This is a genomic window from Micromonospora sp. CNZ296 (assembly GCF_007827635.1).
The window spans coordinates 168,346-223,891 of record NZ_VISW01000013.1; the positions used below are offsets into that span (position 1 = coordinate 168,346).

At 73.3% G+C, this 55,546-nt stretch carries 48 protein-coding genes and 1 rRNA gene (1 of these 49 cut by a window edge); 11 read left to right on the top strand and 38 right to left on the bottom strand.

Features of this window, described 5'->3' with window-relative positions; genetic code table 11:
* The 6 genes from FB455_RS22070 to FB455_RS22095 form a co-directional block, all read right to left on the bottom strand.
* Positions 1-425, bottom strand: the 5' end (the start) of a protein-coding gene (locus FB455_RS22070; protein ID WP_013287981.1) for a carbohydrate ABC transporter permease. The gene continues 562 nt to the left of window position 1, outside the view; 425 of the gene's 987 nt are visible here — the first part of the coding sequence; its start codon is at positions 423-425; its stop codon lies off the left edge, out of view.
* Positions 422-1,714: a sugar ABC transporter substrate-binding protein gene (locus FB455_RS22075; RefSeq protein ID WP_013287982.1), complete on the bottom strand. Its 1,293-nt coding sequence runs from the start codon at positions 1,712-1,714 to the stop codon at positions 422-424. Before FB455_RS22075 ends, FB455_RS22070 begins: the two co-directional genes overlap by 4 nt.
* 223 nt (positions 1,715-1,937) lie before the next feature.
* Complete coding sequence (locus FB455_RS22080; protein ID WP_013287983.1) at positions 1,938-2,222, bottom strand: GlsB/YeaQ/YmgE family stress response membrane protein; 285 nt, start codon at positions 2,220-2,222, stop codon at positions 1,938-1,940.
* Between the two features lie 253 nt (positions 2,223-2,475).
* The gene (locus FB455_RS22085; RefSeq protein WP_013287984.1) at positions 2,476-2,763 is read right to left on the bottom strand and encodes a GlsB/YeaQ/YmgE family stress response membrane protein; all 288 of its coding nucleotides are present in this window, start codon (positions 2,761-2,763) and stop codon (positions 2,476-2,478) included.
* Positions 2,764-2,984: 221 nt separating this feature from the next.
* Positions 2,985-4,862 carry a translation elongation factor 4 gene (gene lepA, locus FB455_RS22090; protein ID WP_013287985.1) on the bottom strand — a complete coding sequence of 626 codons (1,878 nt, stop codon included), beginning with the start codon at positions 4,860-4,862 and terminating at the stop codon, positions 2,985-2,987.
* Positions 4,863-4,988: 126 nt separating this feature from the next.
* Complete coding sequence (locus FB455_RS22095; RefSeq protein WP_013287986.1) at positions 4,989-5,525, bottom strand: DUF4240 domain-containing protein; 537 nt, start codon at positions 5,523-5,525, stop codon at positions 4,989-4,991.
* Positions 5,526-5,600: 75 nt separating this feature from the next.
* Here FB455_RS22095 and FB455_RS22100 point away from each other — a divergent pair, with 75 nt between their 5' ends.
* Both FB455_RS22100 and rpsT read left to right on the top strand, forming a co-directional pair.
* Positions 5,601-6,605 (top strand): aminoglycoside phosphotransferase family protein, encoded by a 1,005-nt coding sequence (locus tag FB455_RS22100; protein WP_145754903.1) that lies wholly within the window; start codon positions 5,601-5,603, stop codon positions 6,603-6,605.
* Positions 6,606-6,810: 205 nt separating this feature from the next.
* A complete protein-coding gene (gene rpsT / locus FB455_RS22105; protein ID WP_013287988.1) occupies positions 6,811-7,077 on the top strand; it encodes a 30S ribosomal protein S20 in 267 nt (88 codons plus the stop codon).
* Positions 7,078-7,479: 402 nt separating this feature from the next.
* Here rpsT and FB455_RS22110 read toward each other — a convergent pair whose 3' ends face one another.
* The 10 genes from FB455_RS22110 to pepN form a co-directional block, all read right to left on the bottom strand.
* Complete coding sequence (locus FB455_RS22110; protein WP_145754904.1) at positions 7,480-7,977, bottom strand: hypothetical protein; 498 nt, start codon at positions 7,975-7,977, stop codon at positions 7,480-7,482.
* A complete protein-coding gene (gene holA / locus FB455_RS22115) occupies positions 7,974-8,954 on the bottom strand; it encodes a DNA polymerase III subunit delta (RefSeq protein WP_013287990.1) in 981 nt (326 codons plus the stop codon). Before holA ends, FB455_RS22110 begins: the two co-directional genes overlap by 4 nt.
* A gap of 123 nt (positions 8,955-9,077) precedes the next feature.
* Positions 9,078-11,429 carry a ComEC/Rec2 family competence protein gene (locus FB455_RS22120; RefSeq protein ID WP_013287991.1) on the bottom strand — a complete coding sequence of 784 codons (2,352 nt, stop codon included), beginning with the start codon at positions 11,427-11,429 and terminating at the stop codon, positions 9,078-9,080.
* Between the two features lie 188 nt (positions 11,430-11,617).
* The gene (locus FB455_RS22125) at positions 11,618-12,403 is read right to left on the bottom strand and encodes a ComEA family DNA-binding protein (protein ID WP_369830090.1); all 786 of its coding nucleotides are present in this window, start codon (positions 12,401-12,403) and stop codon (positions 11,618-11,620) included.
* Positions 12,404-12,905: 502 nt separating this feature from the next.
* Positions 12,906-13,682, bottom strand: coding sequence for an SDR family NAD(P)-dependent oxidoreductase (locus FB455_RS22135; RefSeq protein ID WP_013287993.1), 777 nt, complete (start codon positions 13,680-13,682; stop codon positions 12,906-12,908).
* A 9-nt stretch (positions 13,683-13,691) separates the two neighbouring features.
* Positions 13,692-14,546, bottom strand: a complete 855-nt coding sequence (locus FB455_RS22140; RefSeq protein WP_013287994.1) for a DegV family protein — start codon at positions 14,544-14,546, stop codon at positions 13,692-13,694.
* 48 nt (positions 14,547-14,594) lie between these two features.
* Positions 14,595-15,242, bottom strand: a complete 648-nt coding sequence (locus FB455_RS22145; RefSeq protein ID WP_013287995.1) for a histidine phosphatase family protein — start codon at positions 15,240-15,242, stop codon at positions 14,595-14,597.
* Positions 15,239-15,643 carry a ribosome silencing factor gene (gene rsfS, locus FB455_RS22150; RefSeq protein WP_013287996.1) on the bottom strand — a complete coding sequence of 135 codons (405 nt, stop codon included), beginning with the start codon at positions 15,641-15,643 and terminating at the stop codon, positions 15,239-15,241. Before rsfS ends, FB455_RS22145 begins: the two co-directional genes overlap by 4 nt.
* A gap of 110 nt (positions 15,644-15,753) precedes the next feature.
* A complete protein-coding gene (nadD, locus tag FB455_RS22155; protein WP_013475510.1) occupies positions 15,754-16,350 on the bottom strand; it encodes a nicotinate-nucleotide adenylyltransferase in 597 nt (198 codons plus the stop codon).
* A gap of 82 nt (positions 16,351-16,432) precedes the next feature.
* Positions 16,433-18,949 carry an aminopeptidase N gene (gene pepN, locus FB455_RS22160; protein WP_145754905.1) on the bottom strand — a complete coding sequence of 839 codons (2,517 nt, stop codon included), beginning with the start codon at positions 18,947-18,949 and terminating at the stop codon, positions 16,433-16,435.
* Between the two features lie 66 nt (positions 18,950-19,015).
* On the opposite strand from pepN, the gene FB455_RS22165 reads away from it, so the two are divergent.
* Positions 19,016-19,234 carry a DUF397 domain-containing protein gene (locus FB455_RS22165; protein ID WP_013287999.1) on the top strand — a complete coding sequence of 73 codons (219 nt, stop codon included), beginning with the start codon at positions 19,016-19,018 and terminating at the stop codon, positions 19,232-19,234.
* A gap of 7 nt (positions 19,235-19,241) precedes the next feature.
* Here FB455_RS22165 and FB455_RS22170 read toward each other — a convergent pair whose 3' ends face one another.
* On the bottom strand, positions 19,242-19,628 hold the full coding sequence (locus FB455_RS22170; RefSeq protein WP_013288000.1) for a hypothetical protein: 387 nt from the start codon (positions 19,626-19,628) through the stop codon (positions 19,242-19,244).
* 238 nt (positions 19,629-19,866) lie between these two features.
* On the opposite strand from FB455_RS22170, the gene FB455_RS22175 reads away from it, so the two are divergent.
* Complete coding sequence (locus FB455_RS22175; protein ID WP_145754906.1) at positions 19,867-21,141, top strand: cytochrome P450; 1,275 nt, start codon at positions 19,867-19,869, stop codon at positions 21,139-21,141.
* Positions 21,142-21,270: 129 nt separating this feature from the next.
* Positions 21,271-22,356, top strand: coding sequence for a glycosyltransferase family protein (locus FB455_RS22180; RefSeq protein ID WP_145754907.1), 1,086 nt, complete (start codon positions 21,271-21,273; stop codon positions 22,354-22,356).
* A 64-nt stretch (positions 22,357-22,420) separates the two neighbouring features.
* Here FB455_RS22180 and FB455_RS22185 read toward each other — a convergent pair whose 3' ends face one another.
* Genes FB455_RS22185 through FB455_RS22195 form a run of 3 tightly spaced genes read right to left on the bottom strand, consistent with a single transcriptional unit; the run spans position 22,421 to position 24,325 of the window.
* Entirely contained in the window at positions 22,421-23,059 is a 639-nt protein-coding gene (locus FB455_RS22185) for a DUF3618 domain-containing protein (protein ID WP_013288003.1), read from the bottom strand.
* Positions 23,056-23,508: a phage holin family protein gene (locus FB455_RS22190; protein WP_013288004.1), complete on the bottom strand. Its 453-nt coding sequence runs from the start codon at positions 23,506-23,508 to the stop codon at positions 23,056-23,058. Before FB455_RS22190 ends, FB455_RS22185 begins: the two co-directional genes overlap by 4 nt.
* Positions 23,509-23,539: 31 nt before the next feature.
* Positions 23,540-24,325: a hypothetical protein gene (locus FB455_RS22195; protein ID WP_013288005.1), complete on the bottom strand. Its 786-nt coding sequence runs from the start codon at positions 24,323-24,325 to the stop codon at positions 23,540-23,542.
* Between the two features lie 196 nt (positions 24,326-24,521).
* Between FB455_RS22195 and FB455_RS22200 the strand changes: the two genes are divergently transcribed.
* Positions 24,522-24,998, top strand: a complete 477-nt coding sequence (locus FB455_RS22200) for a DUF4383 domain-containing protein (RefSeq protein ID WP_145754908.1) — start codon at positions 24,522-24,524, stop codon at positions 24,996-24,998.
* An 85-nt stretch (positions 24,999-25,083) separates the two neighbouring features.
* Positions 25,084-25,743, top strand: a complete 660-nt coding sequence (locus FB455_RS22205; RefSeq protein WP_145754909.1) for a DUF6766 family protein — start codon at positions 25,084-25,086, stop codon at positions 25,741-25,743.
* Positions 25,744-25,746: 3 nt separating this feature from the next.
* Here the strand turns inward: FB455_RS22205 and FB455_RS22210 are convergent, their stop codons facing one another.
* The 10 genes from FB455_RS22210 to FB455_RS22255 all read right to left on the bottom strand — a co-directional run bounded on the left by FB455_RS22210 (position 25,747) and on the right by FB455_RS22255 (position 38,682).
* Positions 25,747-26,196 carry a GNAT family N-acetyltransferase gene (locus tag FB455_RS22210; RefSeq protein ID WP_013475503.1) on the bottom strand — a complete coding sequence of 150 codons (450 nt, stop codon included), beginning with the start codon at positions 26,194-26,196 and terminating at the stop codon, positions 25,747-25,749.
* Positions 26,197-26,255: 59 nt separating this feature from the next.
* Entirely contained in the window at positions 26,256-27,707 is a 1,452-nt protein-coding gene (gene obgE, locus FB455_RS22215; protein ID WP_145754910.1) for a GTPase ObgE, read from the bottom strand.
* A gap of 90 nt (positions 27,708-27,797) precedes the next feature.
* On the bottom strand, positions 27,798-28,052 hold the full coding sequence (gene rpmA, locus FB455_RS22220) for a 50S ribosomal protein L27 (RefSeq protein ID WP_013288010.1): 255 nt from the start codon (positions 28,050-28,052) through the stop codon (positions 27,798-27,800).
* Between the two features lie 11 nt (positions 28,053-28,063).
* A complete protein-coding gene (gene rplU, locus FB455_RS22225) occupies positions 28,064-28,378 on the bottom strand; it encodes a 50S ribosomal protein L21 (RefSeq protein ID WP_013288011.1) in 315 nt (104 codons plus the stop codon).
* Positions 28,379-28,680: 302 nt separating this feature from the next.
* Positions 28,681-31,950, bottom strand: coding sequence for an Rne/Rng family ribonuclease (locus FB455_RS22230; RefSeq protein ID WP_145754911.1), 3,270 nt, complete (start codon positions 31,948-31,950; stop codon positions 28,681-28,683).
* 130 nt (positions 31,951-32,080) lie between these two features.
* Entirely contained in the window at positions 32,081-32,800 is a 720-nt protein-coding gene (locus tag FB455_RS22235; RefSeq protein ID WP_145754912.1) for a TIGR03936 family radical SAM-associated protein, read from the bottom strand.
* A 329-nt stretch (positions 32,801-33,129) separates the two neighbouring features.
* Positions 33,130-34,590, bottom strand: coding sequence for a type VII secretion-associated serine protease mycosin (gene mycP, locus FB455_RS22240; protein WP_013288014.1), 1,461 nt, complete (start codon positions 34,588-34,590; stop codon positions 33,130-33,132).
* A 10-nt stretch (positions 34,591-34,600) separates the two neighbouring features.
* Complete coding sequence (locus FB455_RS22245) at positions 34,601-36,076, bottom strand: hypothetical protein (protein WP_145754913.1); 1,476 nt, start codon at positions 36,074-36,076, stop codon at positions 34,601-34,603.
* Between the two features lie 13 nt (positions 36,077-36,089).
* Positions 36,090-36,527, bottom strand: a complete 438-nt coding sequence (locus tag FB455_RS22250) for a hypothetical protein (RefSeq protein WP_013288016.1) — start codon at positions 36,525-36,527, stop codon at positions 36,090-36,092.
* A 169-nt stretch (positions 36,528-36,696) separates the two neighbouring features.
* The gene (locus FB455_RS22255; RefSeq protein ID WP_145754914.1) at positions 36,697-38,682 is read right to left on the bottom strand and encodes a TIGR03960 family B12-binding radical SAM protein; all 1,986 of its coding nucleotides are present in this window, start codon (positions 38,680-38,682) and stop codon (positions 36,697-36,699) included.
* A 205-nt stretch (positions 38,683-38,887) separates the two neighbouring features.
* Here FB455_RS22255 and FB455_RS22260 point away from each other — a divergent pair, with 205 nt between their 5' ends.
* Positions 38,888-40,789 carry a hypothetical protein gene (locus FB455_RS22260; RefSeq protein WP_145754915.1) on the top strand — a complete coding sequence of 634 codons (1,902 nt, stop codon included), beginning with the start codon at positions 38,888-38,890 and terminating at the stop codon, positions 40,787-40,789.
* A gap of 4 nt (positions 40,790-40,793) precedes the next feature.
* Here FB455_RS22260 and FB455_RS22265 read toward each other — a convergent pair whose 3' ends face one another.
* The 3 genes from FB455_RS22265 to FB455_RS22275 all read right to left on the bottom strand — a co-directional run bounded on the left by FB455_RS22265 (position 40,794) and on the right by FB455_RS22275 (position 46,763).
* Positions 40,794-41,501: a lysophospholipid acyltransferase family protein gene (locus FB455_RS22265; protein ID WP_013288019.1), complete on the bottom strand. Its 708-nt coding sequence runs from the start codon at positions 41,499-41,501 to the stop codon at positions 40,794-40,796.
* A gap of 157 nt (positions 41,502-41,658) precedes the next feature.
* Positions 41,659-44,805 (bottom strand): isoleucine--tRNA ligase, encoded by a 3,147-nt coding sequence (gene ileS, locus FB455_RS22270; RefSeq protein WP_013288020.1) that lies wholly within the window; start codon positions 44,803-44,805, stop codon positions 41,659-41,661.
* 398 nt (positions 44,806-45,203) lie between these two features.
* Positions 45,204-46,763, bottom strand: a complete 1,560-nt coding sequence (locus FB455_RS22275; protein WP_145754916.1) for an alkaline phosphatase D family protein — start codon at positions 46,761-46,763, stop codon at positions 45,204-45,206.
* Between the two features lie 197 nt (positions 46,764-46,960).
* Between FB455_RS22275 and FB455_RS22280 the strand changes: the two genes are divergently transcribed.
* Positions 46,961-47,401: a carboxymuconolactone decarboxylase family protein gene (locus FB455_RS22280; protein ID WP_013288022.1), complete on the top strand. Its 441-nt coding sequence runs from the start codon at positions 46,961-46,963 to the stop codon at positions 47,399-47,401.
* A gap of 61 nt (positions 47,402-47,462) precedes the next feature.
* Here the strand turns inward: FB455_RS22280 and ndk are convergent, their stop codons facing one another.
* A complete protein-coding gene (ndk, locus tag FB455_RS22285) occupies positions 47,463-47,888 on the bottom strand; it encodes a nucleoside-diphosphate kinase (protein WP_013475497.1) in 426 nt (141 codons plus the stop codon).
* Positions 47,889-48,033: 145 nt separating this feature from the next.
* On the opposite strand from ndk, the gene FB455_RS22290 reads away from it, so the two are divergent.
* A complete protein-coding gene (locus tag FB455_RS22290; RefSeq protein WP_013288024.1) occupies positions 48,034-49,368 on the top strand; it encodes a VOC family protein in 1,335 nt (444 codons plus the stop codon).
* Positions 49,369-49,440: 72 nt separating this feature from the next.
* Here the strand turns inward: FB455_RS22290 and FB455_RS22295 are convergent, their stop codons facing one another.
* The 3 genes from FB455_RS22295 to FB455_RS22305 all read right to left on the bottom strand — a co-directional run bounded on the left by FB455_RS22295 (position 49,441) and on the right by FB455_RS22305 (position 54,045).
* Positions 49,441-49,845: a DUF4233 domain-containing protein gene (locus tag FB455_RS22295; protein WP_083791366.1), complete on the bottom strand. Its 405-nt coding sequence runs from the start codon at positions 49,843-49,845 to the stop codon at positions 49,441-49,443.
* A gap of 179 nt (positions 49,846-50,024) precedes the next feature.
* Positions 50,025-51,368, bottom strand: a complete 1,344-nt coding sequence (locus FB455_RS22300) for a bifunctional folylpolyglutamate synthase/dihydrofolate synthase (protein ID WP_145754917.1) — start codon at positions 51,366-51,368, stop codon at positions 50,025-50,027.
* 58 nt (positions 51,369-51,426) lie between these two features.
* Entirely contained in the window at positions 51,427-54,045 is a 2,619-nt protein-coding gene (locus tag FB455_RS22305) for a valine--tRNA ligase (protein WP_091330964.1), read from the bottom strand.
* A gap of 69 nt (positions 54,046-54,114) precedes the next feature.
* Between FB455_RS22305 and FB455_RS22310 the strand changes: the two genes are divergently transcribed.
* Complete coding sequence (locus FB455_RS22310; protein WP_013288028.1) at positions 54,115-54,792, top strand: hypothetical protein; 678 nt, start codon at positions 54,115-54,117, stop codon at positions 54,790-54,792.
* A gap of 668 nt (positions 54,793-55,460) precedes the next feature.
* Here the strand turns inward: FB455_RS22310 and rrf are convergent.
* Positions 55,461-55,546: ribosomal RNA gene (rrf, locus tag FB455_RS22315) — 5S ribosomal RNA — on the bottom strand; the annotation flags it as partial.

Here is a 55,546-nt window from a genome sequence, read left to right on the forward strand (position 1 = left end):
GTCAGCGCCGGGGTGGCCCAGGCGAGCATCACGCAGCTCGCCACGAACGTGGCCATCTTCTTGCCCAGGCGGTTGAGCAGCAGCCCGACCAGCGTGCCGAGGATCATCGTGAGCGCCACGTTGGCGAGCGCGAACAGCACCGTGTTGCGCAGCACCGTACGGAAGAACGGGTCGCCGAGGATCTGCGCGTAGTTGGCCAGGCCGACCCACGGCCACTCGCGGTCGCCGCGCAGCTGCCGGACGCTGTCCAGCTTGTGGAAGGACATCCACACGACCTGGCCGAGCGGCCAGAGCAGCAGCACGGCGATGATCGCCAGGCAGGGCAGGAGGAGCAGGTACGGAAGGTGGTCCACCCGGCGACGGCGCCGCCGCGCGGGGGTCTCCCGCGCGGCGGCCTCGCCGGTGGCCTCGGTCAGCGTGGTCACTTGGCGTTGAGGATGCTTTCCATCTCGGTGGCCGCGTCGGCGGTGGCCTTCTCGACCGTCTTCTGGCCCTTGATGACCGAGCTGTTCATCGCCTGGGTCACCGTCTTGGTCCGGCTGACCTCGACCCACTTCGGGGTGAGCGGGGTCAGCTTGGTGTTCTGGATGGCGGTGGCGAACGCGGCCATCACCTTGTCACTGGCGTAGTCGCCGCTGCTCACCAGATCCTGGTAGACCGGGAAGAAGCCGAGGCTGCTGGCGAACTCCTTGTCCTTCTGCTTGCTCAGCAGCACGGTCATGTAGTCCCAGGCCAGCGCCTGCCGCTCGCTGTCCTTCCAGATGGCGATGTCGGAGCCGCCGGCGAACGCCGGGGCGGGCTTGCCGTCCGGGCCGGGGATCGGGAACGTGCCCCAGACCTTCTCGATGTCGGGGTTGTCCTTCTTCATCGCGCCGCCCTGCCAGCTACCGGCGAACGCCATGGCGGCCTTGCCGGTGGCGAACTGGGTACGGGCGTCGACCTCGTTCCACCCGGCGGCGGCAGGCGGGGCGACCTTGTGCACTGTCACCAGGTCGGTCCAGAACTTGACCGCCTTCTGCGCCTCGGGGGTGTTGTAGCCGGACTTCCAGCTGTCGCCCTCCTTGGTCGCGATCTCCCCGCCGGCACCCCAGAGGAAGGAGTAGAACGGCAGCTCGGAGTTGCCGGGCAGGGCGATGCCGTAGGTGCCCGGCTTCTTGGCCTGCACGGCCTTCGCGGCGGCGACCATCTCGTCCCAGTTCGTCGGCGTCTTCACGCCCGCCTCGGCGAACCAGTCGGTGCGGTAGTAGACGGCGCGGACGCCGGCGTACCACGGCACGCCGTACTGCTTGCCGTCGAGCTGGGCGTTCTTGACCAGGTCGGGCAGGATGTCCTTGCCCTCGGACCAGCCGTTGAACTTGTCCGAGACGTCGGCCAGGGCCTCCTGCGCGGCCCAGCCCTGGGTCTCGGTGTTGCCCAGCTCGGTGACGTCCGGGCCCTCCCCACCGGCGAGCGCGGCCTGGAACTTCTTCGGCGCCTCGAGCCAGGGGATGTACTGCACCACGACGTCGGTCTCGGGGTGCTTCTTCTTGAACTCCGCCTCGACGCTGTCGAGGAACTTGGTCTGGGCGTCGCCGCCCTCACCCATCATCCACACAGTGAGCTTGCTGTTGTCGGCGGCCTTGTCGTCGTCGCCGGAGCCACCGCATGCGGTCAGCACCAACGCGGCCGACGCCACGATGGCGGTGACCGGAGCCAGCCGCTTCCACCTGTTCACGCCATATCTCCCTCAGGGCCGTTTGGCACTAACCTTCTCCGCCGCACCTTAGTAGGAAAATTTCCTTTACAACAGGGGGTGTTCGTGACGGAGGGCACAGGCGACCGTATCGCAGCCGGAGGCCCGGCCGACATCGATGCCGTCCGGGCAGTTCAGGGCTCACATACGCCGACGGGCGCCCGGCCGGTGAGGCCGGGCGCCCGTCGAGGCGCGTGGTGCGGGGTCAGTAGCGCGAGACGCCGCGGCGACGGCCGACGCCGGCCACCAGGGCCACGCCGATCGCGGCGAAGAGCACCTGCAGCATCAGCTCGCGCCAGTCGATACCGGCGGTCTCGGCGAAGCCGGAGGCCCGGGCCACGATCGTGCCCAGAAGCGCGGCGCCGACACCGATCAGCATGTGCAGCCAGATCGGCATGTTCTGACGGCCCGGCACGACCAGCCGGCCCAGCGCGCCGACGATCAGACCAACGACCAGCGCGGTGATGATGCCCCAAACGGTGAGCTCCATGGTCGCCCTCCTCCTTAAGATCCGGTCACACGTTTTTGTGTGTTCACTGTCGTGATCGCTAAGTTCCCGACCGCCCGGAAATCCAAACCGACTCCGATGACGAATTGTGCAGACGTACCCTGACCTGCTGCTTCTCCCCGAAACCCGGCGCGGCGGGCGGTCCCGGCACACCGACGGGGTTCAATGCCCCGAATACGCCGACGGGCGCCCGGCCGGTGAGGCCGGGCGCCCGTCGAGGCGCGTGGTGCGTCGATCAGTAACGCGAGACGCTGCGGCGGCGGCCGACGCCGGCCACCAGGGCCACGGCGATGGCGGCGAGCACGACCTGCACGGCCAGCTCGGCCCAGTCGATGCCGGCGGTCTGCGTGGCGATGCCGAGCGCGCGGGCCAGGACGGTGCCCAGCAGCGCCGCGCCGACACCGATCACCATGTGCAGCCACATCGGCATGTTCTGCCGGCCCGGCACGACCAGCCGGCCCAGCGCGCCGACGATCAGACCCACGACGAGCGCGGTGATGATGCCCCAGACGGTGAACTCCACGGTCGGTCCTCCTAAAGCGATTTCGCACGTTCTGTGCGTTTGCTGTCGTGCCCGCTAAGTGCCCGACGCATCGAAAACCGAAACCGGCGGCATCGGCCGCCACTCCCCCGGCCGGAACGAACCCGCAGGTGGGAGCGCTGCCAGCAGCTGAAAATTTCCTGGGTACGCGAACGGCCGGCGCCCCTGCGAGGGGACGCCGGCCGGTTCGTGGGCTCTGGCGGCTACTTCTTGCCGGCGGGCTTGCCGTCGCCGGAGTCGGACGAGAGCGCCGCGATGAACGCCTCCTGAGGGACCTCCACCCGGCCCACCATCTTCATCCGCTTCTTGCCCTCCTTCTGCTTCTCCAGCAGCTTGCGCTTCCGGCTGATGTCACCGCCGTAGCACTTGGCGAGCACGTCCTTGCGGATCGCGCGGATGGTCTCCCGGGCGATCACCCGGCTGCCGATGGCCGCCTGGATGGGCACCTCGAACTGCTGGCGCGGGATCAGCGTGCGCAGCTTCGCCGCGATCGTCGTGCCGTACGTGTACGCCTTGTCCTTGTGCACGATCGCGCTGAACGCGTCGACCGGCTCACCGTGCAGCAGGATGTCGACCTTCACCAGGTCGGACGCCTGCTCGCCGGAGGGCTCGTAGTCGAGCGAGGCGTAACCCTTGGTGCGGCTCTTGAGCTGGTCGAAGAAGTCGAAGATGATCTCGGCCAGCGGCAGCGTGTAGCGCAGCTCCACCCGGTCGGCGGAGAGGTAGTCCATGCCGAGCAGGCTGCCCCGGCGACCCTGGCACAGCTCCATCACCGCGCCGACGTAGTCGTTCGGCGTCAGCACCGTGGCCCGCACCGTCGGCTCGTACACCTCGGCGATCTTGCCGGTCGGGTACTCGCTCGGGTTGGTGACCACGATCTCCTCGCCGTCCTCCTGGATGGCCCGGTAGACCACGTTCGGCGCGGTGGAGATCAGGTCGAGGTTGAACTCCCGCTCCAGCCGCTCCCGGATGATCTCCAGGTGCAGCAGGCCGAGGAAGCCGCAGCGGAAACCGAAGCCCAGTGCGCCGGAGGTCTCCGGCTCGTAGACCAGCGCGGCGTCGTTGAGCTTGAGCTTGTCCAGCGCCTCACGCAGGTTCGGGTAGTCCGAGCCGTCGATCGGGTAGAGCCCCGAGTAGACCATCGGCTTCGGGTCCTTGTAACCGCCGAGGGCCTCCTTGGCCGGGTTGTTGTTGATGGTGACCGTGTCACCGACCCGGGACTGGCGCACGTCCTTCACGCCGGTGATCAGGTAGCCCACCTCGCCGACACCGAGCGCGTCGGCCTTGACCATCTCGGGCGAGATGACGCCGATCTCCAGCAGCTCGTGGACGGCGCCGGTGGACATCATCTTGATCCGGTCCCGGGCGGAGATCCGGCCGTCGATCACCCGGACGTACGTGACCACGCCCCGGTAGACGTCGTACACCGAGTCGAAGATCATCGCGCGGGCCGGCGACTCGGCCTCGCCGACCGGCGGCACGAACTGCCTGACGATCTCGTCCAGCAGGTAGGGCACGCCCTCGCCGGTCTTGCCGGAGACCCTGATGCAGTCCGCCGGGTCACCGCCGATCAGGTGGGCCAGCTCCTCGGCGTACTTCTCCGGCTGGGCGGCCGGCAGGTCGATCTTGTTGAGCACCGGGATGATGTGCAGGTCGTTCTCGAGCGCCAGGTATAGGTTTGCCAGCGTCTGCGCCTCGATGCCCTGCGCGGCGTCGACGAGCAGGATCGCGCCCTCGCAGGCGGCGAGCGAACGGGACACCTCGTAGGTGAAGTCCACGTGGCCCGGGGTGTCGATCATGTTGAGCACGGCGGTCTCACCGGCCCGGTCGCCCTCGCGGATCGTCCACGGCATCCGCACGGCCTGGCTCTTGATGGTGATGCCGCGCTCGCGCTCGATGTCCATCCGGTCCAGGTACTGGGCGCGCATCTGCCGCGGGTCGACCACACCGGTGAGCTGCAACATCCGGTCGGCCAGGGTCGACTTCCCGTGGTCGATGTGGGCGATGATGCAGAAGTTCCGGATGCGCGCCGGGTCGGTGGCACCAGGAGCGTTCGCGCCGGGATCGAGCGTCGGTGGCACAGCGGTCCGTTCTGGTCGGCTGACGTGAGCGGGCCGGCGCGCCGCCGGCCCCCTCCATGGTCCCACGTCGCCCGGGGCGCGCCCGGGCTCCCCCTTCACTCCACCGCTATTCCAGGGGTGGCTCGACTATTCCGCGGGTGGCTCGACGAAGAGTGCGGCCAGCCTCGGCAGGCGGCGGCGGGCCTCCTCCTCGTCGTCGAAGTCCCAGAAGTCGTTCAGATCGGGCACCGGGACCGGGTCACGCTCGGCCGGCAGGTCGGACGCGGTGGCCTTCCGGTACGCGTCCCACGGCACCGCCAGCATCTGCTCGCACTCGAACTCCTCGCCGCTGAGCGCGGCGGCCCGGACCTGCGGCAGCTCGGCCAGCGCGTCCGGGTCGCCGACCGCCCGCGCGAACACCGCCCGGCCCTGGGTCATCAGCCAGCCCCGGAAGTACTCGAAGCCGTCGTCCGAGGCGCCCCCGTTGATCAGGTAGGCCGCGCCCCACAGGTCGACCTTGTAGGAGGCGGCGAGCACCCGCCGCTGGTGGTGGGCGTATCCGACGATCTCCTCCGGGTCGCACTCGGCCAGCAGCGCGACCGCCCGGGCGGCGACCGCGTCGGGCTCTCCCCCGGCGCCGGCGCGGGCCTCGTCGATCAACTGCCAGAACTCGTCGGTCCTCATGGTGGGCAGTCTGGCAGAGCCCACCGACGTGCCGGTGCGACGTGCGGCGGTGCGGCGGTGCGGCAGCATGGTGCGGTGCGCGCGATCTCCCTACCACCCGTTCCGTACGGGTCGACAGCCGTACGGCCCGGCTGGGCCGACCTGCCGGCCGGGCTGCGGGACGCGCTGGCTGCCCGGATCGGCGGCCCGCCGGCGGCGGTCCGGGTGGCAGGCGGCGGGTTCACCAGCGGCTTCGCCGCCGTGCTGACCGGCCCTGCCGGGGAGAGCGTGTTCGTCAAGGCAGCGGCACTCGACGGGCAGCGGCACTTGGTCGACTGGTACGCCCACGAGGCGGCGATCCTGGCCCGGCTCCCGGCCGGTCTGCCGGTGCCCCGGCCGCGCTGGGCGCTCACCGAGTCCGGCTGGTACGCACTCGCGCTCGACGCGATCGACGGTCACACCCCCCGGCTGCCCTGGGCGCCGGCCGAGCTGGACGCCGCCCTCGCCACGTACGCCCAGGTGGCCGCCGCGCTCGCCGAACCGCCCGCGGAGCTGGCCGCGCTCCGGCTCCCCCGCCTCGCGGACCTGGCCCGCGACGACATCCTCTGGTGGGGCGAGGTGGCCGCCCGGCGCGAGCCGTTGCCCGAGCAGGCCGCCGGCGCCCCGCTGGCCGAGCTGGTCGCGCTGGAGTCGCGCCTGCCCGGGTACGCCGACGCCGCCCCCGGACTGGCCCACGGCGACCTGCGGGTGGACAACCTCCTGATCGACTCCGACGGGCGGGCGTGGCTGTGCGACTGGCCCTGGCTCTGCCACGGGCCGGCCTGGTTCGACCTGGCCGGGCTGCTGCTCACCGCGTACGCCGGCGGCCTGGACGCGGACGCCGCGTTCGCCGGCCACCCGGCGACGGCAGGTGCGCCCGCTGATGCGCTGGACGTGACGCTCGCCGCGCTGGCCGGCTACTTTCTCACCGGCGCCGCCGCCGGACCGTCCACCGCCTCCCCGCACCTGCGCGCCCACCAGCGCTGGAGCGGGGAGCAGGCGCTCGGCTGGCTGGCCGAGCGCCGGGGCTGGTCCTGGGCACGCCCCACCCCTGCCCCTTGATCCACACCAGTTCGGCGAGGTGGTGGCATCCCACGGGCCTTGACCCCACCACCTCCCCGACGTGGCGCGCCGCTCGACCAGGCTGGGCGGAGGCGTTTTGGCTCGTCCGGGGCCGACCTGGTAGCCTGGCTTTTCGCGCGGCGATGACGCATGCTCGTCGTGCGCGCAAGCAGACCAACCCGAGCTATCAAGACGAGGCTGTCGCGTGGCGAACATCAAGTCCCAGATCAAGCGCAACCGGCAGAACGAGAAGCGCCGGCTGCGTAACAAGTCGGTCAAGTCGTCGCTGAAGACCGCCATCCGGAAGTTCCACGAGGCTGCCGAGGCGGGCGACACCGAGAAGGCCACCGTGCTCATGCGTGAGGCCACCCGCAAGCTGGACAAGGCTGCCAGCAAGGGTGTCATCCACTCGAACCAGGCGGCCAACCGGAAGTCGGCGATCGCCAAGCGCGTCGCCTCGTTCTCTGCCTGACCAGCGCTACAGATTTCACCGGAAGCCCCGGGGCCACGAGCCCACGGGGCTTCCGCCTGTCCGCACTCTCCCGCAGCGGCTCGCGTAGCGCTGCGCGCGTCGGCGAGCGCGGAGATCTTGGACGATTTCGGCCCCTCTGGGGGCCATTTCCTACCAAGATCTGCAACGTGATCGCGGCCGGCGGTGTCTTCGGCGGTCGGTCGCTCCGGCGGGACAGCACGGGGCGTCCGGAGGGCGCGGTGCGCGGTGTCGGGCGACGAGGTGCGGGAGCTGCACCCTTGCGGGGCAAGGCGCGACGCGAGGCATCCGGGAGAGCGCGGGGCGCGGTGTCGGGAGGCCCAGCGCCGGGCGTCCTCCGGAGGGCGCAACGCGGGCGTCGGGAGGGCGCGGCGCGGGGGGCCGCTACTGCTCGTTCGGGTGGTCGAATGTCGCGCGCTGCGGGTGGTGGTAGCGGACGCCCCGGGAGTCTGTGGTCGCGCCGCCCGGCCACGCGCGGGCGCTCGCCGGCACCGCGCCGCGCGGCAGCGACCCGACGCTCGCCGCGCCGCCCGGGAGTGCGCGGGCGCTCGTGGGCACCCGGGCTCGCCCGATCACCGGCTCCATCTGGCGGCGGAAGCGGTCCCGTTCCTGCTCGGGCACCTGCGCGGCGGTGCGGACGACCATCTCGGCCACCACGTCGTTGAGCTTGACCATCGCCGCCACCGCGATCGGCAGCACCAGCACCGCCCACCAGCTCACCAGTTCGGCGAGCGCGAGCAGCACGGCCAGCGCCACCGCGCCCTCGAAGAAGAGGAAGCAGAGCACCCCACCCGGGTTGACGAAGCGCAGTCCCAGCACCCGGGCGTAGAGCGGACGGTACCGCTCCTCGTCCGTGGCCACCGTCGACCACGCTCGGGTCACCGGGCGCCGCCCTGCCGGGCCGCGGCCACCGAGAACACGGCCCGCTCCAGCGCGTACGCCCGGTCGTCGGCGCCGCCCTTGACCGCCGCGTTGCACTCGGCTGCCACCCGCATCGCCTCGACCAGGCCCTCCGGCGTCCAGCCCCGGGCGCGTACCTGGGCCTTCTCGATCTTCCAGGCCGGCATGCCGAGCGTCTTGGCCAGCTGGAACGCGCTGCCCCGGCCGGCGGCGGCGACCCGGGCGACGGTCCGTACGCCGTCGGCCAGCGCATCGGCGATCGGCACCGGGTCCACGCCGACGTGCAGCGCCCACCGCAGCGCCTCCAGCGCGCCCGGCACGTCACCGACCATCGTCGCGTCGGCGACGGTGAAGCCTGTCACCTCGGCCCGTCCCCGGTAGTAGCGGGCGACAGTGTCAGCGCCGATCCGCCCGTCGGTGTCGGCGACCAGCTGCGAGCAGGCGGCGGCCAGCTCACGCATGTCGTTCCCGACGGCCGCGACCAGGGCGTCGGCCGCGTCGGGCGTGCACTTGCCGCCGATGCGGCGGATCTCGTCCCGCACGAAGGCGGCCCGCTCGCGGTCACCCTTGAGCTTCACCGCCGGCACCACAGTGGCGCCCGCCGCCCGCAGACCGTCGGCGAACGCCTTGCCCTTGGCCCCGCCCAGGTGCAGCACCACGAGCTGGACGTCCGGGTCGGGATTCTTCGCGTACGCCAGCAGCGCGGTGGACAGGTCCTTGCGGGCGTCCTGGCCGGAGCGGAGCACGAGCACCCGGCGACCGCCGAACAGCGACGGGCTGAGCATCTCGGCGATCTCGCCGACGGTGAGCGTCCCGGCCTGGTATTCCCGCACGTCCACGTCGGGGTCGACCTCGCGGGCCCGGGCGACGGCTTCGGTGACCGCTCGCGTGGCGAGCAGCTCCTCGTCGCCGAGGACGAGCACAATAGGAGGCAGGTCGGCGGGGGTCACGTCGCCCATACTCGCACGCCCTCCAACCCGGCCGGGCCTGCTCATCGGGGACTGTGACGGCGCAGCCCGCACACAGCGCAAATCCAGACATTTGACTTGATTCCCCATCTACCGCAACAAGATCCCCCCGGTTCAGCGTGGCGCTCCCGACTCGGCGCCGCGCCTCACCACCGCGAGACCGCCACCCGCCTGGACCGCCGCGACGTCCCCGTCGGTGTCGGTACGCAGCACCCGCGCACCGCCCCGGGTCAGCCGGTCCAGCAGCCCGGCGTTAGGGTGCCCGTAGTCGTTGTCGACGCCCACGCACACGAGAGCCACCGCCGGGCGTACCGCGGCCAGGAACTCCGGCGCCTGGTACGCCGACCCGTGGTGGGCGACCTTCAGCACGTCGGCCCGGATCGCGGCGGCCGGTGTGGTCTCCAGCATCGCCCGCTGCTCCTCCGTCTCGGCGTCACCGGTGAGCAGGATCCGTACCCCGCCCACGGTGGCGGCCAGAACCAGCGAGTTGTTGTTCGGATCCGACCGGCTGCCCCGCAGCGGGTACGGCGGCCCGACCGCGACCAGGTCCACCGCGCCCGCCCGCCACCGCCAGCCCGCCTGCACCGCAGCGAGCGACGCACCGGCCCGGCGGGCCGCCTCGCGTACCTGGGCAGCGCCGTAGGGTGGCTCGGACCAGGACGGACCCACCACCGCGCCCACCCGCCGGCCCCGGAACACCCCGGCCACGCCGCCGACGTGGTCGACGTGGAAGTGGCTGACCACCAGCAACGGCACCTCGCGTACGCGCAGGCGGCGCAGGCAGGCGTCCACGCCGGACGGCTCCGGGCCGGCGTCCACCACCACGGCCCGGCCGGCGGCGACCGGCAGCACCACCGCGTCCCCCTGCCCCACCGCGCACGCCACCACCACCCAGCCGCGCGGCGGCCAGCCGGAGGCGAGCAGCCGCACCGGTACCGCGCCAAGCACCACCGCCACCACGACGACAGCGATCAGCCGCCGCGCCCGGCGTCGCCGGAAGGCGAGCAGCAGCGCCACGCTCACCGCCGCCAGCAGCAGGGCCCCTGCCACCCCACCCGCCCACGGTAGGTTCCCGGCCGGCAGGTCCGCGCCGTACGCGGCCACCGCCACCAGCCAGCGCGCCGGCCAGCTCGCCAGCCAGGCGAGGAACTCCGCGCCGCCCGGCCACAGCGGCGACAGCACCGCCGCCAGCACGCCGAGTACGGTGGCCGGCGCGACGGCCGGCACCGCGAGCAGGTTCGCCGGTACCGCCACCAGGCTCACCGTCGCGGACAGTCCAGCGATCACCGGGCCGCAGGCCAGTTGCGCGGCGGCAGGCACCGCGAGCGCCTCGGCGAGCCCGGCCGGTACGCCCCGGCGCCGCAACGCGTCCCGCCATCCCGGCGCGAACAGCAGCAGTCCCCCGGTGGCGCAGACCGACAACGCGAAACCCGGGTCGCCCGCGAGGTCGGGGTCGTACAGGACCAGCCCGGTGACAGCGGTGGCGAGCGCAGGCAGCGTCGACCGGGACCGCCCGGCGGCGAGCGCGGCGAGCCCGATCGCGCCCATCGCGGCGGCACGTACCACGCTCGGTGAGGGCCGCACCAGGATGACGAACCCGACGAGCGCGAGGACGCAGAGCACGGCGGCGGTACGCGGGCCGGCGCGCGCCCAGCGGGCCAGCAGCAGCACCGCTCCGACGACGATCGCCACGTTGGAGCCGGACACCGCGTTGAGATGCGTCATCCCGGTGGCCCGGAAGTCCTCCTCCACCTCCGGCAGCAGCCGGCTGGTGTCCCCTACCACCAGACCCGGCAGCAGCCCGCCCGGCGCGTCGGGCAGCGGCTCGCAGGCCCGTTGCAGCCCGGCCCGCAGCACCCCTGCCGCTCGTTGCGGCCACGATGCGTCGCCGCGCAGCGTGGGCGGGTCGGCGGTGGAGAGCACGGCGGCGGTCAGGTCGCCGCCGCGCGGGGCGGCCAGCCTCCCCCGGCTGGTGACCCGCTGCCCGGGGAGCAGTGGACGCCAGGCCGGGTCGGTGGCGAGCACCAGCGCGCGTACGGGGCCGGTGACCCGGACGCCGTCGGGTCCGGTGAGCCGGATCAGATCCACGCGGACCAGCAGCATCGGCGGGCGGCCGGGCGCGCCGCGTACCGGGCGGGGATCGTCGCGCAGCACCAGCTCGGCGGTGACCGGGGCACGGTCGGTGACGAGCGCGCGGATCGGGGCGGCGTCGCGGACCGCGACCCGCGCGCCGGTGGCTGCCGCGCCGCAGAGCACACCGAGCAGTACGGCGACCGCGATCCAGCCGTAGCGGCGGGCAGTCGCGCTCGGCCGCCCCAGCACGCCGCCCAGGTGCAGGCCCGTGAGCAGAGCCAGCGCGGTGGCGACAGCGGCCACCCACACGGTCGACCGGACACTCAGGTGCAGCCCGGCCAACGCGGCGAGCCACGCAGCCACCGCCAGTCCGGCCAGCCGCAGGTCGGGCACGTCGCGGTCCGGCGCCTTACCGTCGGTGGTGCCGGAGGCTGCGGAAGCGCCCGGGCCACGCTCACCACCCGCCGCAGCGCCGGGCAACACCCGCTCCGCGCCGATCGCCGCAGCACCCACTCGATTCGGGACGCTCTCACCGGCGAGGCCGGGGCGATCCGGTGCCCGGCGCGGTCCGCGACGGGCGGTCACACCGTCACCAGTTCCTTGAGCTGCTCGTACCGGGCGTCGCCGATGCCGTCGACCTGCCGCAGGTCGGATACGGACCGGAACCCGCCGTTGCGGTCCCGGTGGTCGAGGATCCGCTGGGCGAGCACCGGGCCGACGCCCGGTAGCGCGTCGAGCTGGGCCAGCGTCGCGGTGTTGAGGTTGACCGGGCCGGCGGGTGCCGCCGAGCCGCCCGGCGCACCGCCGCCCGCCGCCGGGCCGGGTGCGGCCTGCCCGGGTGGGGCGGTGACGCCGACCAGGATCAGCTCCCCGTCCGTGACCTTGCGGGCGGGATTGAGCAGCGCCACGTCGACGCCGGGCAGCGCGCCGCCCGCCGCCTCGATCGCGTCGGCCACCCGCGCGCCGGCCGGGAGGCGGACGAGGCCGGGACGCCGGACCTTGCCGGCGAGCGCGACGACCACCTGACCGGGTGAGCCCGCCGACATCGGCGCTCCGGGCACCGCGCCGGTCGTGGCACTCACCGGCGCCTCGGAGGACGCCGCGACCGGCTGGACGGGCTCGGCGCTGGGACGCGCGCGCCACGCCCAGACGGCAGCCACCACGACCACCACTGCGGCCACCGCCGCGAGCGCGCGTACGCCCCGGCGGCCGGGATCGAACGCCCCGGGGCCGGGCAGCCGCGACGCGAGCCCACGCTCGGTCGCCGGAGCGTCGCCTATGCCGTCGGCGTCCGGATCGGCGGAGGCTGGCTCCGACCCGAACGAATGCTCCCGCCCGCTGTCGTGCTCTGGAAAGCCGGGGCGCAGGCCGGGAACCGGCTCGATCTCGTCCGTAGCAGGCCCGGGCCGAGCTCGGAGATCGGGCCAGGGGACGCCGAGGGCGGGCCCGGCACCGGCACCGGCCCCGAAGACCGGCCCGGCTTCCCCGAGACCGGACACGCGACCGGGCCCGGAGACGCGGCCGAGACCGGACACGCTGCCGGACCCGGACACGGTGCCGGGCCCGGACAGGGACGGCCCCGGCCGCCGCGAGGACCGCTCCGCCCTGCCCGACTCGCCCAAGCGGTCAGCGGGGATCGGCGGAACAGCAGCGGCATCCGTGAACCCGAACAGCCGGGCGAGCCGCCGCCGTACCGTCGTCTCCTCGTCGTCTGGCACGGCTCGGGACGCTACGGCGACGGCTCGCCCCGCATCGGCCGGTGAGTCCTCGCCTGTGGACAGCACGGGCACTGTGGACAGGCACCCGATCAAGCCCCGGCTCTGCTAGGTGTGCCCGGGTGACGGATCGCCGGCGGCGGGCGTGGTCATGTCAACGTGCCTCCGGGTCCAGCCCGAGCACCGCCCGTCCCCCGTCGACCGGCACCGTCGCGCCGTTGACGAACGAGGCGCGGTCGGAGAGCAGGAACGCGACCACCTCGGCCACCTCGTCGGTACGCCCGATCCGGCCGGCCGGGTGCAGCCGGGCCACCTCCGCGTCGACGTGCGCCGCCTCCTCCGGGTCGAGTCCGGCGAGGTAGGCGGCGTGCCGTTCGGTGTGGATGGAGCCGAGCGCGACCGCGTTGGCGCGGATTCCGCGGGGAGCGTAGTCGACGGCGAGCGCCCGGGTCAGCCCCTCCAGCGCGGCCTTCGCGGTGGCGTACGGCAGGGCGCCCGGCACCGCCCGGCGGGCCTGGTGGGAGGAGACGTTGACGATCGCGCCGCCGGTCCCAGCCGCAAGGAACCGGCGTACGGCGGTGGCGGCCCCGGCCACGGCGGGGCGCAGGTTGAGCGCGATCAGGTCGACGACCTCGCCCGCGGGCGCACGGTGCAGGTCGGCGTTGCGGAAGACGGCGGCGTTGTTGACCCAGCCGGCCAGCGGCGCGTACGCCTCGGCGCGGTCGGCGGCCCGGCCGGTGACCGTCTCGTCGCCGGCGTCCCCGGTGACGGCGTGCAGCCGGTCGGCGAGCGGATGCCGGGCCAGCCAGTCCAGCGCGCCGGTGTCCCGCTCGACCACGACCACTGTGCCACCGTCGGCGGCCAGCCGTTCGACGACGGCCCGCCCGACGCCGCGCCCGCCGCCGGTGACGACGTACGACAGCAGGCTCATCCGGCCACCCTAGGGCGTGCGGCGGTGAACCACCACGCAGGCCAGCCCAGGTCCGGCGTGGGCGGCGACGACGGCTCCGGCCTCGGTGACGTACGTGTCGCGCAGGCGGTCGCCCAGCCGCTCGGTCAGCGCCGCCAGCAACTGCTCGGCCCGCTGCGGCGCGGCGAGGTGGTGCACCGCGATGTCCACAGGGGCGTCCCCTGCCGCCTCGACTGCGAGGTCGACCAGGCGTGCCACGCCCCGGCTGGCGGTACGGACCTTGTCCTTGACCACGATCGCGCCGTCCGGCATGTGCATGATCGGCTTGACCGAGAGGGCGGTGCCGAGCAGCGCCTCGGCCGCGTTGATCCGGCCGCCCCGGCGCAGGAACTCCAGGGTGTCGACGTAGAAGTAGATGGTGGTCCGGGCGACCGCGTCGAGCGCCGCGTCGCGTACCCCGGTCAGGTCGGCGCCCCGCGCGGCGGCCGCGGCGGCGGCGAGCGCCGGGAAGCCGAGGCCCATGCCTGTGGATCGGCTGTCCACGACTGTGACGCGGTCGTCGCCGACCTCGGCGGCGGCCAGCCGGGCGGCTTCGACGGTGCCGGACAGTTCGGCGGACAGGTGCACCGACACCACGCCGTCGGCGCCCTCGGCGAGCAGCGCGCGGTAGACCTGCGCGAACTGTTCGGGCGCGGGCCGGGACGTGCTCACCGAGACCCGCCGGCCGCTCAGCGCGCGGGTGGCGTCGGCCGGGGAGGTCTCGACGCCCTCCAGCCCTTCTGCGCCGTTGAGGACGACTGTGAGCGGGACGACTGTGAGCCCGCGTGCGCGGACCAGGTCGGGGGGCAGGTAGGCGGTGGAGTCGGTGACGACCGCGACGGGCATGACCGGCACGCTAGCCGATGGCGCTGTGACGTGCCGGGGCCGGAGGTGTCAGACCGCGTCGGTGAGCGCCGGCTGGGTGATCAGGCCGACGTTGTGTGCGCGCAGGTGCCAGCCCGGGCGGGTGCGCCGCTCCACGCCGTCGTTGTGGCGCAGCTCGGTCCAGTGGCAGTTCGCCAGCGAGCCGAGGCTGCGCAGCACCGTGTGGTCCCAGCCGAGCAGGTGCCCGACGCCCTGCCGGGCGCCGCCGCCGTGGGTGGTCACCACGACGGTGCCGCCGGTGGCGAGGTCGGCCGCGTCCTGGAACCCGGCGCCGAGTCGGGCGCCCAGGTCGCCCAGGGGCTCGATGCCGGCGCCGGGGTCGGGGTCGCCGGCCCGCCAGCGGGCGTACTCGTCGGGGAACCGCTCGGCCACCTCGGTCAGGGTGAGGCCCTGCCACTGGCCGAAGTGCCGTTCGCGCAGCCGGGCGTCGGAGCGGACCGGCAGCCCGGTCAGCGCCGCGAGCGCGGCGGCGGTGTCGGCGGCCCGGCGCAGGTCGCTGGCGACGATCGCGTCCGGGCGCAGCGCGGCCAGCACCGGCGCCGCGGCGCGGGCCTGCTCCCGGCCGAGGTCGTTGAGCGGCACGTCGGTCTGACCCTGGACCCGGCTCGCGGCGTTCCAGTCGGTGTTGCCGTGCCGCCAGATGATCAGGCGGGTCATTCCGCGGTAGCGGTGCCGGCGGCCGAGTCGGCCAGGTCGCGATCGGTGAACGGGATCTGCGGGCAGTCCTTCCAGAGCCGGTCGAGCGCGTAGAACTCGCGCTCCTCGGTGTGCTGGACGTGGACCACGATGTCGACGTAGTCGAGCAGCACCCAGCGGCCACCCCGCTCGCCCTCGCGGCGCACCGGCTTGGCCTTCTCCGGCAGCTCCAGCAGGCGCTCCTCGATGGCGTCGACGATGGCGAGCACCTGACGCTCGTTCGGAGCGGCGGCCAGCAGGAACGCGTCGGTGATCGCGAGCTGGTCGCCCACGTCGATGATGACGATGTCCTGTGCCTTCTTGTCGGCCGCGGCCTGGGCGGCGGCCATCGCCAGCTCGTGCGCGCGTTCGGAAACTGTCACCGTTCTCCTTCGATCAACCGTGCGACCCTCCAAGCCTCTCACACCCGGCGGTGCGGCGACTCGTCAGTTCTGGTCGATTTCAGGCATGAACCGGGATGTAAGGGGGCGAATCATCGCTGGTAGAGACGCCGTTTCGCGATGTACTGCACCACACCGTCGGGCACCAGGTACCACACCGGCTCCCCCCGGGCGACCCGCGCGCGGCAGTCGGTCGAGGAGATGGCCATCGCGGGCACCTGCACCAGGCTCACCGAGTCGGCCGGGAGGTGCTTGTCGGTGAGTTCGAAGCCGGGCCGGGTCACGCCGATGAAGTGGGCCAGTTCGAGCGCCTCGTCCAGGTCCTTCCAGGAGAGGATGCGCTCCAGGGCGTCCGCGCCGGTGATGAAGAACAGCTGCGCCTTCGGGCCGTACTCGGCGTGCAGGTCGCGCAGCGTGTCGACGGTGTAGGTGGGACCGCCCCGGTCGATGTCGACCCGGCTCACCTGGAAACGCGGGTTGGAGGCGGTGGCGATCACTGTCATGAGGTAGCGGTCCTCGGCCGGGGTGACCGCTTCCTCCGCCTTCTGCCACGGTTGCCCGGTCGGCACGAAGACGACCTCGTCCAGGCCGAACCGGTCGGCCACCTCGCTCGCCGCCACCAGGTGCCCGTGGTGGATCGGGTCGAACGTGCCGCCCATGATGCCGACCCGCCGGATGTCTTCCTCCACCCAGCGATCGTAGGCCGCGCGCCGGACGGGCCCGGGCGGGGTCGGCCACGCCGGGCGGATCAGCCCGCCCGGCGTGCCCCGGTCAGGCCGACGCGGCGGCCACAGCCGTCCGGGCCACGAGCGCCCGGCGCATGTCGTCGTCCAGGTCGGTCACCCATCGCCGCAGGCCGGGCGTGAGGTCGTCGCGGGCCAGCAGCGCCGCGGCCATCTCCCGGGTGGGTTGCGACACGGCGTAGCGGGGGTACGCGGCCACCGTGACCGCGTCGGCCACCCACGCGGTACGCAGACGCGCCGCCCCCGGCATGTCGGTGAAGTAGCGCTCCACGTACCCGGCGGTCAGCTCGGCCTGCTCGGGCTGCCAGAAGCCCTCGGCGGTCGCCTCGACGAGCCGGTTGGACAGCTCGGTGCTGCGGGTGACGATCTCCCAGGCGGCACGTTTCGCGTCGGCGTCGGGCAGCGCGGCCCGGCACGCGGCGGCCTGCTCGGCGCCGGTGGCGCTGCGGTCGCCGTCCGCCTCGGCGTCGATCTCCGGCGCACCGGCGGCGCCGAGCACCACGAGCCGGCGCAGCACCGCCCAGCGCAGGTCGGCGTCGACCGCGAGCCCCGGCGGCACGTCCTTGCCGGCGAGCCAGCCGGTCAGCATGGCCGTGTCGGTGGTGGCGCCGATCAGACCCCGCACCGCCGCCAGTTGCAGGGAGCCGCCAGCGGGCGCCGAGTCGAGCAGCGCCCCGCAGGCTGTCGCCACCCGCAGCAGCGCCGCGTCCCGGGCGAGCGGGCCGAGGTAGCGGTCGATCAGCCGGCGGCTGAGCAGCAGCACGTCCTCGACGATCGTCACCTCGGTCTCGGCGGGCAGCGCCGCCGCGATCAGCCCGGCGAGCGCGCCGGCCGGCCGTTCCCCGTCGGTGACCGCGTCCAGCGTCTCGGCCCAGAGCAGCGCCCGGGCCAGCGGGTCGTCGAGCCCCGGCAGCAGCAGCGGCACCGCGTCCACCGAGGCCGGGTCGAGGCGGATCTTGGCGAACGTCAGGTCACCGGCGTTCGGCAGCACGAGCCCGGTGGCGGGCCGCCCGACCAGCTCCGGCAGCGGCGTGCGACCGCCGTCGGCGTCGGGGTCGAGGTCGACCTCGAACCGGTACGCCGGGCCGTCGGCGGTGTGGTGGGCCACCCCGATGCGGTGCGGCCGCTGCACCGGGTGGCTCGCCGGGGCGGTCTGCACGATCGCCACCTCGGTCCACCGCCCGTCGGCGTCCACAGCGGTGTCGACCCGCAGCGTGTTCACCTGCGCGCGGCGCAGCCAGCGTTCCGCCCAGCCGTCCAGGTCACGGCCGCTCGCCGTACCCAGGGCGGCCAGCAGGTCGGCGAGCGTGGCGTTGCCGAACCGGTGCGCCGCGAAGTGGGCGTTCAGCCCGGCCAGGAACGCCTCGTCACCGAGCCAGGCGACGAGCTGGCGCAGCACGCTGGCGCCCTTGGCGTACGAGATGCCGTCGAAGTTGAGCAGCGCCTGCGCGGCGTCGGCCACCTCCTCCGGTGCCACCGGGTGGGTGGAGGGACGCTGGTCGGCGGTGTAGCCCCACGCCTTGCGGCGGCTCGCGAACGTGGTCCACGCCCGGTCGAACCGGGTCGCCTCGGCGGTGACCCGGGTGCCCAGGTATTCGGCGAAGGACTCGTTGAGCCAGAGGTCGTCCCACCAGCTCATGGTGACCAGGTCGCCGAACCACATGTGCGCCATCTCGTGGGCGATGGTGGTGGCGCGCAGCTCCCGCTGGGTGTCCGTGACGGCGGAGCGGAAGACGTAGTCGTCCCGGATCGTGACCAGGCCCGGGTTCTCCATCGCGCCGGCGTTGAACTCGGGCACGAACGCCTGGTCGTACTTGCCGAACGGGTAGCGCTCGGCGAACAGCTCGTGGAAGCGGTCGAAGCACTGCCGGGTGACGGTGAAGACCTCCTCGGCGTCGGCGTCCAGGTGGGCCGCGAGCGAACGCCGGCAGTAGAGGCCGAGCGGAATGCCGTCGTGCTCGGCGCGCAGCACGTGCCAGGGCCCGGCGATCAGCGAGACGAAGTAGGTGGCCAGCGGCTCGGTGGTGGCGAACTCCCAGCGCCCGGGCGCGGGGCGGTCGGCGAGCGGCCCGTTGGCGGCGACAGTCCACTCCGGCGGCGCGGTGACCGTCAGCGTCACCGGCGCCTTCAGGTCGGGCTGGTCGAACGCGGCGAAGATGCGCGGCCCGTCGTCCAGGAAGGACATCGCGTAGAGGTAGGTCTCGCCGTCGGCCGGGTCGACGAAACGGTGCAGCCCTTCGCCCGTGTTGGAGTAGGCCATCTCGGCCTCGACGGTGAGCGTGTTCGTCGCGGCCAGGCCGGTCAGCGGCAGCCGGTCGCCGGCCAGCAGGGCCGGGTCGAGGGCGCGGCCGTTGAGGCGGGCGGCGAGGAGTCGGCGCGGCTTGACGTCGACGAAGGTCTCGGCTCCGGGGGTGGCCCGGAACCGGATGGTGACGGCGGAGCGGAACCGCTCGGCGTCGCCGGTCAGATCGAGGTCCACATCGTAGGACTCGACGGTGATCGACGCGCGGCGCGCGGTCGCCTCTGCACGGGTGAGGCTCGGCATCCGCTTATCCTGCCCGATGAGGTCCGCTCGGGCCGTCTCGTTACGCATGGCGATGGAGGAACAGCGATGGGTCAGCACCCCAAGGGCGATTTCGACCTCTCCCGGGCGGTTTGGCAGCGGGCTGAGGGCGACACCTCCGAGGGAGCGGTCGAAGTGGCCTTCGTCGACGACCTGATCGGTATGCGCAACTCCGCCGAGCCGGACGGGCCGGTGCTGGTCTTCACGCAGGCCGAGTGGGACGCGTTCGTCGCGGGCGCCCAGGACGGCGAGTTCGACCTGGACTGAGCGCGCCTCAGTCACCGTCGCCCCAGCCGAGCCCGCCCGGGCCGGGCGCGTGGTGGAAGCCGGGGTGACCGGCCACGTCGGCGCAGCGCTCGCCGTCGGGCCCGGCGGCGTCGCAGAACAGCCGCTCGGCGCGGTGCCAGGCGTCCGCCGGGGACAGCGCCGCCGCGCCGAGCGCCAGCTCCGGGCGGAGCAGGCCGAGTGCTTCGGCGTACGCCACGGCGTGCTCCCGCGCGACGGCGGGATCGGTGGCGGCGAAGCCCAGGTGCACGGTGAAGTAACGCGGCGGGCGGCCGGCGGCGCGCCGGGGCGTGCCGATCAGCGGCCCGTCGCGGCCGTCGCCGCGCAGCCGGGCCGGTGCCTCGCGGTGCCGTCGTGCCGCCCTGTCGTCACGCATCGGTGCCCTCCCCCGTGGTCGGTGACGCCCGCCGGACGTCGCGGCGGCGGGCGGCGGGCCGGTCGCCGCCGGTCCGCGAACCCGAGCCAACCAGCTTTCCCGTGCCCGGGGAGGGGCCAGCACCGGCTCGCGTGGCCGGCCCCTCCCCCACGGGGCCGGAGCTGCTGGAATGGAGGGTTCGGCCGCGCCGACCCGGGTAGGTAGGCAGCGCCGCCGAACCGCGTCAGGAGCAGCCGAGATGAGTACCATGCCGAGCGACCGGAGCCCGGACAGCACGCTGGCGTTCCTCCGGGAGGGCTACCGCTTCGTCGGCGACCGCTGCGACCGCCTCGGCACCGACGTCTTCCAGACCCGGCTGCTGCTGGAGCCGACGATCTGCCTGCGCGGCCGGGAGGCCGCCGAGCTGTTCTACGACGAGGAGCGGTTCGTCCGGCGCGGCGCCATGCCGATGCGCGGGCAGCGCACGCTCACCGGCGTCGGCGGCGTGCAGGGCCTCGACGGGCAGGCCCACGTGGTCCGCAAGGCGATGTTCATGTCGATCATGACGCCGGCCGCGATCCGCCGCCTCGGGGAGATCTTCGACGAGCAGTGGCGGGCCCGGATCCCGGTCTGGGCCGAGGGCGGCCCGGTGGTGCTCTACGACGAGGTGGGAAAGATCCTGACCCGTACGGTCTGGGCCTGGGCCGGGGTGCCGCTGGCCGAGGCCGACGTGCCGCGCCGCACCGCCGAGATGCACGCGATGATCGAGGCGCCGGCCGCGCTGGGCCCCCGGCACTGGCGCGGACGGCTCGGCCGCCGGCACGCGCAACGCTGGGCCGGCGACCTGATCGAGCGGGTACGCGCGGGCGCGGTGCCCGCACCGGAGGGCAGCGCGCTGGCGGTCGTGGCCGGGCACCGGGACGAACGAGGGCTGCCGCTGCCCCGCCGGATCGCCGCCGTGGAACTGCTGAACGTGCTGCGCCCCACCGTCGCGGTCGACCGGTACGTGGTCTTCGCCGCGCTGGCGCTGCACGACCACCCGCACTGGCGGGACCGGCTACCCGGCGACGACGCCGCGACGGAGCAGTTCGTGCAGGAGGTACGCCGCTACTACCCGTTCTTCCCGGTCGCCGCGGCCCGGGTCCGCCGCTCGTTCCAGTGGCGGGGGTACGCGTTCCCGCAGGGCCGGCGGGTGCTGCTCGACCTGTACGGCACGAACCACCACCCCGACGTGTGGCCCGAGCCGGAACGGTTCCGCCCGGAGCGTTTCGCCGGCTGGCGCGACGACCCGTTCGGCCTGGTCCCGCAGGGCGGCGACCACTACACCGGCCACCGCTGCGCCGGTGAGTGGATCACGATCGAGCTGATGAAGCGGGCGGTGACGAACCTGACCGGCGCGATGAGCTACCGCGTACCGCCGCAGGACCTGGCGCTCGACCTCGGCTCCATGCCGGCGTTGCCGCCCGCCGGGCTGGTGCTCGACGGGGTACGCCCCGGCGCACGCCCGGCCGGTGGGGTACGCCCGCCGCGCTGAACCGGGCCAAGCCGGGGTCGATCTCGCCCGCCGCGATATCCGGCTGCGCTACCCGACACAGCCCGCCCGAAACGGTTTCAGCAGCCGCATTCCGGGCAAGTCGCGTCACCCGGCACGAGGGGAGACGACATGACCCGACCGACCGCCGCGCCGCCATGCGACGAGGGCGCCGCGTCCGCGCCGGTCCGGCTGCCGATGGCGTACGTCCTGCCGCTGCGCGCCCACGACGACGGCGGCCTGGACGAGCTGACCGGGTACCTGCGCGAGCTGAGCCGGTGGGTCGACGTGGTGGTGGTCGACGGATCGGCGCCGGAGCTGTTCGCCCGGCACGCCGAAGCCTGGCGCGGGCTGGTCCGGCACGTGCCGCCCGATCCGGCGCTGCGCGGGCGCAACGGCAAGGTGCTCGGCGTGCTCACCGGCGTCGCGCTGGCCCGGCACGAGCACGTGGTGATCGCCGACGACGACGTCCGGTACGACCGGGCGGCCCTGTGCGCGGTGCACCAGCTGCTGGACGGGGTGGACCTGGTCCGGCCGCAGAACCACTTCGACCCGCTGCCCTGGCACGCCTGGTGGGACACCGGCCGGACGCTGCTGGCCCGCGTGTTCGGCGGGGACTGGCCGGGCACGCTCGGGGTGCGGCGGAGCACGTTCCTGGCGATGGGCGGCTACGACCCCGACGTGCTCTTCGAGAACCTGGAGCTGGTCCGCACCGTGCGCGCGTACGGCGGCAGCACCGCCACCCCGGCGTGGCTGTACGTGCGGCGGCTACCGCCCGCCGCCGCGCACTTCCTCGGGCAGCGCGTCCGCCAGGCGTACGACGAGACGGCCCGGCCGGTGTGGCTGCTCGCCGCGCTGGCGGTGCTGCCGGCGACGGCTGTCGCGCTCGCCACCCGCCGGCCCGGGCTGCTGCTGCGCGCCGGGCTGGCGACCGTGGCAGTGGCGGAGCTGGGCCGGCGACGGGCCGGCGGCGCCCGGGTCTTCCCGGCGCACACCAGCCTGGCGGCTCCCGCCTGGGTGCTGGAACGCGGCCTGTGCGCGTGGCTGGCGGTGGGCCGGCGGCTGCGCGGCGGCGTGCCCTACGCGGGCGCCCGGATGCGGACGGCGGCCCACCCCACAGGTGTCCTGCGCCGGCGGATGACGCGGCGCCGCCCCGACGATCTGGTGCTCTGGGTGGAGACCGGGGCGCTGCCCCCACCGTTGCGCGCCGAGGTGTAAGGAAGGGCCCCTTCTTATCGCCTGGCGATAAGAAGGGGCCCTTCCCAACCGAGAGCGCGGACCTTCAGGACCGCACCTGCTCGGCGCTGTGCCGGACGTCGTGGGCGGCGGCGCGGCCGTCGTCCTTGACGGTGTGCGCGGCGTCCTGCGCGGTGGCCTTCACCGACTCGGCGGCGTGCTGCGCCGGCTCGCGCAGCTCCTCCTTCAGCTCACCGGCGACCTCGCCCAGCTTCTCCTTCACCACCCCGCCGTGCTCGGCGGCCTTCTCCTTGACCTGCGCGGCGACCTGCTGCTCACGGCGGGTGGCCGGGATCAGCGAGGAGACCAGCATGCCGACGCCGAAGGCGATCACGCCGGCGGCGATCGGGTTGCCCTCGGACTTGCGCCGCACCACCTGCGGCGCCCGGTGGGCGGCGTCGCTCACCGTGGCGGCGGCGGACTGCGCCTTGTCGCCCACGGAGGAGGCCATCGAGGAGGCGTGGTCGCCCACCGAGTGGGCGGCGTGGCCGGTGCTGTGGCCGAGGTCCGAAGCGGTTCCCATCACCTTGTCCTTCACGTTTGTCAGCGCGCTGCGCACACGCTGCTTGCGGTCGTCGACGATGCGGCTCGGGCTGACCTTGTACGCCAGGGCGTCCACGTCCGAGCTGAGGTTGTTGCGGGTGGCTTCGATCTCGCGGCGGATCTGCTCGGGATCGGTGCTCATCGGATGACTCCCTCCGGGTGCGGCTTGAGCGCGTCGGGGATGCGCTGCACGCTGTCGTTGGTCTGCTTCAGGCCGCGGATCCGCTCGGCGTTCTTCTTGCCCATCGAGTACAGGACCGCCGCGACAGCGGCCCAGATGACGGCCACGATCAGCGCGGCCAGCCCGGAGTCCATGACGTTGTCGAGGAACTGCCAGATCGCGATCGAGACGAAGAGCGCCACCATGTAGCCGCCGAAGCCGGCGCCGCCGAACAGTCCGGCGGCCTTGCCCGCCTTCTTGCCCTCCTGGCGGATCTCCGCCTTGGCCAGCTCGACCTCCTGGCGCATCAGCGTGGACAGGTCGGTGGTGACCTGGCGCATCAGGTCGCCGAGCGAGCTGCCGCGCACCTCGTCGGCGTGGGGCGGGGCACCAGCCGCCTGATAGCCGGGGTCCTGCGTGGGTACGGTCATGCCGTCGCCTCCCTTCTGCCGGTGCGGCCGGTCACGGGCGGGGAGCGCCGGTCGACGGGACACCCGGCAGCGGGTCGGTGCGCTCCGGCGGCGGCAGCGGCTGACCGGTGCCACCCGCCGGGTCGGCCCAGGTGTTCGGGGCGCCGCCGGCCGGGTAGGTCGCGCCCGGCGCGGAGTAGCCCGGGTCCGGCTCGGCGTAGCTGCCCGGCGTCGGGTCGAGGTAGCCGCCCGGCGGGACCTGGTCCGGCACCTCACGGGCGGTCGGGATGACGGCGGTGCGGTCCGGGTCGTACGCCGGCCGCGCCGTGCTGTCGTCGCCGATCGCGGCGATGTTGCGGGTGAGCCGCCCGGCGACCACGCCGAGCAGCGCCGCCCCGACGAGGAACGTGCCGGGGTTGCGGCGGGCGTAGGTCTTCACCTCGTTGAGCAGGTCGCCCGGCTCGCGCTGCTCCAGCCAGCCGGCCACGCCGTGCACGCGCTCGGCCGCCTGGTGGGCCAGCTCGGTGACCGGTCCGGAGCCGCCACCCTGCTGCGCCATGGTGCGCATCTCGTCGGCGAGCGACCGCAGTCCGCTGGCGGCGCGCTGCTGCTGCTGACCGGCCTGCGCGGTGACCTGGCTGCGGGTCTCGCCGTAGAGGTCGCGGGCCTGCCGCTTGGCCTCGCCCACCACCTCCCGGCCCTGCTCCTTGGCGGTCTGTGCGACGGCGCCGCCCGCGTTCGCGGCGTCGGAGCCGACCTGGCGGGCCTGGTCACGCACACCGCCACCACCGTTCGTCGACTGGTACGTGGCCGAACTGGGGGAAAGATCCTGAGTCATGGTGTCCCTTCCGCTCGTACTTCCCAGCGGGTGTCTTCGGGGGGTACGCGGATTTGTTTCCGCGTGACAAGTGCCCTACCCCAGGTCGGCGGCTCCATGCCTGATTCGTGAATTCTCTGCGGGAGCGCCCCACCCCGGTCAGACAATGGGGTGCCCGCCCGCCCGGGCGGCGGCGAGTTCCACGGGGGTGACAGGGATGGCACGTGACCTGCACGAACACGCGTCCGCCCGGCCTGCGGTGCAGAAGGTCGCCCTCGCGGCGGCGGCTCTCTTCGCGCTGATCGGCGTGCTCGGCTTCGTGCCCGGCATCACCACGCACTACGGCGAGATGACGTTCGCCGGGCACCACTCCGAGGCGAAGCTGCTCGGGGTGTTCCAGGTCTCGGTGCTGCACAACCTGGTGCACCTGCTGTTCGGCCTGGTCGGTCTGGTGATGGCCCGGCGGCTGGCCGGGGCACGGGTGTTCCTGGCCGGTGGCGGCGCGCTCTACCTGGTGCTGTGGCTGTACGGCTTCGCCATCGACCGGGACACGTCGGTCAACTTCGTACCGGTGAACGATGCCGACAACTGGCTGCACCTGGTCCTCGGTTTCGGCATGCTCGCCGCCGGCCTGCTGCTGAACAACAACCTCGGCACCGGCACCCGGGTGGAGGCCCCCTTCGACCGCCCCTGACCAGGCGCGACACGCCGGTGCGGCGTTTGCCCCGGCCCGACGCCGGGCAGGAGGGCAACCGCGAGCGGGTCGAGGAGGTCCGGCGATGCCACGGTGGTTGCGCGACAACATGCTCTCGGTCGCCATGCTCGGCGCGTTCCTGGTCTTCCTGCTGCTCCAGAGCGTGTTCGGCTGGCAGGTGCACAACGAGGAGCTGAGCCGGTACGGCGCCGAGCCGCTGAGCTGGTGGGCCTATCTCGGCACCGGGCACTTCGCCGAGGCGGTGTTCGAGAACTGGGAGTCGGAGTTCCTCCAGATGGGCGGCTACGTGCTGCTCACCGCGTACCTGGTGCAGAAGGGCTCGGCCGAGTCGAAGCCGGAGGACCAGACGGACCGCCCGGAGGACGACCGCGACCACGCCCGCCCCGATTCACCGTGGCCGGTACGTGTCGGCGGGCTGCCGCTCGTGGTCTACCGGAACAGCCTCGCCATCGCACTGCTGATGATCTTCGGGGGCGCGTTCCTGGGGCACCTGTTCGGCGGCGTGGCCGCCTACAACCATGAGCAGGCGCTGGAGAGCGGCGCCGCCCCGATCAGCGCGTGGCAGTTCCTCGGCACCAGCGACTTCTGGTTCCAGTCGATGCAGAACTGGCAGAGCGAGTTCCTCGCCGTGGGCGTGCTGATCCTGCTCAGCATCGTGCTGCGCCAGCACGCCAGCCCCGAGTCGAAGCCGGTCACCGCGCCGCACGCGCAGACGAGCGCCTGAGCGTCAGGCCGCCACCGGCAGCCGCTTCGCGAAGCAGACGCTGTACGGGTTGTCCACGTACTCGCCGTAGACCGGGATCGGCTCGTAACCGCTGGACCGGTAGAGCCCGATCGCGGCCGGCAGGTAGGTGCCCGTCTCCAGGCACACAGTGCGGTGCCCCTGCTGGAACGCCAGCTCCTCCAGCGCCACGAGCAGCTGCCGGGCAATGCCCCGCCCCCGGTACGCCGGCCGTACGTACATCCGCTTCAGCTCGCCGGTGTCGGCGTCGAGCGCCTGGAGGCCGCCGCAGCCGACCGCCCGGCCGCCCACCACGGCGGCCAGGTAGTGGATGTCGGTGTGCACGACTGTGACCTGCCCGTCCAGCCCGCCGTCCGCGTCGCGCAGCTCACGCTGCTGGGCGACGACGAGCGCGGCGATCTCCGGATCGGTGGCGGGACGGGACTCGATCAACATGCCCGTACGCTAGATCGGCCGGATTTCGCGCAGGTTTCCCGCCACCGACCCGCAAACGGCTACTCGGCGTCCGCTTCCGCCGCGGGCGCGGCCTCGACCTCGTCCTCCGGCCGGACCCGGCGGGCCTTGCGGGCCGCCAGCCGGTCGGACGCCGACGGACGGTTCGACTTCTCCTCCAGCCGTACGTCGGTGCCCCGGTTACCGGGCACGAAGTCGACACCGGCGTAGAGCGTCGGCTGCCAGTCGAACTCCCGGTCGCCGATGCGCACCAGGTCACCGGCCTGCGCGCCGGCCTTCGCGAGCTTCTCCTCGACGCCGAGGCGGGCCAGCCGGTCGGCCAGGTAACCCACTGCCTCGTCGTTGTCGAAGTTGGTCTGCTTCACCCAGCGCTCCGGCCGGCTGCCGCGCACCGTGTACGAGCCGTCCGGCTCGGCCTCGATGGTGAAGCCGGCGTCGTCGACCGCCTTCGGGCGGATCACGATCCGGGTCGGCTCGGCCGGTGGGGCGGCCCGGCGGCCCTGGTCGACCAGCTCCGCCATCGCGTACGTCAGCTCCCGCAGGCCCTCCCGGGTGGCGGCCGAGACGTCGAACACGCGCAGGCCGCGCGCCTCCAGGTCGGGGCGGACGATGTCGGCGAGGTCCTTGCCGTCCGGCACGTCGACCTTGTTGAGCGCGACCAGCCGGGGCCGGTCGGCCAGGCCGCCGTACTGGGACAGCTCCGACTCGATGGCGTCGATGTCGGCGAGCGGGTCGCGGCCGGGCTCCAGCGTCGCGGTGTCGATCACGTGCACCAGCACGGCGCAGCGCTCGACGTGGCGGAGGAACTCCAGGCCCAGGCCCTTGCCGCTGGCCGCGCCCGGGATCAGGCCCGGCACGTCGGCGACGGTGAAGGTGTGGTTGTCCACCCGCACCACGCCCAGGTTGGGCACCAGCGTGGTGAAGGGGTAGTCGGCGATCTTCGGCTTGGCCGCGGAGATCACCGAGATCAGCGACGACTTGCCCGCCGACGGGAAGCCGACCAGGCCCACGTCGGCGACGCTCTTGAGCTCCAGCACGACGTCCAGCCGGTCGCCGGGCTCACCCAGCTCGGCGAAGCCCGGCGCCTTGCGGCGGGCGTTCGCCAGCGAGGCGTTGCCGCGCCCGCCCCGGCCGCCCCGGGCCGCCTCGAACGTGGTGCCGGCGCCGACCAGGTCGGCCAGCACCTCGCCGTCGAGGCTCTGCACGACGGTGCCGTTCGGCACCTTGATGACCAGGTCACGGCCGTTGGCGCCGTCCCGGTTCGAGCCGGCGCCGCCCTTGCCGTTCTCGGCCTTCAGGTGCGGCCGGAAGTGGAAGTCGAGCAGCGTGGTGACCTGCGGGTCGACCACCAGCGACACGCTGCCGCCGTGGCCGCCGTTGCCGCCGTCCGGCCCGCCGAACGGCTTGAACTTCTCCCGGTGGATCGAGACACAGCCGTGCCCGCCGTCGCCGGCCTGCATGTGCAGGACGACCCGGTCAACGAACGTCGTCACGACGCCAATCCTTCCAGCGGGGTCCGCCCCGCACGGGGAAAAGCGAAGCGGGCCGGGACTCGAGGTCCGCGGCCCGCAACGCTTACAGAACTACTGCTGAGGCACGATGCTGACGGTCTTGCGACCGCGCTTGGTGCCGAACTGCACCGAGCCGGCGGCCAGCGCGAACAGCGTGTCGTCGCCGCCACGGCCGACCAGGTCACCGGGGTGGAACTTGGTGCCACGCTGACGGATGAGGATCTCACCCGCGCTGACGACCTGACCACCGAAGCGCTTCACGCCGAGCCGCTGGGCCGCGGAGTCACGGCCGTTACGCGAGCTGGACGCACCCTTTTTGTGAGCCATTGGAGGACGACCTACTTCCCGCTGGAGATGCCGGTCACCTTGACCTGGGTCAGCGGCTGGCGGTGACCCTGGCGCTTGTGGTAGCCGGTCTTGTTCTTGAACTTGTGGATCCGGATCTTCGGGCCCTTGGTGTGCGCGGCGATCTCGCCGGACACCGCGACCTTGGCGAGCTTCGCCGCTTCGGTCACCAGGTCGTCACCGTCGACGAGGAGCACCGCGGTGAGCTTCACCGCGTCGCCGGGGGCACCGGCGAGCTTCTCGACCTCGATCACGTCGCCCTCGGCGACCTTGTACTGCTTGCCGCCGGTCTTGACGATCGCGTACATCGGAGGCGGACTCCCTGTCGTTGAGGCTGCTGGCGTCTATTGCACCGTTGCCGGCTGTCACACCGTCGACGGTCGTTCCCACGGCGTCTCGCCGGGAGCCGTGACACCGGCGGCGCGGGCACGCGGGAACTCGGCACACCAAAGTGCGCCGCAGGCAAGCGTACGCCATACCCGGCCCGCCCCCCAAACCGGGCTGCCGGTCGGCGCCTCTCCGCCCTGTTCGGCGGACACGACAGGGCCCCCGCCCCGCCTCTTCCCGGCGGATCGGGGGCCCTGTTCGCGCAGGTCAGCGCGCTAAAGCCTCACGGCCGCGTACGCCGCCGGGCACCACCACGGCGCGCCCGCCGACGCGGGGCGCCGCTGTCGTCGTCGTTGTCTCCGTCACCGATCGCGTCCGGGTCGTCGGCTGCGGCCAGCCGGGCCGAGTCGCCCTCCTGGCTGTCCGCGATCGCCGGGGCGGCGGGCGTGTCCGTCTCGAACCGGGACAGGTCGTAGCCCTGGGTGTCGTAGTAGTCGTCGTCGGTCTCGACCACCTCGGCGACGGTCCGCTCCGGGGCGGCCGGCGTCTCGGTGACTGCCTGCGGCTGCGCGGAGGGCTGCTCCGGCGCGGCCTCCACCGCGGGCTTCTCCGCGGCGGCCTTGCGGCCCCGGCGGCGGCCCTTCTCCTCGGCCGGCGCGGCGACCGCCGAGGCGACCGCCTTGACCTTCTCCCCCGCCCCGCCGCGCGGCTTCTCCGGCACCGGCTCGGTGTGGATGATCACGCCCCGGCCCTTGCAGCACTCGCAGGTCTCGCTGAACGCCTCCAGCAGGCCCGCGCCGATGCGCTTACGGGTCATCTGCACCAGGCCGAGCGAGGTGATCTCGGTGACCTGGTGCTTCGTACGGTCCCGGCCGAGGCACTCGGTGAGCCGGCGCAGCACCAGCTCCCGGTTCGACTCCAGCACCATGTCGATGAAGTCGATCACCACGATGCCGCCGAGGTCGCGCAGCCGCAGCTGACGCACGATCTCCTCGGCCGCCTCCAGGTTGTTGCGGGTGACCGTCTCCTCCAGGTTGCCCCCGGAGCCGGTGTACTTGCCGGTGTTGACGTCGACGACAGTCATCGCCTCGGTGCGGTCGATCACCAGCGAGCCGCCCGAGGGGAGGAAGACCTTGCGGTCCAGCCCCTTGAGGATCTGCTCGTCGATCCGGTACTCGGCGAACACGTCCGCCACCCCGGCGTGCCGGCGCAGCCGCGCCACCAGGTCCGGCGACACGTGCGACAGGTACGACTCGACCAGGTCGTACGCGGGCTCGCCCTCGATGACCAGCTCGCGGAAGTCCTCGTTGAAGAGGTCCCGGACCACGCGGATGACCAGGTCCGGCTCCTCGTAGAGCAGCACCGGAGCGCCGCCCTCGGTCGCCTTGGCCTGGATGTCCTCCCACTGCGCCTGGAGCCGCTTGACGTCGCGCGCCAGCTCGTCCTCGCTGGCGCCCTCGGCCGCGGTCCGGACGATCACCCCGGCGCCGTCCGGCACCAGCTTCTTCAGCACGTCCCGCAGCCGCTTGCGCTCGGTGTCGGGCAGCTTGCGGCTGATCCCGGAGGCGTTGCCGTTGGGCACGTAGACCAGGTGCCGGCCGGAGAGCGCGATGTGGCTGGTCAGCCGCGCGCCCTTGTGCCCGATCGGGTCCTTGGTCACCTGCACCAGCACCGAGTCGCCGGAGCGCAGCGCCTGCTCGATCGAGCGGGCCCGGCCCTCCAGGCCGGTGGCGTCCCAGTTGACCTCACCGGCGTACAGGACCGCGTTGCGCCCGCGCCCGATGTCGACGAAGGCCGCCTCCATGCTCGGCAGGACGTTCTGGACCTTGCCCAGGTAGACGTTTCCGGCCATCGTGCCGGACGAGTTCCGCGTGACGTAGTGCTCCACGAGCACGCCGTCCTCGAGCACCGCGATCTGGGTGCGGTCGCCGCGCTGGCGGACCACCATCACCCGGTCCACCGCCTCGCGGCGGGCCAGGAACTCCGACTCGCTCAGGATCGGCGGGCGCGTACGCCGCTGCTCGCGGCCGTCCCGCCGGCGCTGCCGCTTGGCCTCCAGCCGGGTCGAGCCGGAGACACCCTGCACCTCGTCGACCGGCTTGCGCGGCTCACGGATCTTGACGACGGTCGGCACGCCGTCCTCGGCGGCGGTGTCCGCCTCCCCGGCGCCCCGGCGGCGACGACGGCGACGGCGACGGGTCATCCCCTCGCCCTCGGCCTCCTCGTCCTCCGCCGGCTCCTCGGCCTCACCCTCGGCCTCGGCCGCGGCGGGCTCCTCGACGTCCTCGTCGTCGGCCTCGTCCGCGCCGCCCTTGCCCCGGCCACGACCCCGGCGGCCCCGGCGGCGGCGACGCCGGCCCGCGGCCGTCTCGTCGTCCTCGTCCCCCTCGGCGGTCTCCTCGGCCTCGGCGGCGAGCTCCTCCTCGGCGACCTCCGCCTCGACCTCGGCCTCGACCGGCTCGACCTCACGGCGGCCGCGGCGGCGGCGCCGGCCGGTCTCGACCGCTTCCTCGATCGGCTCCTCGGCGGCCGGGTACGTCACCTGGACGGCCGGCGCCTCGTCGGGCTGCGGCGCCATGAACAGGACGGTCGGCGCGGAGAGCGCGGCACGACGCCGGCGGCTGGTGGCCGGCGGCGTCTCGGCCGGCTCCTCGGCCGCGCGCGGCACGGCGGCACCCGTCGACACGACGCCCGTCGCGTCGGCCGGGCCGCCGCTGCGGGCCAGGTTCACCTCTTCGGTACGCGCAGCCGCGGCGCTCGCGTCTGCCACGGCCTCGGCCTCGGCGTCCTCGACGTCCTCGCCGGTGGTCTCACCGATGCCGCCGGTGCTCGCCTTGCCGGCGCCGGCGGCCTTGGTCCTGCTGGTGGTGGCCCTGCGCCGGCCGGTGGGGGCCTGCGGTGCAGTCTCGGCGGCGGTACCCGCGGTGACGGCCTCGCCCGGTGCGGCGGTCTCGCCGCCGTCGATGTCGGCGCGTCCCTCGGCGATCAGGTCGCCACCGGGCGCGGAGACCGGTCCGTCGATCACGCCGTCCGCGGGCGCCTGCCCCGCGGCGGTGGTCTCGTCCGGCGCGACGGTCTCGGCAGCCGGCGTGGCCTTGCGACGGCGGGTCCGGGTCACCTTGACCGGCGGCACGACCTCCTCCGAGGCGGCCTCCACACCGGCCGCGGCCACCGGCTCCTCGACCGCCTTCGCCGGCGTCGCCTTACGACGCCGCCGGGTGGTCTTCGGCGCGGTGTCCAACTCACCGGCCACCGGCGCGAGCACCTCGGCCTGCGGCGACTCGCCGCTGCCGGTCACCGTTGTGGACGCCTCGACCGGCGCGTCGGTCTGCTCCGGCTGGTTCAGCGGAGCGGCCTTGCGGCGGCTGGCCCGCTTACGGGCGGGCGGCTTGGTCTCCGCGACGCCCTCCACGGTGCCTTCCGTGGTGGCTCCCCCGGCGCCGGCAGAGGTCGCGCTCGCGGCGCTGCCGGAGGCGGTGGTGGCGCTGTCGGCGGTCGTCCCGGCCGGCTCTGCGCCGGTCCGTTCGCCGCCCTCGGGCTCGTTCTCGAGCATGGACGTTCTCCAGTTCTGGCCGCCCCGGGCGCGGGTGAGCGCTGCCACGCAGGGTTGCCGCAAAGGTGTTTCCGCCGGGCGCGCAAACGCGCGACCGCCGAAGTCTGCCTGCCAGAGCGTTGACCGACGGTCAGCGCTCTCCGATGGTTGCCCCGTCGCGATCCGCTTCCAACGGATCGACGATCTCGCCCTGCGCGGTCAGCGTGCCCTGCGCCAGCCGGATCACCTTCGGGGTGACCGGCGGCTCCAGGGCGGCCACCGCACGGAGGCCGGACAGGACGTCATCGGGCCGAACGGACGGGGTGACCTGCCGCACGACCAGTTCGAGTATCGCACACGGTACGGCCGCCGCCCCGGAAGGCGTCTCAGCCGGAGCCATGGCATCGATCGACACCACTGCCGCACGGGCGTCGAAGGTACGCCGCCCCTGCTTGGTCATCCGCTCGACCTGGATCTCCTCGGCGGCCGTGAAGGCCGCCACGGCCTCCGCGAGCACCTTCGGGTCGACCTCGGGCAGTTCGATCCGCCAGTACGACGCCTCGATCCGGTCCGCCAGGCTGCCGCCGGCGGCCTCCACCGCGTCGAGCACGTCGAGCCCGGGCGAGAGAGCGGCGTCGAGCGCCTCACGGAGCCGTGCCGGGTCGACCGGCTCACGGAGCCCGATCTCCAGGTACTCGGCCTCGCTCGCCACTCCCGTCGGGGCGGCCGAGGCGTACGAGATCTTCGGGTGCGGGGTGAACCCCTGAGAGAAGGCGATCGGCACGCCGGCCCGGCGCAGCGCGCGCTCGAAGGCCCGGGCGAAGTCCCGGTGCGAGGTGAACCGCAGCGGCCCACGCTTGGCGTACCGGATACGGACCCGCTGGACGACGGGGGCCTGGCCGCCCTCGGGTTGAGGCTTTCTGGCGATCGTGAGCTCCTCGGCTGTGCCTGCGTATCGGTCTCATCCTGACGCAGCGCCCACCGCGCCCCACACCCGGGGCCACCCCACCCACCCCAAACCCCCACAAACCCCGACCCCCGCCCCCACCCCACCCCATCTCCGCCCGGTCGATCATGAGGTTGACGGCGAAATCGGAGATCAACTTCGGCGTCAACTTCATGATCGTCGGGTTGGGCGGTGCGGGGGTGGGGGTGGGGCGGGCGGGGGGGGCTTGTGGGGCGGGTCGGGTGCGGGGTCGGTCAGGGGCGGGGGTCGCCGGGTGGGGCGTACGGGCTCTGGCCGGGTGGGGTGTGGGCCTGGCCCTGGGGCGGGTAGGCGCCCGCGCCGGGCTGGGGGTACCCACCCGGCTGCGGGTAGCCGCCCTGCTGGGGGTATCCGCCCGGCTGGGGGTATCCGCCCGGCTGGGGGTGCGCGCCGGGTGGCGGGTAGCCGCCGGGTGGGCCGTAGCCGGGCGGCGGGGCGGCGTGACCGGCGGGCACCGGCGGGCCCTGCCCACCGGCGTCCATCCGGTCCAGTGCCTCGTCCGGGATGGAGCCGACCTTCGCCAGCTCACGCCGGTGACGGCGGCGGTTCCAGATCAGGAACACCACGAGCGCCAGCAGCACCACGAGCGCCACGGCGATGCCGATGCCGATCACCATCACCTGCTGGTCGGTGGGGCCGCCCCGGTCGCCGTACTTCGTCACGTCGAAGTTGTCGTCCTCGGCGGCGGCCGGTGGCGCGGACGCGCTCGGCGCGGCGGCCCCGAGCAGCGGGTTCGCCGACACCGACGGCACATCTGCGGTGAGCGCCGCCACCGGGTCGATCCGGCCGAAGCCGAACCGCGGGTCGCGGCCGGGCGGCCCGGCGTCCCGGGCGGTACGGATCATCCGGTTGATCACGTCGGGCGCGGAGAGCTTCGGGTGCTTCGACCGGATCAGTGCCGCGACGCCGGAGACGACGGCGGCGGCGTCGGATGTGCCGTCCCCCCAGCCGTAGCCCCGGTCCGGGCCGATGTTGTAGACCTCGTCGCCGGGCGCGGCGATCACCGCTTCCGGGCCCTGGGCCGATCCGGACCAGAAACCCCCGCCCCGGACCGTGCCGGTCACCGCGATCACGCCGGGGATCTTGGCCGGTGAGACGACGTCCGGGCCGGCCTGCCGGACGTTGCCGGCGGCGGCCACCACGACCACGTCGCGCTCCAGCGCGTACCGGATCGCGGCCTCCTCGACCTCCTCCACGGGCCCGGCGCCGCCGTACGACAGGTTGAGCACCTTCGCACCGCCGTCGACGGCCATCCGGATGCCGGTCGCGGAGTCGTCCTTGGTGGCCGCCGCGCCGACGGGCTTCCGGATGGGCAGGATCCGGGCGTCGGGCGCGATGCCGACCACCCCGGTCCCGTTGGCCGCGATGATCCCGGCCATGTGGGTGCCGTGGCCGTCCGGGTCGCGCCGGCCGTCGCCGGAGTCACGGGTGCTGCCCCCGGCCAGGACCCGGCCCCGCATGTCGGGGTGCCCGGCGTCCACACCGGTGTCCAGCACGCCGACGACGACGCCCCGCCCGGTGGAGATCTGATGCGCCCGGTCGATCCGCAGCTCGTCCAGATACCACTGCTCGGCGCGGCGCGGCGCGGCGACCGCCGGCTGGGCGGCACCCAGCAGCATCAGTCCGGCAAGCAGACCGGCCGTCACCGGCCGGAGCGCGCCGACGTGCACCTTCATCCGTCCGTCCTCATCGCAGGATGCCCGGGGACGCACCGTCACCGGCACCCCACGGATCGTCGTCCTCAGTCAACCATGACGAGTGCCCCGCCGCGTCGCCGCCGTGACCGGCGCCGCCGTGACCGCCCATCATTCCGCCGCCCATCATCCCGGCGCCGGCCATCCCGCCACGCGCGCCGCCCGCGCCGCCCGGTCCCGCCGCGGCCGCGGCCTTCAACGCGCTGGCCGCGCTGGTCAGTGGCGGAACCTTGCCGTTGCCGCCGCCGACCATGCCGGGCAGACCGCCCATGGCCATGCCGCCGGCCGCGCCGATCCCACCGCCGCCGATCCCGCCGGCAGAGCCCAGGCCGGCGCCACCACCACCGAAGCCGCCGCCACCGGCGCTCAGTCCACCCGCGCCACCGCCGCCCAGACCGAGCGCGCCCGGCCCGCCTGCGGTGATCGTGCCGGGCCCGCCCGCGCTGGCCAGACCACTGCCGTACTCCGGGGTGCCCGAGCCGGGGGCGCCACCGAGCTCGGGGATCCCCCCGGTGGTCGGCGGGGTGTAGGAGCCGCCGCCGGGGATGCCGCTGCCGGGCCCACCGGGGGGCGGCGTGAACGAACCGCCGCCGGGCGTGCCACCACCGATGCCGGTGCTGCCGATGGACGGCATGGGGCCGCCACCGCCGGGCATGCCGCCGCCGGGCGCACCGCCACCCGGCAGGCCGCCGCCGGGCACACCCGTCGGGGGAACGCGCGGGTCGCCGCGGTAGCCGTCGCCCAGTTCGCTGTCCGTGGGACGGGGTACGGCCAGCTTGGGGCGCTCGGCCTCGACCGCGGCCGGCAGCGGCGACATCGCCTTGTTGGCCGCCTGCTGGTTGTCGCGGTACCAGTTGTCGAGGTGCGACTTGGTGTCCCACCAGCCGCCCCGCTTCTGGTCGCTGGCGTTGCCGTCGATCTTCATGGTGGCTTCGAGGTCGTCGGCCTTGTCGCGGAACGCGCCGTCGGCGTACAACGCCTGGTTGCCCTGGTAGTCGCTGCGCAGCGCGGCGAGGAAGCCGGACTGGCTCTCACCGTCGCGCGCGTCGTCCAGCTCGGTGCCGCCGGGCAGGCTCCACTCGTTCCAGCCGAAGTTGTCCATCAACGGGATCGGGATGCTCGCCACCGCCGTACGGATGTCGCCCTCGATCCGCGACAGCGCGCCGCTGACGTTGCTGGCGTGCGTGATGAGTTCCTCGATGTCCTTGCCGATCTCGGACAGGTGCTCGCGGTACGCGTCGCCGCCGCTGCCCTTCCAGCCGGCGAGCATCCCGGGCAGGCCGCCGGTGTGCGGGCGCTCCTGGCCGGCCGCGATCGGGCCGACGAACGAACGGCCCACCAGCGAGTCGCGTAGGTGGCCGAGCGCCGTGGAGAGGTTCTTCCAGCCCGCGCCGACCGATCCGACGGTTTCCGGGTCCGCCGAGAGCGTCACCTCACGGACGCAACGCTCCCAGGTGCCTCCTGCCATGACCGTCTCCCCCTCAGGCCGTGTACGGGTAGGTGGGCTGCTGACCGGCGTCCGGCGGCGGGGCCGCGGACTCCAGCAGACGCTCGATGTCCTTGCCGTTGGCCGCGTTGCGGGCCTCGGCGTCGCGGAACGCCTTGGCGATGTCCTGTGTGCCCTGCTTCAGGCCGGCCAGCTTCATGGAGATGGCCTTGAGGTGGGCCTCCATGCTGGCGGTGGACGTGGTCAGCGCCTGCCACTGCATCCGGGCGTCCTCGTACGCGCCGAACGGGGTGCCGTTGGGCACCGTCTGCGCGTTGCCGCTGTCGCCCTTCATCCGCTCCTTGATGCGCTCCATCTCCCAGGAGATGGTGTCCTCGACGTACTGCTTGAGGCGCTCGATGTACTCGGCCGCCGCATCCAGGTCCTCGACGCTGACGTGCAGATCGCCGGTGTCCGGCGGATTGATGCCCATGCTGCCTGTCCTCCCCGCTGCCGGCCCCGGCCGGTCCATTACGGACGCAGCGTATCGAGGAAGGACCAGTCGGGGCACCCCCACCCCGCGTACCGCGACGGTCACCGGGAAGGACGACGGAGCGCGGGAACCCGGTCGGGTTCCCGCGCTCCGGTGAGTGCGGGCGGCGTCAGCCCTGGGCGGCTGCGGGCAGCTTCAGCCCGTTGACCGGGGTGAGCGGCAGCAGCTTGCGGCCGGTCGGGCCGATCTGGATCTCGGTGTCCATGGACGGGCAGACGCCGCAGTCGAAGCAGGGCGTCCAGCGGCAGTCGTCCTGCTCGTACTTCGACAGCGAGTCCTGCCAGTCCTGCCAGAGCCAGTCCTTGTCCAGGCCGGAGTCGAGGTGGTCCCAGGGCAGGACCTCCAGCTCCTCGCGCTGCCGGGTGGTGTACCAGTCGAGGTCCACGCCGTACGCCGGCAGCACCTCGGTGGCGGCGTCCACCCACCGCTGGTAGGAGAAGTGCTCGCTCCAGCCGTCGAACCGGCCGCCGTTCTCCCAGACCTTGCGAATCACCGCGCCGACCCGGCGGTCGCCCCGGGAGAGCAGGCCCTCGATCAGCGACGGCTCGCCGTCGTGGTAGCGGAAGCCGATCGCCCGGCCCAGCGACCGGTCGCTGTTGATCGCCTGCTTGAGCAGCTTGAGCCGGCCGTCGATGACCTCCGGCCGCTCCATCGAGGCCCACTGGAACGGGGTGTGCGGCTTCGGCACGAACCCGCCGATGGAGACCGTGCAGCGGATGTCCTTCGACCCGGTGGCCGCGCGGCCGGCCCGGATCACCTCGTGCGCCATGTCGGCGATCTCGAGGACGTCCTCGTCGGTCTCGGTGGGCAGGCCGCACATGAAGTAGAGCTTCACCTGCCGCCAGCCGTTGGAGTACGCGGTGACCACCGTACGGATGAGGTCTTCCTTCGACACCATCTTGTTGATCACCTTGCGGATCCGTTCCGACCCGCCCTCGGGCGCGAAGGTCAGACCGGTCCGCCGCCCGTTGCGGGACAGCTCCTGGGCCAGGTCGATGTTGAACGCGTCCACCCGGGTCGACGGCAGCGACAGCGAGACGTTCGTGCCCGCGTACTGCTCGGCCAGGCCGGAGCACATGTCGCCGATCTCGGAGTGGTCGGCCGACGACAGCGACAGCAGGCCGACCTCGTGGAAGCCGGAGAACTCCAGCCCCTGCTGCACCATCTGGCCGACGGTGGTGATGGAACGTTCCCGCACCGGGCGGGTGATCATGCCGGCCTGGCAGAAGCGGCAGCCGCGGGTGCAGCCCCGGAAGATCTCCACCGCGTACCGCTCGTGCACCGTCTCGGCGAGCGGCACCAGGGGCTTCTTCGGGTACGGCCAGGCGTCCAGGTCCATGGTGGTGCGCTTGTGCACCCGGAACGGCACGTCCGGCCGGTTCGGCACGACCCGCTGGATCCGGCCGTCGGGCAGGTAGTCGACGTCGTAGAAGCGCGGCACGTACACGCTCTCGGTGCGGGCCAGCCGCAGCAGCAGCTCGTCGCGGCCGCCCGGGGAGCCCTCCGTCTTCCACTCCCGGACGATGGCGGTGATCTCCAGCACCGCCTCCTCGCCGTCGCCGAGCACCGCGGCGTCGACGAAGTCGGCGATCGGCTCCGGGTTGAACGCGGCGTGCCCGCCGGCCACGATCACCGGGTCGGCGTCGGTGCGGTCGGCGGCGAGCAGCGGAATGCCGGCCAGGTCGATCGCGGTGAGCAGGTTGGTGTAGCCCAGCTCGGTGGAGAACGAGACGCCGAACACGTCGAAGTCACGCACCGGGCGGTGGGCGTCGACGGTGAACTGCGGCACGCCGTGGGCGCGCATCAGCTTCTCCAGGTCGGGCCAGACCGCGTACGTCCGCTCGGCCAGCACGTCGGGCAGCTCGTTGAGCACCTCGTACAGGATCTGCACGCCCTGGTTGGGCAGGCCCACCTCGTACGCGTCCGGGTACATCAGCGCCCACCGGACGGTCGCGGCGTCCCAGTCCTTGACCACCGCTCCCAGCTCTCCACCCACGTACTGGATGGGCTTGGTCACCTGCGGCAGCAACGGCTCCAGCCGGGGCCAGACCGAGTTGGCGGCGGCGGGACGCGGGGTCGTGGACGGGGCACTCATGATGCCCAAGCGTACGCGGTGCCCCCGCCTTCTCCCGCGCCCGCGCCCGTGTCCGCCGCGTTGATCAAGGAGTTTGTGTGCTGTCCGGCGCTTCCACGGGCACGAACTCCTTGATCACCGGAGTGGGGCCGGGGACCGGGGCGGAATTCGTCCCGGGTGGCGGGGCGGTACTAACCTCGCAACGGGCCGAGAGGAGATTGCCGCGATGCCGCAGCCGCAGCCGGGGGCGGACCGGCCGGCCGACGGGGCCGAGATGCCGTCCGTCACCGAGCCGGCGACCGCCGCCGACACCGAGGACGCCACGGGCGCCTCGGCTCCGGCGTCCCCGTCCGGCACACCGGAGGCCGCCGACGACCGGACCCCCGGCACACCGGAGGCCGCCGACGACCGGACCTCCGGCGCGACGGCGGCCGACCAGCCGTCCGGCGCCGCCGACAGCGAGCCCAGCGAGCAGTCGGAGCAGGCCGGACCCGCGCGGCCGGACGAGCCGGCCGAGCAGGCGCTGCGGGACGACCGCCCGGAACCGTCCGAGCAGGCTGAACCGGCACGGCGGGACCAAGCAGCCGAACCGACGGACCCGGCCAGCACCGCCCCGCTCGACAGCGCGAGCCCGCACCCACCGGCCGACGACGCCGCCGCCCCCACCGGCAAGGCCGGCCCCCAGGCGAGCGCGACGACCGCCGACACCCTCTCCGGCAACGCCGGAATGCCGGCCGACGCGCCTACCGGCGACGAGGCTCCGACTGCCGACGCCGGAGCGCCGGGCGGCACTCCGCCCGTACCGGTCACCCGGGCTCGGGGATCCGCGGCGGTTCCGGGCCGCACCACACCCGTACCCACTCCCCGGACCGGGCGGCAGCCGGATCCGACCCGGATCGACGTCGCGCCGCAGCCGCCCCGGGCCGCGGCCACGCCTGACCCCACCAAGGTCGAGAACGCCCAAGACCGCATGCCGTCGGCGAACACGCCGGACCCGACCCGCGTGGAGAACACCCCCGATCCGACCCGGGTCGACGCGCCCGCGCCCCGCTGGAGCGGTTCCGCCGCCGTCCCGCCACCGCCGCCGCGACGGCCCGCCTGGGGCGAGTCCGCCGAGCCCACGCCGGTGCCGCCGCTGGCATCGCCGGAGCACGCCACGCCGGTCGACCCGTGGGCCGGGGTGGACACCACCGGCTGGGAGCTGCACGCCCCCGAACTGCCGCCGCCGACGCCGACTCTGCCCTACACCGCGCCCTGGGCCGCGCCGGACAACCCCCACCCGGCCCATCCGGCGCCACCGGCGGCTCACCCCGCCCCGCAACCGGCGCCACCGGCCCGTCCCGCGCCGCCCGCAGCCCGGCCGGTCTCACCACCGCCGCACAGCCCGCCGTACCCCGGACCGGCCCGGCCGGTCTCGCCGCCGCACCACCCCGGTCCGCCCGCCGCCCGGCCGCTGCCGCCCGCGGCGCCCGTCGCTCCGCCGGCGAAGCCCGGACGGCCGCCGAAGCAGCGCCGGGGCAAGGCCGGGCCGCCTGTCGCACCGCCGCCGGGCTGGCAGCAGCCGCCCAAGCGGACCCGCCGCCGGCGTCGCTGGCCCTGGGTGCTGCTGCTCTCCGTCGCCTGCTGCTGCGGCCTCCCGCTCTGGTGGTTCCAGCCGATCTCCAGCCAGTACCCGGCCAGCGCCACCCTCCCGGACCAGATCGACTCGATGCGGCTGCGCCAGGACGAGAGCAGCCGGACCGCCGCCGAGGAGCTGAAATCCCAGGTACGCGAGGCGAACCTGCTCGCCGAGGACACGTTCGCCGGCATCTACAGCACGAGCGACGGCAAGCGGGTGACGTTGTTCGGCAGCACCGGGCTGCGGTTCAGCCCGGAGTCGGACGCCAAGGCGGAACTCGACCGCCTCGCCGGGGACTACGCCCTGAAGGAGTCGGTGGCCGTGGACACCGGCGTACGGGGGCGCCACGAGCGCTGCGCCGTGGGCCGGGCGGACGGCGACTCGGTGGTGGTCTGTGTCTCGGCCGACCACGGCAGCCTCACCACGGGCGTGTTCACCCGGCTGTCTGTGGACGACAGCGGGCGGCTGCTGAACGACCTGCGCCAGCGCGTGGTGGTGCCGAAGTCCTGACCGCTCAGGCGGTCTGCTCGCCGCCGGCCTGGTCGCCTGCGGTCTGGTCGGCGCGCTTCGGGGCGTAGCGCGGGACGTACTCCTGGCCGCTGAGCTTCTGGATCTCGGCCATCATCTCGTCGGTCATCGCGCGCAGCGAGGTGCGGTCGTCGGGGCGGCCGGTGAAGTCCAGCGGCTTGCCGAACTTGATGGTGATCTTGGCGCGGCCCGGTCGCGGGATCCGCGTACCGATCGGCTGGGCCTTGTCGGTGCCGGTCACGCCGACCGGGATGATCGGCACGCCGGCGGCGATCGCCAGCCGGACGGTGCCGGTGCGCCCGCGGTAGAGACGCCCGTCCGGGGAGCGGGTGCCCTCCGGGTAGACGGCGACCAGGTCACCGGCCTTGAGCACCGGGATCGCCGCGTCGAACGCGGTCAGCGCGGCCCGGCCGCCGGCCCGCTCGACCGGGATCGCGCCCAGCCCGGTGAGCACGAACTTGGAGAAGCCGCCCTTGAGCCCGGTGCCCTTGAAGTACTCCGACTTGGCCCAGAACGCCAGGTGGCGGGGCACCACGGTGCCGAGGAGCAGTTCGTCGGCGACGGAGAGGTGGTTGCTGGCGAAGATCGCGCCGCCGGTCGCCGGGATGTGCTCCAAACCCTCCACGTGCGGACGGAAGGCCAACCGGAGCGCGGGCGCCACGGTGAGCTTGCCGATGGTGTAGAGCAGGGGCACGGGTCCTCCGGCGGTCGTACGTGAAACAGGCGCTGTCACGGTAGCCGACGCGGCCGTCCGCCACCGAGCGGGTGGTCCGCAGTCCACTCGCTGGGTGCGGGTGTTAAGCAGGGGCCCCTCCTCTACCTGAGGCGTTAAGAAGGGCCCCCGCCTTACATCACACCTTGCGGACCGTCACTGTCACGCGCTCGCCCTCGCCGGCCTCACCGTCGAAGCCGTCGAGGCCCTCGGCGAAGTCGATGCTGTCGGCGAGCACCTCCCGGGCCACGAACCCGGTGTACGCGGCGACGGCCGCGCGCACCTCCTCCGAGGCGGAGACGGCCACCGTGATCCGGTCGGACACGTCGAGGTCGGCCTCCCGGCGGGCCTGCTGCACGACCCGGACCACGTCCCGGGCCAGCCCTTCGGCTGCGAGTTCCGGTGTGACCTCGGTGTCCAGCACGACCACTCCCTCACCGCCGGGCAGCGGCGCGGAGTGCTCGGCGTCGGCGGCGACCAGGCGCAGCTCGTACTCGCCCTCGGCGAGCGTGACCCCGGCGGCGACCGGGGCGCCGTCGCGCAGCTCCCACTCCCCCGCCTTGACCGCCTTGATGACCTGCTGGACGGCCTTGCCGACGCGCGGGCCGAGCGCCCGCGGCACCACGGTGAGCACCTGCTGGCAGTACGCGGACACCTCGTCGGTGAGCACGACCTCCTTGACGTTCACCTCGTCGGCGACCAGGTCGGCGAAGGGCCGCAGCTGGGCGGCGACGGGCGACGCCACTGTGAGCTTCGCCAGCGGCAGCCGTACCCGCAGGCCCTTGGCCTTGCGCAGCGACAGCGCCGCCGAGGCGACCGCCCGGACGTTGTCCATCGCGGAGACCAGCTCGTGGTCGGCCGGGAACTCCTCCGCCTGCGGCCAGTCGGTCAGGTGCACCGACCGCTCGCCGGTCAGCCCGCGCCAGATCTCCTCGGCGGTCAGCGGCGCCAGCGGCGCCACCACCCGGCAGAGCGTCTCCAGCACGGTCCAGAGCGTGTCGAACGCGTCCGCGTCGCCGGCCCAGAAGCGGTCCCGGGACCGGCGCACGTACCAGTTCGTCAGCGCGTCCAGGTAGGACCGCACGGTGGCGCACGCACCGGAGATGTCGTACGCGTCCATCTGCGCGCCGACGGTCGCCACCAGCTCGTTCGTCTTCGCCAGCACGTACCGGTCGAGCACGTTCGTGGAGTCGGTACGACGACGCGCGGTGTGGCCGTCGGCGTTGGCGTACAGCGAGAAGAAGTACCAGACGTTCCACAGCGGCAGCAGCACCTGGCGCACCGCGTCCCGGATGCCCGACTCGGTGACCGCCATGTCGCCGCCGCGCAGCACCGGCGAGGACATCAGCATCCACCGCATCGCGTCCGACCCGTAGGAGTCGAACACGTGGTAGACGTCCGGGTAGTTGCGCAGGCTCTTGGACATCTTGCGCCCGTCCGAGCCGAGCAGGATGCCGTGGCTCAGGCAGTTGCGGAACGCCGGCCTGTCGAACAGCGCGGTGGCCAGCACGTGCATGGTGTAGAACCAGCCGCGGGTCTGCCCGATGTACTCGACGATGAAGTCACCCGGGTAGTGGTGCTCGAACCACTCGCGGTTCTCGAACGGGTAGTGCACCTGGGCGAACGGCATCGAGCCGGACTCGAACCAGCAGTCCAGCACCTCCGGCACCCGGCGCATCATCGACTTGCCCGTCGGGTCGTCCGGGTTGGGGCGGACCAGGTCGTCCACCGCCGGCCGGTGCAGGTCGGTCAGGCGTACGCCGAAGTCCCGCTCGATCTGCTCCAGCGAGCCGTACACGTCCACCCGCGGGTGGTTCGGGTCGTCGGACTTCCACACCGGGATCGGCGAGCCCCAGAACCGGTTCCGGCTGATCGACCAGTCCCGGGCGTTCGCCAGCCACTTGCCGAACGAGCCGTCCTTGATGTGCCCGGGGGTCCAGTTGATCTGCTGGTTCAGCTCGACCATCCGGTCCTTGAACGTCGACACGGCGACGAACCACGACGACACCGCCTTGTAGACCAGCGGGGTGTCGCAGCGCCAGCAGTGCGGGTAGGAGTGGGTGTAGGTGTCCTGCCGCAGCACCACCCCCCGCTCCTTCAGCTCCCGGATCACCGGCTTGTTCACGTCGAAGACCTGCTCGCCCTGGTACGGCGGGACCAGCGCGGTGAACCGGGTGTGGTCGTCCACCGTCACGACGGTGGGGATGCCGGCGGCGTTGCAGGTGTTCTGGTCGTCCTCACCGAAGGCGGGCGCCAGGTGGACGATCCCGGTGCCGTCCTCGGTGGTCACGAAGTCCGCGCCGAGCACCTGGTACGCGTTCGGGCCGGCCGGCTCGACGAGGAAGTCGTACAGCGGCGTGTAGCGGCGTCCGACCAGGTCGCGGCCGTACACGGTGCCGACCTGCTCGTACCCTTCCAGTTCCTTGGCGTACGCGCCGAGCCGCGCGGCGCCGACGACGTAGCGCTCACCGTCGCGTTCCAGCAGCGCGTACTCGATGTCGGGGCCGACGGCGAGCGCCAGGTTCGACGGCAGCGTCCACGGCGTGGTCGTCCAGACGCCCAGCTTGACCGGCCCGCGCAGCGGCTCCGGCGCGTTCTCGTCGGCGGTCAGCTCGAACCAGACGGTGAGCGTCGGGTCGTGCCGGTCCCGGTAGACGTCGTCCATCCGGGTCTCGGTGTTCGACAGCGGCGTCTCGCACCGCCAGCAGTACGCGAGCACCCGGAAGCCCTCGTAGACCAGGCCCTTGTCGTGCAGGGTCTTGAAGGCCCACATGACGCTTTCCATGTAGTCCAGGTCGAGCGTCTTGTAGTCGTTGGCGAAGTCGACCCAGCGGGCCTGCCGGGTGACGTACCGCTCCCAGTCGTGGGTGAACTCCAGCACCGACGTGCGGCAGGCGTCGTTGAACCGGGCCACGCCGAGGTCGAGGATCTCCGCCTTGGTGGTGATGCCGAGCTGCTTCTCGGCCACCACCTCGGCGGGCAGGCCGTGGCAGTCCCAGCCGAACCGGCGCTCGACGTGCCTGCCACGCATGGTCTGGTAGCGCGGCACCACGTCCTTGACGTAGCCGGTGAACAGGTGGCCGTAGTGCGGCAGGCCGTTGGCGAACGGCGGGCCGTCGTAGAAGACGTACTCGTTCTCGCCGTCCCGGCCGGCGTCGCGGGCCTCGACTGACGCCTCGAAGGTCTTGTCGGCCGTCCAGTGCTCCAGCACCCGGCGCTCGACCGCGGGCAGGTCCGGGCTCGCCGGTACACCGGCGCCGGTCGGGTCGTGCAACGGATAGGCCATCGCCTGTCGCTCTCCCTCAGCAGCTCACTCGTCCGTGGTCTGCGAGGACGAGCCGAATCCGGTACGCCGTGACCGGCGCCCGGGTGTGGCCCGCGGTACCACCCCGCTTGGCGGCCGAGGTGCGACCGCCCGCTCGTTGGCCGGCTGTGACGGGCCGGTCCCGTCCGGTTCTACTGAGCCGGTGACCCGGCCGTTCTTCCGGAGGCTCGCCGGTGATGGCCGGGTCGTCGCCTGTGCCCGTCAAGCGTACTCGACCCCCCACCCACCGCGCCGCCGAGTATCACCCGCCCCGCCTCTCCCCGCCCCGCCTCTGCCCCGTCGATCATGAAGTTGACGGCCAGATCCGAGATCCACATCGCCGCCAACTTCATGATCAACGCATTAAGGGCGGGGTGGGGTCAGCGGGAGGTGGGGGCGGGGAGGGTGGTGGTCCAGAGGGAGGCGCCGGTGCGGTCGCGGAGGTGGACCGTGAGGGCCCGCGACGGGCCGTCGATGGTCACCTCGCCGAAGTGCTGGAAGCCCTCGGCCGGGGAGGTGTTCGCGCGCGGCGGGGCGTGCACGAACACCGCCTTCGGGCCGAACGTGCCGTCCAGCGCGTTCGGGCCGAACGCGCCGGCGTGCGCCGGGCCGGAGACGAACTCCCAGAACGGGCTGAAGTCCCGCACCGCGGCGCGCGCCGGGTCGTAGTGGTGGGCGGCGGTGTAGTGCACGTCGGCGGTGAGGAACACCAGCCCGGTCACCCCGGCCCGGTGCGAGGCGCGCAGCACCTCGGCGAACTCCAACTCCCGGCCGGCCGGCGCGCCGTGGTCGCCCTGCGCGACGCCCTCCTGCGCGGCGGAACCGTCCGGCACCACCAGGCCGATCGGCAGGTCGTTGGCGATCACCTTCCAGGTGGCCCGGGACGCGCGCAGCTCTCGGATCAGCCACTCCCGCTGCGCCTTGCCGAGCAGGCCCCGGTTGCGGTCGGCGTAGGTGTTGCCGTCGTTGGGGTCCTTGTAGGTGCGCATGTCCAGCACGAACACGTCCAGCAGCGGCCCGTACGACAGCCTGCGGTACATCGGCCCGCCCGACGGCACCGGCAGCCACTCGTGGAACGCCTGCCGGGCCCGGGCGGCGAGCACGTCCACGCGCTTCTCGCCGTACCGCTCGTCGGTCAGGATCTCCCCCGGGTACCAGTTGTTCACCACCTCGTGGTCGTCCCACTGGTTGATCTGCGGCACCTGGGCGGCGAACGCCCGCAGGTGCTCGTCGAGCAGGTTGTACGCGAACTGCCCCCGGTACTCGGCGAGCGTCTCGGCCACCTTGCTCTTCTCCGGCGTCACCAGGTTGCGCCAGGTGCGGCCGTCGGGCAGGACCACGCTCTCGGCCAGCGGCCCGTCGGCGTACACGGTGTCGCCGCTGCACAGGAAGAAGTCCGGGCGGCGCTCCCGCATCGCCCGGAAGATCGCCAGGCCGTCGAAGTCAGGGCTGATCCCCCAGCCCTGCCCGACGATGTCGCCGGTCCACACGAACCGCACGTCACGCCGCTGGTGCCGCCCGGGGGCGGTGGCGAACGAACCGGTCAGCGGCTCGCTGCACAGGCCGTGCCGGTCCAGGCTCTCCACCCGTACCCGGTAGTGCAGCCGCTCCCCCGCGGGCAGGCCGCGCAGGCGGACCTTGCCGGTGAGGTCGCCGGTGGGGTCGACCACCGGGCCGCGCACCAGGCGGGCGCCGCGCAGGTCCGGCCGGCGGCTGACCTCGACCAGCATCCGGCCGGGCCGGTCCGCGCGGGTCCAGACCAGCGCCGAGTCGGCGGTCACGTCGCCGCTCTGCACGCCGTGGGTGAGCAGCGGCCGGCCGCTGCGCCGCAGGCCGGGTGCGGCGGGCGCGCCGGGCGCGCCGAGCAGCGCGCCGCCGGCGACTCCGGCACCGGCGACCAGGCCGGCGCGGAGCAGGGTACGTCGATCGAAGTGCGTCATGGGTTCTCCCGGTCTCGGCAGTGTCGCCGGCCCCGGTCTACCGGCCGCAGGTGGCCGGGAACTCCGGTCGAGGTGACCGGCACGTCAACGACTGCTGTCCAGCGCCCCGGCATGACCACCGTCACACCGCCGGGCCGTCACACCGCGCCCGCCGTGCCCCGTCCTGTGCGCGTACCCGAACCCCCAAGGAGGCGGCGATGAGCCGGATGGACATGGCGGCGGTGGCGCCCGAGGCGTACCAGGCCGTGCTGGGCCTGGAGAAGTACGTCCGGGCGAACGTGGACCACACCGTGCTGGAGCTGGTGAAGCTGCGGGCGTCGATGCGCAACGGCTGCGCGTTCTGCGTCGACATGCACAGCCGCGAGGCGCTGGCGGCCGGTGAGGACAGCCGCCGGCTGTTCGCTGTCGCGGCGTGGCGCGAGGCGCCGTTCTTCGACGAGCGGGAGCGGGCCGCACTGGCCCTCACCGACGCGGTGACCCGGCTCGGCGAGCACGGCGTGCCGGACGACGTCTGGGACGCCGCGGCGAAGGTGTGGTCGGAGAAGGAGCTGGCGGATCTGGTGATGGCGATCGCCACCATCAACGTGTGGAACCGCGTCGCCGTGACCTGCCGGACGCAGCCGCCGGCGCAGGTCTGATCGCTGACACACGACGGCCCCGGTCCCGCGAAGATGCGGGCCGGGGCCGTCGGCGCGTCGGTCAGGCCAGCTCGGGGAACCAGAGCGCGATCTCGCGCTTGGCGCTGTCCGCCGAGTCGGAGGCGTGCACCAGGTTCTCCCGGTTCGACAGCGACAGGTCACCGCGGATGGTGCCGGCGGCGGCCTTGCGGCCGTCGGTGCTGCCGATCATCGCGCGCACGACCTCGACCACCTGGTCGCCGGAGAGCACCAGCGCCACCAGCGGGCCGCTGGTCATGAACGTCTTCAGCGGCGGGTAGAACGGCTTGTCGACGTGCTCGGCGTAGTGCTGGTCGGCGAAGCCGCCGTCCATGGTCCGGCTCACCATCGCGTCGATCCGCAGGCCCTTGCGCTCGAAACGGGACAGGATCTCGCCCACCAGACCGCGGCGCACCGCGTCGGGCTTGATCAGTACGAGCGACCGCTCGTCCGGGCTGCTGCTGGACACGCTGGGTTCCTCCTGCGCACTCAAACGGGGTTCGGCTGGGTACGGTCAGCGTAGCGACCCGGTCCCGGCGCCGGCGCGGCGGCTGCGTCTTCCCTGGCCCGCCGCGGCGGCCTAGCCTGGCCCTGGAACCCCTGGGAGGTCCACTGTGGCGAATGGCGGGAACCGCACGATCGCGCCGGTACGCAAACTGATCGGCGCGGTGCTGGGCACCGTCGCCACCTTCGTGACCGTGTTCGGGCTCGGCATGACCAGCTGGGCCATCGTGGCCCTCGGCGTCGCGCTGCTGGTGCTGGCGATCGCCCTGGCCACGGTACGCGGCGGCGGCCGCACCTGGGTGATCGGCCTCGGGCACGTGCACAGCGCCTCCGAGCCCCCCACCCAGTACGCGTTCGGCCGGTGCGAGCTGCAACTGGTCATCGACGCGCCGGGGCTGCCGCCCCGCTCCAAGAAGATCATCGAGCCTCGGGTGCCGGTCGCCAAGTGGCCCTCGCTGGGCCAGGCGCTGCCGGTCCGGGTGGCGCTGGACGACCAGCGGCACGTACGCGTGCTCTGGGACGAGGTGCCCACGCACGCCGAGAGCGCCGCCGCGGTGGCCGACCTGCCGCCCGAGTACGCCGCCGAGCCGGACCCGCTGGACGAGCCGCTGATCGCGCAGGAGGCGCCGCCGTGGGCCGGGCGCGCGCCGGAGGACGACTTCCGCGACGACTACCCGCCCGCGCCGGACCCGTACCTGGACGACGTCCCGCCCCGGGCCGAGGAACGCGAGCCGGTGGTGCTGCACCAGAGCCCCGGCGGCCCGGTGGTGCTGGAGGGGCAGCTCGTCGAGCGGGCCGAGCGCGCGGCCGGCTCCGGCCCGCTCCCCCGCCGCGCCCCGGCCCCCCGCTCGCCGGCCGAGGAGCCGGTCGACACCGTGCCGGTCGAGACCGTGTTCGTCGACTCCGAACCGGCCGACTCCGGACGGTCCGACACCGTGCCCGACCCGATCGACGTGCCGCTGGACGACCCCTCGGACGCGCCGCGGCGCTCCGACGCGCCGCCGACCGCCGAGGAGCTGGACGAGGCGATCTTCGGCCCGTCCGGCGCGGCCGAGCCGGACGAGCTGGCCAGCCCGATCAGCGGCGTCGGCATCACGCTGCTCGTCACCGACCTGGACCGGTCCCTCGACTTCTACCGGGAACTCGGCTTCGACGAGCTGGACCGGGGCGAGGGCAACGCCGTGCTCTCCTCCGGGCCGACCCGGCTGGTGCTGCGCCGGGTGACCGGCGCCGCCCCGATCAGCCGTCGCCTGGTGCATGTGAACCTGGAGGTGGACGACATCCAGGGGGCGTACGAGCGGTTGCGCGACTCCGGCGTCCGGTTCACGTACGCCCCGCGCGTCGTCAACCGGGGCACCAAGCTGGAGGTGTGGGCGGCGGCCTTCCGCGACCCCGACGGCCACGGCGTCGCGCTGACGCAGTGGCGCACGCTCGCCCAGGTGTAAGGAAGGGCCCCTTCTTAACGCCTCAGGTAGAGGAAGGGGCCCCTCTTAACACGCGCAACCGCGCGACGGCGCTCAGCCGAGGATGACCCGCCGCACGTGCAGCGCGTACGCCCACACCAGCGCGAACATCACACCCAGCGCGAACAGCGACCAGTGCAGCAGCCCGGAGAGCAGCAGCAGTCCCTGGATCACGGTGCCGGCGTACCACGCCCACGGGCGGCGCATCATGCCGGCGAGCACCACACAGGCGACCGCCAGCGCCACGATCGCGCCGATCGCCGCGCCGCTCAGGTCACCGCCGACCACCCGGATCGGCTGGATGGCCAGCAGCAGCACCAGCGCCTCCAGCGACATCGTGCCGGCGCCGAGTCCGCGCACTGCCTTGTCCGGGTTCCGCAGCCCGGACCGTCGCACGCCGCCCACCGGCTCCGAGCCGCCTGCCTGCTCCGAACCGGCCGCCTGTTCCGGACCGACCAGCCGCTCAACGCCGCCCGCCTGCTCCGGCCCCGTCGGCTGCTCAGCGCCGGTCGGCTGCTCAGTGCCGGTCGGCTGCTCCGGGCCGGTCGGGCGCTCAGCGCCGGTCGGCCGCTCAGCGCCGGTCGGCCGCTCAGCGCCGGTCGGCGGCTCAGCGCCGGTCGGGCGCTGCTGCGGGCCGGTCATCGCTTGAGCAGCCGGCGGGCGTCGGCCACTGTCACCACCGATCCGGTGATCAGCACGCCCACCCCGGACAGTTCGCCCGGCACGTCCGACTCGGTCTCCGCCACTGCCGCCTCGATGGCGTCCGGCATGTCCCGGGCCACCTGCACCCGCTCCGGCCCGAAGATCTCCCGCGCCAGCGCGGCCAGCTCGTCCACCGGCAGCGCCCGGGCCGAGCTGTTCTCCGCCACCACGATCGAGTCGAGCACCGGTTCGAGCAGTTCCAGCAGGCTCGCCGCGTCCTTGTCGCCGAGCACCGCCAGCACGCCGACGAGCTTGCTGAACGCGAACTCCTCCTGCACGGCGGCGACCGTGGCGGCCATCCCGTGCGGGTTGTGCGCGCCGTCGAGCAGCACCGTCGGGGCGCTACGCACCCGCTCCAGCCGGCCCGGCGAACTGGTCGCGGCGAAGCCCTCACGGACCGCCTCGATGTCGAGCTGCCGCCGGGCGCCGGCACCGAGGAACGCCTCCACCGCCGCAAGCGCCACCGCCGCGTTCTGCGCCTGGTGCGCGCCGTGCAGCGGGATGAAGATCTCCTCGTACACCCCGCCCAGGCCCTGGATGGTCAGCACCTGGCCGCCGACCGCGACCGCGCGGCGCAGCACGCCGAACTCGGCGCCCTCGCGCGCGACGGTGGCGTTGACCTCGGCGCAGCGTTCCAGGATCGGTCGGGCCGCCTCCTCCTCCTGCGCCGCCGCGATCACGGTGGCGCCGGGGTGGATGATGCCCGCCTTGTGCAGCGCGATGTCCTCGATCGTGTCGCCGAGCCACTCGGTGTGGTCCAGCCCGATCGGGGTGATCACGGCGACGCCGGCCTGGATCACGTTCGTCGCGTCCTCCGCGCCGCCGAGCCCGACCTCCACCACCGCCACGTCGACCGGGGCGTCGGCGAACGTGGCGAACGCCAGCGCCGTGGTCATGTCGAAGTACGTCAGCGGCTCGGCGAACCGCTGGTCGACCAGCTCGGCCAGCGGCGCGATCTCACGGTACGTGGACACGAACCGGTCCTCGCCCACCGGCTCGCCGTCCAGGCTGATCCGCTCCCGGACGGTCTCCAGGTGCGGGCTGGTGTAGCGGCCGGTGTGCAGCCCGAACGCCCGCAGCAGCGAGTCGATCATCCGGGCCGTCGAGGTCTTGCCGTTGGTGCCGGTCAGGTGGATCGACGGGTACGCCCGCTGCGGGCTGCCCAGCAGGTCGAGCAGAGTCTCGATCTTCTCCAGCTCGAAGTGCATCCGGGTGAAGCCGCGCGCGTTGAGCGCGGCTTCCACCTCGGCGAACGCGGTGCGGTCTGTGCGGTCACTCATGCGGAGCCATCTTTCGTTCGCGACTGCGGGGCTCGCAGCCCCGGCTCACTCCTCGCGCTCACGAGGGCAACGCCTCCAGGGCGGCGTCGATCCGGACCAGGTCCGCCTCGGCCACCGCCAGCCGTTCGCGGATCTTCGCCACCACCGGCTCGGGCGCCTTGCCGACGAACGCCGGGTTGTCCAGCTTCGCCCGCGCCTGGGTGGCCTCCTTCTCGGCCGCCGCCCGGTCCTTGGTGAGCCGGGCGCGCTCGGCGGCCACGTCGATCGAGCCGCGGGTGTCGAGCGCGACGCTCACCGCGCCGGGCATGGCCAGCGTGGCGCCGGCCTGGAAGTCGTCGCCCGGCGCGTCGAGCCGGGCCAGCGAGCGCACCAGCGGCTCGTGCGCCGCGATGCCCGCGCCGGCCAGGCCGTCGAGGCGCGCGGCGACCCGCTGGGTCGGCCGCAGCCCCTGGTCCGACCGGAACCGCCGGACCTCGGTCACCACCCGCTGAAGGGTGCCGACTTCGCCCTCCGCGGCGTCGTCGATCAGGGTACGGTCGGCGACCGGCCAGGACGCCGTCAGTACGGTCTCGCCGCCGCTCAGCGCGGCCCACAGCTCGTCGGTGACGAACGGGATGACCGGGTGCAGCAGCCGCAGGAGCTGGTCCAGCACGTGGCCCAGCACCCGGCGGGTGGCGTCGGCGGCGGGGCCACCCTCGGCCAGCACCGGCTTGCTCAGCTCCACGTACCAGTCGCAGACGTCGTCCCACGCGAAGTGGTAGAGCAGGTCGCAGACCTTTGCGAACTCGTACGCCTCGAACTGCTCGTCGACCTCGGCGGTGACGTGCGCCAGCCGGGACAGGATCCACCTGTCGACGGTGGAGAGGTCAGCGGCGGCCGGCAGCGGGCCGTCGGTGTGCGCGCCGTTGAGCAGCGCGAACCGGGTGGCGTTCCAGAGCTTGTTGCAGAAGTTGCGGGAGCCCTGGCACCACTCCTCGCTGACCGGCACGTCCTGGCCGGGGTTGGCGCCCCGGGCCAGCGTGAACCGGGTGGCGTCGGCGCCGAACCGGTCGATCCAGTCCAGCGGGTCGACCACGTTGCCGAACGACTTCGACATCTTCTTGCCGTGCTCGTCGCGGACCATGCCGTGCAGCGCCACCACGTCGAACGGCTGCACGCCGTCCATCGCGTACAGGCCGAACATCATCATCCGGGCGACCCAGAAGAACAGGATGTCGTAGCCAGTGACCAGCACGCTGGTCGGGTAGAACTTCGCCAGGTCCGGGGTGCGCTCGGGCCAGCCGAGCGTGGAGAACGGCCACAGGCCGCTGGAGAACCAGGTGTCCAGCACGTCCTCGTCCTGCCGCCAGCCCTCGCCGGACGGCGGCTCCTCGTCCGGGCCGACGCAGACGATCTCGCCGTCCGGGCCGTACCAGACGGGGATGCGGTGGCCCCACCACAGCTGGCGGGAGATGCACCAGTCGTGCATGTTGTCGACCCAGGCGAAGTAACGCTTGGCCAGCTCGGCCGGCTCGATCTTCACCCGGCCGTCGCGCACCGCGTCACCGGCGGCCTTCGCGAGCGGGGCGGTGTTGACGAACCACTGCAACGACAGCCGCGGCTCGACAGTCGTCTTGCACCGCGAGCAGTGCCCCACCGCGTGCAGGTACGGCCGCTTCTCGGCCACGATCCGGCCCTGCTCGCGCAGCGCCGCGACGATCGCCGGGCGGGCCTCGTACCGGTCCAGGCCCTGGAACGGGCCGGGCGCGGTGATGACGCCGCGCTCGTCCATGATCGTCAGCGACGGCAGGTCGTGCCGCTGGCCGATCTCGAAGTCGTTCGGGTCGTGCGCCGGGGTCACCTTGACCATGCCGGTGCCGAAGCTCGGGTCGACGTGCTCGTCGGCGACGATCGGGATCCGCCGGTCGGTGAGCGGCAGCTCCACCTCGGTGCCGATCAGGTGCCGGTAGCGCTCGTCGTCCGGGTGCACCGCCACCGCGGTGTCGCCGAGCATGGTCTCCGCCCGGGTGGTCGCCACCACGACCTCGTCGCCGTAGCGGATCGAGACCAGCTCGCCCTCGTCGTCGGTGTGCTCCACCTCGATGTCGGACAGCGCGGTGAGGCAGCGCGGGCACCAGTTGATGATCCGGTTGGCCCGGTAGATCAGCCCGTCGTCGAAGAGCTTCTTGAACATGGTCTGCACGGCCCGGGACAGGCCCTCGTCCATGGTGAACCGCTCGCGGTCCCAGTCGACCGCGTCGCCCAGCCGGCGCATCTGGCCGAGGATCGCGCCGCCGGACTCGGCCTTCCACTGCCAGACCCGCTCGACGAACTTCTCCCGCCCGAGGTCGTGCCGGGACAGCCCCTCACCGGCGAGCTGCCGCTCGACCAGGTTCTGGGTGGCGATGCCGGCGTGGTCCATGCCCGGGAGCCAGAGCGCCTCGTAGCCCTGCATCTTCTTGCGCCGGGTGAGCGCGTCCATGAGCGTGTGCTCGAACGCGTGACCCATGTGCAGCGAGCCGGTGACGTTCGGCGGCGGGATGACGATGGTGAACGGCGGCTTCTCGCTGTCCGCCGACGCCCGGAAGTGCCCGCCGGCTACCCACTGCTCGTACCGTCGCTGCTCTACCTCGCCGGGCTGGTACTGGCCGGCGAGGGTCGGGGCGTCGGGGCGTCGGGCATCCAGTCTCTCGGTCACCCTGAAAGTCTACGGAGCGCTTTCGGGGACCCGGCGTGCACCACCTGTGATTCGCGTACGGTGGCGGTCATGTCCGACGCGCATCTCACCGAGCGCCCGGTCGACGGGGGTTCCGATCCGTTCGAGCTGACCGAAGAGCCGATCGAGCTGAGCCGCCGCGATCCCGCGCAGGAGCCCGAACGCCGTCCCGTCTCCCGACGCCGGAAGATCGTCATGGCCGCTCTCCTCGCGGCCGGGCTCGCCGGCGCGGGCGCGCTCGGGCTGGGCGGCTGGCGGGTGCTCCAGCAGAAGGACACGACTCTCGGCCAGCCGGCCGAGGTGGCCGGGCTGGTACGCGACGACAGCGAGCGGGCTCGCAGCACCGCCGACTACCTGCGCGACGGACTGGCCGCCGACATCGAGCTGGACCGCGGCTACGGCGCCGTCTACTCCGACGGCGGGGACGCCAAGCGTTCGGTGCTGCTGTTCGGCGGCACCACGCTGCTCTGGCAGCCCGAGCGTGACCTGGACACCCTGTTCGGCCTGATGGCCGACGAGACAGGCCGGGTGGCAGGGCTGCGCGAGGTGGACGCGGGCCGCCTGGGCGGCGTGATGAAGTGCGGTACGACGAGCGGCGACGGTGGCGACTTCGCGGTGTGCGGGTGGGCCGACCACGGCAGCGTCGTGATGGGCATGTTCCCGGGCCGCCGGGTCGACGACGCCGCGGCCCTGTTCCGCGACATCCGCGAGTCCGTCCAGAGCCGCTGACCCGCGACCTCGGCGCTCACTCGTCCACGCCGGTACGGCGAGGTGCCCACACACGCCTTGCCCCGTCCCCGCCACGTCGCGGTGTCGGCGACCCCCGTCCCTCCCATGCCACCAGTTCCGGGGTAATGGCCCCCAGCCCTCCCTGTCCCCGGGGATGACCTGATGCCGGGCAGTCCGTTGTCGCCACTTCGGGGAAGTGGTGGGCCGGTTCGCCAGCTCGGGGTAGTGGCTGGATCCGGGCGTTCCGTTGCCGCCACTTCGGCGTAGTGCTGACCGGCACACCAGTTCGGCGAAGTGGCTAGGTCCGGGGTACTCCGTTAACGCCACCTGGGGGAACCTGCTGCTGGTTCGCCATCTCGGCGAGGTAGCCGGATGCCGGGCCGTCCGTCGCCGCCACTTCGGGGAAGTGGCGGGCCGGTTCGCCAGCTCGGGGAAGTGGCTGGATCCGGGGCACCTCGCCACCGCTACTTCGGGGAAGTGGCGGCCTGGTTCGGCGTTTCCGGGAAGTAGCGGGCGGTACGGCTAGCCGGTGCAGTGCGGGCAACGGGGTGGGCAGTCCATCGCTCACGCGCGTCCGGGGCCGGCTTTGCGGCCGGTCCGGTGGTGTTTTCCGGGGGGCAACGCAATTCAGGGCCACCCCGCATGGGGTGGCCCTGAATTGGAAGATTGTCCGGCGGTGTCCTACTCTCCCACACCCTCCCGAGTGCAGTACCATCGGCGCTGGAGGGCTTAGCTTCCGGGTTCGGAATGTGAC

Bases quoted from the DNA above. Each gene is read 5' to 3' on its own strand.
- FB455_RS22080 (WP_013287983.1), bottom strand. From the start codon at position 2,222: ATGGAGCTCACCGTTTGGGGCATCATCACCGCGCTGGTCGTTGGTCTG.
- FB455_RS22095 (WP_013287986.1), bottom strand. From the start codon at position 5,525: ATGAGGACCGACGAGTTCTGGCAGTTGATCGACGAGGCCCGCGCCGGC.
- holA (WP_013287990.1), bottom strand. From the start codon at position 8,954: ATGGGCGACGTGACCCCCGCCGACCTGCCTCCTATTGTGCTCGTCCTC.
- FB455_RS22135 (WP_013287993.1), bottom strand. From the start codon at position 13,682: ATGAGCCTGCTGTCGTACGTCGTCACCGGCGGCGGGCGCGGCGTCGGG.
- FB455_RS22140 (WP_013287994.1), bottom strand. From the start codon at position 14,546: ATGCCCGTCGCGGTCGTCACCGACTCCACCGCCTACCTGCCCCCCGAC.
- FB455_RS22145 (WP_013287995.1), bottom strand. From the start codon at position 15,242: ATGACCCGCCTGATCATCTGGCGGCACGGCAACACCGACTGGAACGCC.
- pepN (WP_145754905.1), bottom strand. From the start codon at position 18,949: ATGCCGAGCCTCACCCGTGCAGAGGCGACCGCGCGCCGCGCGTCGATC.
- FB455_RS22165 (WP_013287999.1), top strand. From the start codon at position 19,016: ATGGGTCAGCACCCCAAGGGCGATTTCGACCTCTCCCGGGCGGTTTGG.
- FB455_RS22170 (WP_013288000.1), bottom strand. From the start codon at position 19,628: ATGCGTGACGACAGGGCGGCACGACGGCACCGCGAGGCACCGGCCCGG.
- FB455_RS22175 (WP_145754906.1), top strand. From the start codon at position 19,867: ATGAGTACCATGCCGAGCGACCGGAGCCCGGACAGCACGCTGGCGTTC.
- FB455_RS22180 (WP_145754907.1), top strand. From the start codon at position 21,271: ATGACCCGACCGACCGCCGCGCCGCCATGCGACGAGGGCGCCGCGTCC.
- FB455_RS22185 (WP_013288003.1), bottom strand. From the start codon at position 23,059: ATGAGCACCGATCCCGAGCAGATCCGCCGCGAGATCGAAGCCACCCGC.
- FB455_RS22190 (WP_013288004.1), bottom strand. From the start codon at position 23,508: ATGACCGTACCCACGCAGGACCCCGGCTATCAGGCGGCTGGTGCCCCG.
- FB455_RS22195 (WP_013288005.1), bottom strand. From the start codon at position 24,325: ATGACTCAGGATCTTTCCCCCAGTTCGGCCACGTACCAGTCGACGAAC.
- FB455_RS22200 (WP_145754908.1), top strand. From the start codon at position 24,522: ATGGCACGTGACCTGCACGAACACGCGTCCGCCCGGCCTGCGGTGCAG.
- FB455_RS22205 (WP_145754909.1), top strand. From the start codon at position 25,084: ATGCCACGGTGGTTGCGCGACAACATGCTCTCGGTCGCCATGCTCGGC.
- FB455_RS22210 (WP_013475503.1), bottom strand. From the start codon at position 26,196: ATGTTGATCGAGTCCCGTCCCGCCACCGATCCGGAGATCGCCGCGCTC.
- rpmA (WP_013288010.1), bottom strand. From the start codon at position 28,052: ATGGCTCACAAAAAGGGTGCGTCCAGCTCGCGTAACGGCCGTGACTCC.
- rplU (WP_013288011.1), bottom strand. From the start codon at position 28,378: ATGTACGCGATCGTCAAGACCGGCGGCAAGCAGTACAAGGTCGCCGAG.
- FB455_RS22230 (WP_145754911.1), bottom strand. From the start codon at position 31,950: ATGCTCGAGAACGAGCCCGAGGGCGGCGAACGGACCGGCGCAGAGCCG.
- mycP (WP_013288014.1), bottom strand. From the start codon at position 34,590: ATGAAGGTGCACGTCGGCGCGCTCCGGCCGGTGACGGCCGGTCTGCTT.
- FB455_RS22245 (WP_145754913.1), bottom strand. From the start codon at position 36,076: ATGGCAGGAGGCACCTGGGAGCGTTGCGTCCGTGAGGTGACGCTCTCG.
- FB455_RS22250 (WP_013288016.1), bottom strand. From the start codon at position 36,527: ATGGGCATCAATCCGCCGGACACCGGCGATCTGCACGTCAGCGTCGAG.
- FB455_RS22255 (WP_145754914.1), bottom strand. From the start codon at position 38,682: ATGAGTGCCCCGTCCACGACCCCGCGTCCCGCCGCCGCCAACTCGGTC.
- FB455_RS22260 (WP_145754915.1), top strand. From the start codon at position 38,888: ATGCCGCAGCCGCAGCCGGGGGCGGACCGGCCGGCCGACGGGGCCGAG.
- ileS (WP_013288020.1), bottom strand. From the start codon at position 44,805: ATGGCCTATCCGTTGCACGACCCGACCGGCGCCGGTGTACCGGCGAGC.
- FB455_RS22275 (WP_145754916.1), bottom strand. From the start codon at position 46,763: ATGACGCACTTCGATCGACGTACCCTGCTCCGCGCCGGCCTGGTCGCC.
- FB455_RS22280 (WP_013288022.1), top strand. From the start codon at position 46,961: ATGAGCCGGATGGACATGGCGGCGGTGGCGCCCGAGGCGTACCAGGCC.
- FB455_RS22300 (WP_145754917.1), bottom strand. From the start codon at position 51,368: ATGAGTGACCGCACAGACCGCACCGCGTTCGCCGAGGTGGAAGCCGCG.
- FB455_RS22310 (WP_013288028.1), top strand. From the start codon at position 54,115: ATGTCCGACGCGCATCTCACCGAGCGCCCGGTCGACGGGGGTTCCGAT.